This is a genomic window from Mycoplasma sp. CSL7503-lung (genome assembly GCF_025515455.1).
Taxonomy (GTDB): domain Bacteria; phylum Bacillota_I; class Bacilli_A; order Mycoplasmatales; family Metamycoplasmataceae; genus Mycoplasmopsis.
This window is the reverse complement of the sequence record NZ_JAOPHP010000001.1, coordinates 1-57,671: the sequence shown is the minus strand read 5'-3', so window position 1 is coordinate 57,671 and position 57,671 is coordinate 1. Positions and strand designations below refer to the sequence as shown.

46 protein-coding genes (1 of these 46 running past the window's edge) are annotated in these 57,671 nt (G+C 24.5%); 24 read left to right on the top strand and 22 right to left on the bottom strand.

Annotated elements, in window-relative coordinates; translation table 4 throughout:
• From N9R85_RS00230 to N9R85_RS00220, 3 genes are all read right to left on the bottom strand, one after another.
• Positions 1 to 2,697 carry the 5' portion of a DUF262 domain-containing protein gene (locus tag N9R85_RS00230; RefSeq protein ID WP_262858078.1) on the bottom strand. It extends 333 nt beyond the left edge of the window, so the window shows 2,697 of its 3,030 coding nt (coding positions 1–2,697); it begins with the start codon at positions 2,695 to 2,697; the stop codon falls past the left edge of the window.
• Complete coding sequence (locus N9R85_RS00225; RefSeq protein WP_262858077.1) at positions 2,681 to 3,925, bottom strand: DNA cytosine methyltransferase; 1,245 nt, start codon at positions 3,923 to 3,925, stop codon at positions 2,681 to 2,683. The genes N9R85_RS00230 and N9R85_RS00225 overlap by 17 nt, the downstream gene beginning before the upstream one ends.
• A 202-nt stretch (positions 3,926 to 4,127) precedes the next feature.
• Entirely contained in the window at positions 4,128 to 6,368 is a 2,241-nt protein-coding gene (locus N9R85_RS00220; RefSeq protein WP_262858076.1) for a C1 family peptidase, read from the bottom strand.
• A 189-nt stretch (positions 6,369 to 6,557) separates the two neighbouring features.
• On the opposite strand from N9R85_RS00220, the gene N9R85_RS00215 reads away from it, so the two are divergent.
• From N9R85_RS00215 to N9R85_RS00175, 9 genes are all read left to right on the top strand, one after another.
• Positions 6,558 to 10,433 (top strand): hypothetical protein, encoded by a 3,876-nt coding sequence (locus N9R85_RS00215; RefSeq protein ID WP_262858075.1) that lies wholly within the window; start codon positions 6,558 to 6,560, stop codon positions 10,431 to 10,433.
• 102 nt (positions 10,434 to 10,535) lie between these two features.
• A complete protein-coding gene (locus N9R85_RS00210) occupies positions 10,536 to 11,834 on the top strand; it encodes a hypothetical protein (RefSeq protein ID WP_262858074.1) in 1,299 nt (432 codons plus the stop codon).
• A gap of 113 nt (positions 11,835 to 11,947) precedes the next feature.
• Complete coding sequence (locus N9R85_RS00205; RefSeq protein ID WP_262858073.1) at positions 11,948 to 12,412, top strand: transcription antitermination factor NusB; 465 nt, start codon at positions 11,948 to 11,950, stop codon at positions 12,410 to 12,412.
• Positions 12,413 to 12,850: a hypothetical protein gene (locus N9R85_RS00200; RefSeq protein ID WP_262858072.1), complete on the top strand. Its 438-nt coding sequence runs from the start codon at positions 12,413 to 12,415 to the stop codon at positions 12,848 to 12,850.
• A 1-nt stretch (position 12,851) separates the two neighbouring features.
• Entirely contained in the window at positions 12,852 to 14,009 is a 1,158-nt protein-coding gene (locus N9R85_RS00195; protein ID WP_262858071.1) for an aminotransferase class V-fold PLP-dependent enzyme, read from the top strand.
• Positions 13,999 to 14,415 carry an iron-sulfur cluster assembly scaffold protein gene (locus tag N9R85_RS00190; protein WP_262858070.1) on the top strand — a complete coding sequence of 139 codons (417 nt, stop codon included), beginning with the start codon at positions 13,999 to 14,001 and terminating at the stop codon, positions 14,413 to 14,415. The genes N9R85_RS00195 and N9R85_RS00190 overlap by 11 nt, the downstream gene beginning before the upstream one ends.
• Positions 14,408 to 15,646 carry a Y-family DNA polymerase gene (locus N9R85_RS00185; RefSeq protein ID WP_262858069.1) on the top strand — a complete coding sequence of 413 codons (1,239 nt, stop codon included), beginning with the start codon at positions 14,408 to 14,410 and terminating at the stop codon, positions 15,644 to 15,646. The genes N9R85_RS00190 and N9R85_RS00185 overlap by 8 nt, the downstream gene beginning before the upstream one ends.
• Positions 15,647 to 15,658: 12 nt before the next feature.
• Positions 15,659 to 16,765 carry a nicotinate-nucleotide adenylyltransferase gene (locus N9R85_RS00180; RefSeq protein WP_262858068.1) on the top strand — a complete coding sequence of 369 codons (1,107 nt, stop codon included), beginning with the start codon at positions 15,659 to 15,661 and terminating at the stop codon, positions 16,763 to 16,765.
• Between the two features lie 2 nt (positions 16,766 to 16,767).
• Positions 16,768 to 17,517: a pseudouridine synthase gene (locus N9R85_RS00175; protein WP_262858067.1), complete on the top strand. Its 750-nt coding sequence runs from the start codon at positions 16,768 to 16,770 to the stop codon at positions 17,515 to 17,517.
• Positions 17,518 to 17,552: 35 nt separating this feature from the next.
• Here the strand turns inward: N9R85_RS00175 and N9R85_RS00170 are convergent, their stop codons facing one another.
• The 3 genes from N9R85_RS00170 to N9R85_RS00160 all read right to left on the bottom strand — a co-directional run bounded on the left by N9R85_RS00170 (position 17,553) and on the right by N9R85_RS00160 (position 20,056).
• Complete coding sequence (locus tag N9R85_RS00170; RefSeq protein ID WP_262858066.1) at positions 17,553 to 18,413, bottom strand: MAGa7180 family putative nuclease; 861 nt, start codon at positions 18,411 to 18,413, stop codon at positions 17,553 to 17,555.
• Positions 18,406 to 19,065 (bottom strand): hypothetical protein, encoded by a 660-nt coding sequence (locus N9R85_RS00165; protein ID WP_205851809.1) that lies wholly within the window; start codon positions 19,063 to 19,065, stop codon positions 18,406 to 18,408. Before N9R85_RS00165 ends, N9R85_RS00170 begins: the two co-directional genes overlap by 8 nt.
• A 163-nt stretch (positions 19,066 to 19,228) precedes the next feature.
• Positions 19,229 to 20,056, bottom strand: coding sequence for a PTS glucose transporter subunit IIA (locus tag N9R85_RS00160; protein ID WP_262858065.1), 828 nt, complete (start codon positions 20,054 to 20,056; stop codon positions 19,229 to 19,231).
• 229 nt (positions 20,057 to 20,285) lie between these two features.
• Between N9R85_RS00160 and N9R85_RS00155 the strand changes: the two genes are divergently transcribed.
• The 4 genes from N9R85_RS00155 to rplL all read left to right on the top strand — a co-directional run bounded on the left by N9R85_RS00155 (position 20,286) and on the right by rplL (position 24,179).
• Positions 20,286 to 20,753, top strand: coding sequence for a type I restriction-modification system subunit M N-terminal domain-containing protein (locus N9R85_RS00155; RefSeq protein WP_262858064.1), 468 nt, complete (start codon positions 20,286 to 20,288; stop codon positions 20,751 to 20,753).
• Between the two features lie 62 nt (positions 20,754 to 20,815).
• A complete protein-coding gene (locus N9R85_RS00150) occupies positions 20,816 to 22,927 on the top strand; it encodes a type I restriction-modification system subunit M (RefSeq protein WP_262858063.1) in 2,112 nt (703 codons plus the stop codon).
• Between the two features lie 356 nt (positions 22,928 to 23,283).
• On the top strand, positions 23,284 to 23,775 hold the full coding sequence (gene rplJ / locus N9R85_RS00145; protein WP_205851812.1) for a 50S ribosomal protein L10: 492 nt from the start codon (positions 23,284 to 23,286) through the stop codon (positions 23,773 to 23,775).
• 32 nt (positions 23,776 to 23,807) lie between these two features.
• Positions 23,808 to 24,179 (top strand): 50S ribosomal protein L7/L12, encoded by a 372-nt coding sequence (rplL, locus tag N9R85_RS00140; protein ID WP_205851813.1) that lies wholly within the window; start codon positions 23,808 to 23,810, stop codon positions 24,177 to 24,179.
• Positions 24,180 to 24,298: 119 nt separating this feature from the next.
• On the opposite strand, the gene N9R85_RS00135 is transcribed toward rplL, so the two are convergent.
• The 5 genes from N9R85_RS00135 to efp are packed head-to-tail and all read right to left on the bottom strand — an operon-like array spanning position 24,299 to position 27,538.
• Positions 24,299 to 25,303 (bottom strand): nicotinate phosphoribosyltransferase, encoded by a 1,005-nt coding sequence (locus N9R85_RS00135; protein ID WP_262858062.1) that lies wholly within the window; start codon positions 25,301 to 25,303, stop codon positions 24,299 to 24,301.
• Positions 25,304 to 25,340: 37 nt separating this feature from the next.
• Complete coding sequence (locus N9R85_RS00130; RefSeq protein WP_262858061.1) at positions 25,341 to 26,321, bottom strand: MAGa3780 family membrane protein; 981 nt, start codon at positions 26,319 to 26,321, stop codon at positions 25,341 to 25,343.
• Between the two features lie 12 nt (positions 26,322 to 26,333).
• A complete protein-coding gene (locus tag N9R85_RS00125; protein WP_262858060.1) occupies positions 26,334 to 26,660 on the bottom strand; it encodes a hypothetical protein in 327 nt (108 codons plus the stop codon).
• Between the two features lie 6 nt (positions 26,661 to 26,666).
• Positions 26,667 to 26,975, bottom strand: coding sequence for an MMB_0454 family protein (locus N9R85_RS00120; protein ID WP_205851817.1), 309 nt, complete (start codon positions 26,973 to 26,975; stop codon positions 26,667 to 26,669).
• Positions 26,975 to 27,538, bottom strand: a complete 564-nt coding sequence (efp, locus tag N9R85_RS00115; protein ID WP_262858059.1) for an elongation factor P — start codon at positions 27,536 to 27,538, stop codon at positions 26,975 to 26,977. The genes N9R85_RS00120 and efp overlap by 1 nt, the downstream gene beginning before the upstream one ends.
• Before the next feature lie 98 nt (positions 27,539 to 27,636).
• Here efp and N9R85_RS00110 point away from each other — a divergent pair, with 98 nt between their 5' ends.
• Together N9R85_RS00110 and N9R85_RS00105 are read left to right on the top strand one after the other, a co-directional pair.
• On the top strand, positions 27,637 to 28,083 hold the full coding sequence (locus N9R85_RS00110; RefSeq protein WP_262858058.1) for a hypothetical protein: 447 nt from the start codon (positions 27,637 to 27,639) through the stop codon (positions 28,081 to 28,083).
• A 24-nt stretch (positions 28,084 to 28,107) separates the two neighbouring features.
• The gene (locus N9R85_RS00105; RefSeq protein WP_262858057.1) at positions 28,108 to 29,337 is read left to right on the top strand and encodes an ECF transporter S component; all 1,230 of its coding nucleotides are present in this window, start codon (positions 28,108 to 28,110) and stop codon (positions 29,335 to 29,337) included.
• A gap of 14 nt (positions 29,338 to 29,351) precedes the next feature.
• On the opposite strand, the gene N9R85_RS00100 is transcribed toward N9R85_RS00105, so the two are convergent.
• The 11 genes from N9R85_RS00100 to trmB all read right to left on the bottom strand — a co-directional run bounded on the left by N9R85_RS00100 (position 29,352) and on the right by trmB (position 39,374).
• The gene (locus tag N9R85_RS00100; protein WP_262858056.1) at positions 29,352 to 30,362 is read right to left on the bottom strand and encodes a Cof-type HAD-IIB family hydrolase; all 1,011 of its coding nucleotides are present in this window, start codon (positions 30,360 to 30,362) and stop codon (positions 29,352 to 29,354) included.
• A 71-nt stretch (positions 30,363 to 30,433) separates the two neighbouring features.
• Entirely contained in the window at positions 30,434 to 31,990 is a 1,557-nt protein-coding gene (locus tag N9R85_RS00095) for an MATE family efflux transporter (RefSeq protein WP_262858055.1), read from the bottom strand.
• 207 nt (positions 31,991 to 32,197) lie between these two features.
• Complete coding sequence (locus N9R85_RS00090; protein ID WP_262858054.1) at positions 32,198 to 33,412, bottom strand: hypothetical protein; 1,215 nt, start codon at positions 33,410 to 33,412, stop codon at positions 32,198 to 32,200.
• Positions 33,342 to 34,619 (bottom strand): hypothetical protein, encoded by a 1,278-nt coding sequence (locus tag N9R85_RS00085; protein ID WP_262858053.1) that lies wholly within the window; start codon positions 34,617 to 34,619, stop codon positions 33,342 to 33,344. The genes N9R85_RS00090 and N9R85_RS00085 overlap by 71 nt, the downstream gene beginning before the upstream one ends.
• Before the next feature lie 146 nt (positions 34,620 to 34,765).
• Complete coding sequence (gene pgsA, locus N9R85_RS00080; RefSeq protein ID WP_262858052.1) at positions 34,766 to 35,383, bottom strand: CDP-diacylglycerol--glycerol-3-phosphate 3-phosphatidyltransferase; 618 nt, start codon at positions 35,381 to 35,383, stop codon at positions 34,766 to 34,768.
• Positions 35,361 to 36,023: an MHJ_0274 family protein gene (locus N9R85_RS00075; protein ID WP_262858051.1), complete on the bottom strand. Its 663-nt coding sequence runs from the start codon at positions 36,021 to 36,023 to the stop codon at positions 35,361 to 35,363. Before N9R85_RS00075 ends, pgsA begins: the two co-directional genes overlap by 23 nt.
• Positions 36,013 to 36,384, bottom strand: coding sequence for a hypothetical protein (locus N9R85_RS00070; protein ID WP_262858050.1), 372 nt, complete (start codon positions 36,382 to 36,384; stop codon positions 36,013 to 36,015). Before N9R85_RS00070 ends, N9R85_RS00075 begins: the two co-directional genes overlap by 11 nt.
• Positions 36,385 to 36,412: 28 nt before the next feature.
• Positions 36,413 to 37,888 (bottom strand): magnesium transporter, encoded by a 1,476-nt coding sequence (mgtE, locus tag N9R85_RS00065; RefSeq protein WP_262858049.1) that lies wholly within the window; start codon positions 37,886 to 37,888, stop codon positions 36,413 to 36,415.
• Entirely contained in the window at positions 37,888 to 38,484 is a 597-nt protein-coding gene (locus tag N9R85_RS00060) for a diadenylate cyclase (RefSeq protein WP_262858048.1), read from the bottom strand. Before N9R85_RS00060 ends, mgtE begins: the two co-directional genes overlap by 1 nt.
• 1 nt (position 38,485) lies before the next feature.
• The gene (locus tag N9R85_RS00055) at positions 38,486 to 38,716 is read right to left on the bottom strand and encodes a hypothetical protein (protein WP_262858047.1); all 231 of its coding nucleotides are present in this window, start codon (positions 38,714 to 38,716) and stop codon (positions 38,486 to 38,488) included.
• A 49-nt stretch (positions 38,717 to 38,765) separates the two neighbouring features.
• The gene (gene trmB / locus N9R85_RS00050; protein ID WP_262858046.1) at positions 38,766 to 39,374 is read right to left on the bottom strand and encodes a tRNA (guanosine(46)-N7)-methyltransferase TrmB; all 609 of its coding nucleotides are present in this window, start codon (positions 39,372 to 39,374) and stop codon (positions 38,766 to 38,768) included.
• A gap of 72 nt (positions 39,375 to 39,446) precedes the next feature.
• Between trmB and N9R85_RS00045 the strand changes: the two genes are divergently transcribed.
• From N9R85_RS00045 to N9R85_RS00005, 9 genes are all read left to right on the top strand, one after another.
• Entirely contained in the window at positions 39,447 to 40,664 is a 1,218-nt protein-coding gene (locus N9R85_RS00045) for an AAA family ATPase (RefSeq protein WP_262858045.1), read from the top strand.
• Positions 40,664 to 41,638: a phenylalanine--tRNA ligase subunit alpha gene (gene pheS, locus N9R85_RS00040; protein WP_262858044.1), complete on the top strand. Its 975-nt coding sequence runs from the start codon at positions 40,664 to 40,666 to the stop codon at positions 41,636 to 41,638. The genes N9R85_RS00045 and pheS overlap by 1 nt, the downstream gene beginning before the upstream one ends.
• The gene (locus N9R85_RS00035) at positions 41,628 to 42,311 is read left to right on the top strand and encodes a uracil-DNA glycosylase (RefSeq protein ID WP_262858043.1); all 684 of its coding nucleotides are present in this window, start codon (positions 41,628 to 41,630) and stop codon (positions 42,309 to 42,311) included. Before pheS ends, N9R85_RS00035 begins: the two co-directional genes overlap by 11 nt.
• Positions 42,311 to 44,584, top strand: a complete 2,274-nt coding sequence (locus N9R85_RS00030) for a phenylalanine--tRNA ligase subunit beta (RefSeq protein WP_262858042.1) — start codon at positions 42,311 to 42,313, stop codon at positions 44,582 to 44,584. The genes N9R85_RS00035 and N9R85_RS00030 overlap by 1 nt, the downstream gene beginning before the upstream one ends.
• Before the next feature lie 12 nt (positions 44,585 to 44,596).
• Positions 44,597 to 45,892 (top strand): serine hydroxymethyltransferase, encoded by a 1,296-nt coding sequence (gene glyA, locus N9R85_RS00025; protein ID WP_262858041.1) that lies wholly within the window; start codon positions 44,597 to 44,599, stop codon positions 45,890 to 45,892.
• A gap of 79 nt (positions 45,893 to 45,971) precedes the next feature.
• Positions 45,972 to 46,619 carry a LemA family protein gene (locus N9R85_RS00020; protein ID WP_262858040.1) on the top strand — a complete coding sequence of 216 codons (648 nt, stop codon included), beginning with the start codon at positions 45,972 to 45,974 and terminating at the stop codon, positions 46,617 to 46,619.
• A 117-nt stretch (positions 46,620 to 46,736) separates the two neighbouring features.
• Positions 46,737 to 49,049, top strand: coding sequence for a hypothetical protein (locus N9R85_RS00015; protein ID WP_262858039.1), 2,313 nt, complete (start codon positions 46,737 to 46,739; stop codon positions 49,047 to 49,049).
• 428 nt (positions 49,050 to 49,477) lie between these two features.
• Positions 49,478 to 54,769 (top strand): MGA_1079 family surface serine endopeptidase, encoded by a 5,292-nt coding sequence (locus tag N9R85_RS00010; RefSeq protein ID WP_262858038.1) that lies wholly within the window; start codon positions 49,478 to 49,480, stop codon positions 54,767 to 54,769.
• Positions 54,762 to 57,431 carry a hypothetical protein gene (locus tag N9R85_RS00005; protein ID WP_262858037.1) on the top strand — a complete coding sequence of 890 codons (2,670 nt, stop codon included), beginning with the start codon at positions 54,762 to 54,764 and terminating at the stop codon, positions 57,429 to 57,431. The genes N9R85_RS00010 and N9R85_RS00005 overlap by 8 nt, the downstream gene beginning before the upstream one ends.
• Positions 57,432 to 57,671: the final 240 nt, after the last annotated feature.

The window sequence follows — 57,671 nt, the reverse complement described above, 5'->3', positions numbered from 1 at the left end:
ATATTCTTCGTTTGGATCGTCTAATTCTAAGTTAGTTTTATTAATAATTGACTCGTAGCCATAATTTATTTTAAAATCATCAAATTTATTAACAGAAGTGAATTCATTTTCAAATTTATTATAGTTATTTAAAATAAATGAATTAATTCTTGCTAGTAATATTTTTCTTTCGTTATTGTTGATTTTAAGATCACTTTTTTCTAAGTTATGATTATTATATGTTTCATTTAATTTTTCTCTAAGAACTTCATTTGATCTATATTCACCTGTTTCAGGATTAATATACAATGATGATTTAAGTTCTGGGTGAATACTAAATAAAGCCTCTTTGAATAATTTTAATTTCGATTCAAATTCAATATCATCAATTTGTTTTATGTTGTCCAATTGACCTTTATCTAAGAAAAGTTTACTTAATTCAATTATTTTTTTACCTAAAGATTCACCGGCAAAATTTGTGTTTTTTCATAAGAATTCAAAACGTTCTAATTCGTATACTAATTTGCTAATTCTTGTTACGTATTTTTTAATGTCTTCTATTTGAGCATTAAAGAAATTAAATTTGTTTAAAATTGTAAAAATTAGAGGTGTAAACACTTTTGAGTTTCCGTCATTTGTTAAATTGTATATTTGATATGATAAAACAGGAAATTCAAGCAAAGTAGATTTAAAATCATTAAATCATTTTATTTGTTCTTTTGTTAAACCGTTATTAAGAGTTTTATTTACTATATTATCTAAATTGTTTAAATGTCCAGTTCTTGCAAATTCAAAATAAACTATTTTCTTGAAGAAAATTAAATAAAATTCTTCGTATTTATCATCTTCTATAGTTGAATTAATTTTAGATGTTAATTCTTCAAACTTATTATATATAATTGAGTTTTTTGAAATGCTAAATTTATCTTCTATAACTCTTTTTTCTGCAAATCAGTTGTTTGAAACATAAATCGAATTATAAAATAATTCTAAAAGATTCATGTCTGCATCTTTAGTTTCTTTTTGGTTTTTTCTAAAATATTTATCAAATATGTTTTTATTTAAGTTAACTATTGTTTCGATGCTTATATCTTTATTTTGCAAGTTATAGTTATCAAAATAAGTGATTAAACTACTTTTAACTAGATCTAAAACACTTAATTCTTTACTATGCAAGTTGATATTTTTGAAAATATTAATCTTTTCTGTTGGATTATCATAAATTTCTGTAAAAATAGTTGTAGTAAATTTGACATTTTTAAGTGTGAAAATTACAAATTCCGAAAATCTTTTTAAACCATTTAAGTCTAATTTATAAAAATATGAACTAATAACTTTAGATAACTCTATTGCGTTGTTTATATAATTATTATCGCCTCTTGTATTAAAATCGCCTAATATACTATGAATTGTATCGAAGTTTTCTGAATCACCTGTTTCAAGGTTTGATTTTAACTCATCAATACGTCTTTTGTAAACTACATCATAATAAAAATCTCTGAAAAGTAATAAATTTTGATAATCTTCGTTATCTAAAATGTATTCTTCTTCTCTGAATGCATCTAAAAACACTAAAGATAATTTCAATAAAACAGTCAATAAAATTATAAATGTCATCAATCTTTGTTGACCATCCAATATTTCGACATTAGTACGTGAAAAAGATAAAATAATATTATTAAAGAATGCATATTGTTCTTTATTTGTTTTATTTTTGTTTTGTAAACTTGAATAAATATTTTCTATTAATTCCTCTACTAAATATCCGTTTCACATATAAACTCTTTGGAAGGAAGGCACGTAGAATTTTGTTCCATCATTTAAAATCTCACCTAAACTAAATAAGTGTGCAAAAATAGGTTTACCTTCTTTATAAAGTTGTTCTCTAGCATTTCTTTCGATTAAATTAGATAATGCGTTCTTTTCGATATCTAATTCTTTCATTAAACGATAAGTTTCACTTCAAGATTTAAAGTCTTCTACTTTTTTCTTAACCCATGAATAATCTTTTACTTCATAATCTTCGTAGAAAGAAGATAAATTATCATTTAACAAAATTAATATATCGTCATATTGTTTGAAGTACTCATTATAAAAGTATTCAAAATAATTTATATTTTTCGCTTTTAGTTTTAAGAAATCAATAAAATTAGATTCTTTTGAATCAAATTTAACGTAAATATTGGTTAACATTCTCACTACTTGCGTATCTTCATTTGAATTAAATAAAGTTTTTTCTTCGAGAATAGCATTATCTATTACGTCAAATAAATATGGTTTAGAATAAGTCTTGATATAAAACTTAATATATTCTTTAAATCCATCGATTAAATTTTCTTTACTTTGAATTATTTTGCTAAAGTGGATATTGAATTTATAAGAATCATTTTTGTATAAATCAAGAATTTTGAGTCCTAATAAAACATTTATGATTTGATTGTATGTACTAATTGATAAATTCTCTTTATAAAGAGCGAGCTTTTTAACTTCACTTTCTTTATCAATTATGTTTAGAGAATAAACTCCATTTATATTTTTGTTTTCTCCGTATAAGTTTTTGTGATTTAGTATTTTTACTAAAAAGTTATCATTTAAATATTTCTTAACATCATTATTTCTTAAAAAGTCAAAATAATTATCTATGTCAGTATTTATCGATCAAAGTTCAACACCTTGATTTTTAATTATATTTTGAGCTTCTTTAGTCATTTTTTTCATAGTTTAAATCCTCTATTTCTTTAATTGTTTCAAATATATTTTTTATAGCTTGTACAACTATTGAATTACCAGCTTGACGGTATAGCGATTCTTTAGTTAAAATATTCTTTTTTATTAAATTTTTCAAACTATCAAAATCCTTATCTTCAAATCCCATTAACATATAGGCTTCTTTGGTTGAAATGAATCTATAAGGTAGTTTATTGTCTTTATTATTTTTATATTCAATAATACCTACATTTGGTATTCTATCTTGTTTTGTTGTTACCGTATCAATCACAAAATTTTTAGAGTTATTTAAAACTTTCTTTTTTTCAATTTGCAATTGAATCATTCTTTCTCGTGATGGAGTGTTATTGATTATAAAATCGTCGTTTTTTTCATTAAATTCAAAATCAAAAATTTTGTTAAAATATTTTTCTCTATTTTTTATGTTTAATTTTTTCTTTTCCATTTTTTTATCTAAATATTTTTTAAATTCTTGATCATTTTTAAAAGGGCTTTTTAGGTCATTCGAAATTGAAATTGCAAAAACACGCTCTCTTTTTTGTATTGAACCTGAATCCAAAGCGTTTATAATAGCAGTAAAAGTTTTATATCCTAATTTTTTCAAAACTTTTTTTCAATCTTTGTATTCTTTTATGAATTTTTGAGATAATAAATTTTTTACGTTTTCCATAACTAAATATTTTGGCTTTTCTTTGGATTCGTTTAAAATTCTATAAATTTCTCATACTAAATTGGATGTTGATTGGACATTATTTATTCCTTTAGCTTTACCCATGCTCGCAACGGATAATCCTTGACAAGGGAAAGAATATGTTATTAAATCAATTTTTTCTTTTTCTAATATATTTGCATCCAATTTAGTAATATCAACTTGATTATTAGTCAATAATATCGATGCTGCTAAATATTGTTTAAATTCGTAGTCTTTTTGAGTTATTTTTGAAGGTTTTTTAGAATCTAAAGAAATCGTGTATTTATTTAAAAAGAAATTTATTTCCTCTTCTGTATTTAAATTGTGCTGTTGTAATATTTTTAAATATTTATTTTCTAAATTATGATGCATTTGAGCATAACTTATATTAGCTCTAACATCTCAATCAGCAATTGCTTTAATTTCAAATATTTTTTTATTGTATTTTTTATTCAGTTGCTTCATTGCTTTGTTTTGTGCGCCAATCCCTGAAAATGTTTCTAATACTTTAATTCTATTTTTTTGCATTAAAAAATAACCACATTTATCATAAATATGGTTTTATTATTTTTTCGAAAGTATTAGAAATTTGACTATTTCATATATATATATATATATATATTGGTTGGCTTTTATATCTATTAATTCTTTATTCATAATGTATATTTCCTATATTATTATACACATAAATTAAATTTATAAATAAAAATGCTAAATTTAAGGGTTCACGTTATTTTCTATTTTTCTTTCTTAAAAAATAATATATGGGTATAAAAATACTTAAAAGAGCGACTATGGAACTAGATATTATTGTAAAAATTCCTAATTTTGTTTTTATAAAACTTTTGGCTTTTTTATTTTTATTAAATTTATTTTGAGAAGCTATAGGTTGTTTATTTTCACTTTTTTTCTGCTTTGGAATTTTCTTGTTTTTTTCTTTGTAATTGGCATTAGAACTTTGGTTTTCCATCGATTCGTTTGAATTATTATTAGAATTTTCAATATCAACTTGATTTTCTTCCGTGGTTGAAGATGTATTGTTTTTATTTTCTTCTTTTTTGTTATTTTTTTCAATAATTGTAGCTTTGGAATTTTCTTGTTTTTTTGCTTTTTGACTATCAATTTGATCTTGGTTTAAGTTTTCACGAATTAAAGTTAAGTTAGTTTGATTGGTTTTATAATATTTTTCATCATCTCCATTATATATGATATTAACAACATTATTACCTTCATTTAATTTTGATGGATTTAAAATTGTTCATCCTTTTTTTAACTTAATTTCGCTAGCGTCATTAATGTCATTAGCGATTGTTATTGAATTATATGGATTATATTTATGTTCTAAACCTTTTCTTATAGTTAAAAACGCATAATTCACGCCTGAATAATCACCTATACCAATAATTTTAACTTTATTATATCCACAATTCGCTATATCATAGTAAAATCCACCTTCTTTATCTAAAACTTCTTGGTATTCAAGTTTATAATCTTGATTTAAAATTAATTTTTTACCCTTATATTCAACGTTTATAAAATCATCACCGTGTTCTTGGCCTAAATGATAGTCATATTTGTTTAAACTAACTTTAGCGTATTTAAGGTCTTTGGTTGTGGTGTTGGATGAGTTATTTATATATTCTGAATTAGTGAACACCTTGATACGGGCCGTTGCACCGTTATAAACTTTCTGGCTAGATTTTCATTCTCCATTTTGATTAACGAAACTAAAATCGTTTTGTGTATTTAATTCTTCAGAGAATTTTAGTTTAGCATATGCGTTTTTATTGTTATTTATTTTAGCAACCACAGTAAATCATTCACCTTGCTCTATGTTAATAGATTCATTTAAATCAATAGTTCTCAAACCGTCATTATGAAAATATTTTTTTTGAGTATAAACTAATCTACCTAATTTTAAATTTCTAGGATTAGGATTTTCGGTTTTTTTATATATTTTAATTTCTATTTCGCTATCTAAACCTTCAAAACCAATATTTATTGCCTTTAATTGTTCTTTATGATTTTTATCACCTTTTTTAGCTTGAAAGGTTACTGCAGCTTCTTTAAAATTATCACCATAAATATCTTTGAAAGAACCATCATAGTAATAATTGTTTTCATAAGTTGATTTGTTTGTGTAATCTAGCGTGAATAGCTCAGAAATATTAGAATCATACGATAAATAAAAGTATCCATTTTCACCCGAGTTTGTGCCTCATGAATTCTTAACTATTCAAGCACCGTCTTGAGTCGTGTCGGAACTAAATTTTTCTTTTGAAATAGTATCATCTCAACCTGTTATGGTCGCTGCATGAGTTATATGGCTAGAATTTTTATATTTATCAGCTTCTGTGTTATAAAAATTATAACCTTTATTACTTAGTACATCAACAGCGGAAAAAGAGAACGAAGCTGCACCATAATTTTGAATTGCAATCTTAATTTCGTCTATGCTTTTTTCTTTCGATACGGTGTTTTTATCAGGGATTTTTATAAAATCTTTAAGTATAAAGTTAGTGGTATTACCAATGTTTTCTCATTCGTCATCACTTTCATTTCTCAATTTATTTCATTGCAAGAGAGAATATCCTGCGTACGTAGGTGATGAACCGCTTTTATCTCAAAATAAAGTAGAATTATTATCAAAATCAGTATTATGAAGCGAATCTTCTCCTACGCCTCTATTTAGAGTTTTGTAAGCCAAGTTTTTTTCTGATAAATCAAGAGTATCAGGCGAAACAAATAATCCTTTTTTTATGATGTTTATTTCGCTAACTCCTATCGTTGAATAAGCTCAACATAAATTTAAAAGTCCTTGATGTCTAATTGGTGTAATATAGCCCTTTTCTCTACCATCATATTTTGCTGGCAAACTATTTTCGTTATTACTTGTTGTAGCTACTGAAATGCTTGATGTTAAAGCGCCAGTGCCTACCAGAATACTACTAAAAAAATGTCTTTTTTTCATAATTTTCCTCTTATTTAATTTTTGTGATAAGTATATCACAAAGAGGAATAATTTTTCATTTGTGATACATTGTATATTTGGTTGCATTTTAGAACAACAAAAAACCGCTAAAAATTAATTTTTTAGCTATATTTAAACATATAAAAATAAAAGTAGTAAAATAAAAACATTAATTTGAAAGGTAAAAAAATGAAAAAAATAAAACTTTTAACAATAATCCCTTTAAGTTCATTGGTAATGTTTTCCGTGGTTGCGTGTTCTACAAATAATAAGTATAGCAAACCAAGCAAAACTAATTCTAATGATCAAAATATATCTAAACAAAATCAAAAAGATGATGTTGTCCAAGATAATATGGATAATATTCCTGATATCTTAAACAAAAATAATAACTCTAATAACAATAATGTTGATGAAGAAAAAACAGAAACATCTAATGATAAAAAATCCTCAAGCGAAAATGATGGTGAAGATAATACAACTCAAACTGATGATAACAAAGCAACTGATGATATTGAAAAAAACTCAAAAAATGAAGATGTGAACACCGGTGAATCAACACCTGAAAAAGAACAACCCATCGAGGGAGAAAGTAATAAAGATAATAATGTAAATTATCAACTATTAAAAGTGGACCAGTTGGAATCTCAATTTACAACAGATAGTGCAATTTACAATTTAAAAATTGAAAATTATCAAGTAATTTATCAAAATAACTCAAAAATATTTGGAAAATTAAAAAATAATAATTTTGTCTTAGGAAATGTTGCAAGTAAAAATAATAACATTTTAGAAGTTACTTTTAAATTTAATGATTTAAGCGAAAATACTGAATATCAAATTGAAGAAATTAGAATAGAAAATGGAGATACTGTTAATAATTTAAATACAGAAAAATATAATTTTACTTTTAGAACAAAAAATATTGTTTCAAATGATGAAGAAATTGAAAGCGAAAAAGTCGACAGTACCAAAAGTTCGCATTTATCAAATAAAAAAGACTCAGATAGAGTTTCATATAGAAGCTTACAAAGTGCAAATGAATTTAGCGCAAATGATGAAGGTATAAAAAATATTGTTGAATTAACAAAAGAATCGTTGAAATTTAATGAATCATATAAAAAGTATTTTGATGAATTAAACAATCAATCTAATGATACAACTCAAAAAGAAGATGAAAATATAACTTATGAATCTGAACTTAATTTTAGTGAAATAGAGCGTTCTGGAAATAATACAAAATTTACTTTAAATAACGATTTTAATATAAGTATAAATAACCCAAGAATCTTAATAAAAAGCTGAAATGAAAACAAAAATTGATCAAAATGAGTTAATGCTAATTTGGAACAAGGAAACAAATTGGTCATCAATAATTCTGATTTAGACAAAAGAATATCTAAATATGTAGTTACTGCACTTGAGACAAATAATAAAAATTATTTAATATCTTTAAATGGTAAAAATATAATTGTTGATACACCAATTAAAAATTTAGAAATTAATAATTTTAATCTTTACAAAGATGAAAGTAATAAAAATATTTTTGGATCAATTTCATTAAATTGAGATGAAGATAAATTGATATACTTAAAAGATAAAATTTTTGTTTTAACTTTTGAAGCAAAACAAAAGGTGTATCAAGAAAAATCTCACACAACAGAAAGTTTATTTGGACCCGGAGAAAAAGTAATAGAAAATGAACACGAAAAATTTGATGACAAAAATAGGGTTCAAAAAATTAAAAGAGTTTATGTTCCTTTCGATAAATTATGAAAATTTAATTTAAATGGTTTACAAGAACAAATACAATATAAATTAAGTTCATTAGATATAGTTTCAAACGATGAATATATAAATGTAATTGATAAAATTAACTATAATACAAACTCATATTTTAACTTTAATTTCAATTGAAATAATGATGAAAAGTTAAGTGACCAGTTATATAATAATTTAGATGCATCTGAAAGAAATAATGTTGATTTTTCTAATTTAAACTTAAACAAAAAAGAATTATTCGAGAATAATCAAACCAACAAAAATAAAGTACCTTTTTCTATCAATAATTTATCTACTTTAATAAACTATAATTATGAAGTCCATAACTTAAAAAGTTTGTATAAAAATAGACAAAAACCATCAGGTTCAGAGTTTGTAGATTATAAAATCATTAAAAATAATGTCGAACAATCCTTACATTGATTTAAAACAAGAGATTATTTAGCTAAACAACCTTTCAAAATTACTAAAGAAAAAGACTTAGCAATAATAACAAAAGATTTAAATTCGATAGTAAATTTAAATCAAATACCAAATGAAGATGTGATTTTTTGAATAACATTTGAATTTAATCCAAATCCTCAAAACGCATTACATTGAAGTGAATTTAATGATGTTAACTCAAGAGTAACTATACCTGTATCATATAAAAATATATTGAATGACAAAGTTATAAATGATGTTGATTTTATGTATAACTTAAGTTCTGAAAATAATAATTTTCAATCAAATATAGCTTCTAAAATAAGATCATTGGTTAGTTTTAATTTAGAACTATCAGATAACAACATATTAAAATTAAAAATAAAAACAAGAAATAATGATGTAACTTTAAATAATACAACTTGAGAACATAATTCATCATCTAACCGTTCTATTTATTTAAATACAGCAGATTTATTTGTTTATTGAATACAACCTAAAACTAGCCAAACAAAAGCTTTAAGTTTTAAAGAAAACGAAAAGTTAGATGAATTATCAATACAAACTAGCGCTACAGCATATAATGACACATATGAACTAAAAGAAAAGGAACTTAAAAAAGAAGAAAAAGGTGAGAATGAGTATGTAAGAGTTAGAAACATCGAAAATCATCTAGTTGATTCTCCAAAACCTGAAGAAATTTCAAAACGTTTATTTAAAGAAGATGTTTCAAAAGGTATACAAGAAGGTAGAAGTCGTGCATATTCACTTTCTAATAAATCGGATGGTACATGAAATATTTTTGCTAAAGTAAATGACGACCCAAATGATTATCGTTTTTGAACTTTCTCTAATTATCACGTTTGAGTAACGTTAAGGTCTGAAAATGCAAATATGGCTACAATATCAAAAAGCAAAAGTGGTAACGAAGTTTTATCAATTGCAAAAGGTGAATTTTTAGCACCTACTTTAATGTCAAAAAATGTTGAAAATAAAAATCAACCGGTTTATTATAAGCCCGAAAACATTGATAATATAGATGTAAACGGGAATGCATATAATTTTGATTTTTCTGATAAAAATCAAGCTATTAAGTACGAAATGATAGTGGATTTTACTAATAATAACAAAAATATATTTGATAAATTTAAAAATAACATGGGAATTGAGCAAACTAGAACACCTGAAAATGAAAATTACAAAAATTACGCTGATACATCTTACATGGAACAAGAAAAAAATCGTGCTGATTTATTAATAGCAATTGTAGATTTTGAACCTATTTTTAAAAAATTCGAAGGTAAAGATTTATCGCAACCTATTGATGGAAAGGTTTTAACTATACAAGAAAAAAATGCAATAAATCATGTTTTAAATTTTAAAAATTTAAAACCTCTCAAAATTTCTAAATTATCTAGATATATAAATTCATTTACAAATTTAAATGCATATATTAGTTCTATACCAAAAGTTCCAACACTAAATCCATACGGTGATGTACAAGCTTCAAGATATAGAGAATATTTATATGGTGTAAATTCTATTAAAGTGCATTTTAGTTCACCAACAAATGTTTCTAAATCATTTAATGGTGCAGTTTATTCCGAGGTTGAATATTTCGACCTATATAGTGGTTCTTCTGGTTCTGCAATATATGATTACAACGGAGATTTATTAGGTTTAGTGAAACAAGGAACAGCTAACAAGATAAATAATTTTATTTTTGTTGATACACAAAAATACTCTTACTTCGGAAATGATGATACCATTTATAATCCAGGAACTTTTCGTTCAATAAATAAAAAATTATCATATTTATATCCAACAAAGTACAAAAATATTTTTGATGATAATAATTAATAAAATACAAAACAGCTATCAATTATGCTGTTTTGTATTTTTTATTAAAAAATTATATTTACCTTATAAAAGGTATAAAATATAGAATTAAAGGAAGTTCTGATGAATAATAATATAAATTATCTACAAACTAATTTTGTAGATAAAATGAAACCACATAAAGACTCATTAAATGATAAAGATATAAGTTTTAATAAATTAAAATATACTCTAGGAATGTTTTTATCAATTTTAGCAACAATAACTTTTAGATTTAATTCTTCAATTTTTATAGCTGCAAATATACATAATGATTGATTTGTATCATTATTTTATTTAATGATACAACTACCTTCTGTCATTATATACTTTTTAGGACCAAATTTAGCTAAAAAATTTAGCCCTAAACAATTAATTTTTATAGCTGATTTTGGTTCAATATTATTTTTATTAATATTATTGATATCTAATATTTTTATAGATAATATAACTATACTACTAATAGGTATTTTTATTGTAAATACAGTTTATGCATTTTCTGACGGTATAAGACTCATTGCTACAAAAAATATTGTTTATTATTCAAGCATTGATAGTAATACATTACATTCTTTCAACATACTTAACATATTAGCATATGGATCAGCAACCTTTTTGTCACCAATTTTAGGCTTTTTAATTGAAAAATATGTTGAGTTTAAGTATATAATGATTTTTAATTTAGTAGCATTCATTTTATCTGATTTAATTTACTTATTGATACAGCAAAAAAAGATAGCAACCGAATTTACGAAACAAAATACTAAAAAACAACTAGAGAAAGAAAACAATACTCATGTTTGAATTTTCGCAATTAGTTCGATGATGATAATTCAATTATTTTTATATCCAAGGCAAGCTGGTATTATTCAATTTTTAAAAGAAATAAAAGACTTTGAAATTGAAAAATATGGATATTTATATAGGTTTATACTATATAGCTCCGGTCTAATAAGCACTATATTACTTTTAATTTTATCTAAATTTAAATATAAAATTAAGAGTAATAAAATATTTCACTTGTTAATGTGAATTATCTTTGTTTTACATTTTGTTTTTATATTTGTTTTATTTTTTTCAAAAAATAACACATTATTATTGGTAGGTTTTTTTAGTTTAAGTGGTTTTCAAAACTTTTTTAATTCTTACACCGAACCGACATCAAATAATATAATTTATCAAAACTTTAGTAAGAAAGATTACAATAAGCAAAATGCATACGCATTATCGATTAGAATTATAGTTTATTCTTTGATAATAGTTGTCTTAACAATTTTTTACAGATTTTTTAACTTTAAAATTAGTTTTAGTATTTTTACAGTTATTCTATTTATTAATGTATGTTTGATTTCGTATAGTAAATACAAGATAGATAAAAAATAAAGTATTTCTAAGTAAATACTTTTTTATACTTAAATTTTTATAAAAATGAGTTTATATGGTAAAATATGCGTATTTTTGATATAATTATAAAATAATTAGACTTAGGAGTATACATGGAAGTAGAAATTTTTAAAAATAAAAAAAATAAAACACGTAGAGAATTAAGGATTGAAGTTATTTCGGTTTTATATAAATATGAATTATTAGGCGAAAAAATTAGTTTAGAAGAAATAAAACAAGAATTTAATCTAAATAATGAACAATTAAAAACTTTAAGAAGAATTGAAAATTCATATATATTTAGCAAAAACATTTTTAATCGTCTATTAAATGAAAATTGATCATGAAATAGAATTGACCCTTTGATAAGAGCTATTTTAATAAATGCTGCAAGCGAATTTAAAATAATACAACCTAAAATAGTTTTTAATGAAGCTATAGAAATTACCAAAATGTACTATCCACTCGAAGATGGTGAACAAAATAAAGATAAAAAAAATCTTGTAAATGGAATATTAGAAAATTTTTATAAGGCTATTTTACTAATCGAAAATAAAACAAAGAACGAACAAAACTAAATGATGCAATGATTTTGAAATAAATTATTTATTAATTCATGAAATAAAACAATAAATTACACTTTTTTAATTTTCAAAGAAATGAATTTAATCGAAAAAATTGAATTAAATCAAGTTCTTAAATTTTTAAATAACAAAAAGTGAGATAACATTGAGGAGTTCATTGTCAATTTTTTCGAAAAAATAACCTTTAAGGATAATTTAGATAAAAATAAAAAAATAATGATTAATAATTTTTATAAATTTGTTTTTTATCATGCATATTTTAAAAAATGAAAATTACAAAAATTTAGTTTATTAAAAATAATTAATAAAGAAGTTGATGAAGTTGAGTTTAATCATCAAAAAAGACATTATTATTATAATTTTTTGGATGAATTTAAAAAAATCAAAAATTATAATAAATACTTAATAAAACTTTTGAGAAAGGTTATTTAATATGAATAATGATATTAGAAAACAATTTCCTATTTTAAAAAATATTACATATTTTGATAGTGCGGCACTCGTATTAAAACCTGCTATAGCAACTAATGCAATCACTGAATATTATACAAATAAATCTATTTCATCGAGAACTGCCGACACACCTTTAGGGAATGAAATTAATCAAACAATAATAAATGTTAGAAATAAAGTAGCAAACTTACTCGACGCTGAAGATTCAGAAATAATTTTTACAAGTGGTACAACTGAATCTATTAATATTTTTGTTAGAATGTTTAGTCAATTAATTAAAAAAAATGAAGTTATTTTATTAAGTTCATTTAATCATTCTTCAAATATAATTCCATGAATTGAAATATCTAAACAAAGTGGTGCGATAATTAAATTTAGCGAAAACTTGATTGATGATATCAATAATACCCCTAATTTAAAAATTGTTTCATTAGCACAAGAAACTAATAATTTTAATCAAAATTTTGATTTAAATAACATTTATAAATTAGTTAAAGAAAAGAATGCATATTTATTTAATGACGCTGCACAAGCGATAGCTCATCAAAAAGTTTCTTTTTCTTTTTCTGACGCAATAGCATTTAGTACAAATAAATTTTACGGACCAACTGGATTGGGTGTTTTAGCAGTCAAAACAGAATTATTAAAACAAATGAAGCCTGTTAAATTTGGTGGTGGTGCTATCGATGATATTAACACAGATACAACATGAACTCTTAAGAAGACTATAGCTGCTTTCGAACCTGGAACACCGGATATTGCAGGTATGTATATGTTTAATAAATCTTTGGATTTTTTTAATGAAATAGGATACCAAAGAACACAAGAAATTTTAAAAAAACTATCTATTTACTTACACGAGGAACTATCTAAATTAGAAAAAATAGAAGTATTTTCAAAGCCCGGAGACTATATTGCTTTAATAAATGTTAAAGGAATAAATTCTCAAGATGTAGCCACTTATTTAGGTTCTAAACAAATTTATACTATTGCAGGGATCTTTTGCGCTCCGTATTTAAGAAATATAAAACAAGAATATTCATATTTAAGGATTTCGTTAGCAATATATAACAATTATGAAGATATTGATAAATTAATAGAAACATTGAAAAATGGAGGCGATTTTTATGCGTTTTAATCCTAATATAGCTAGAGAATTGATTATGTCTCATTATACTAAACCTAACAATAAAACAGAATTACAAGGAGAATTTCAAACTTGTTTTAGCACAACATGTTCAGATAAATTAAATATTCAAACAGAATGAGAGGATGATAAACTAGTGGATGTTCGTTTTAATGGCCATGGTTGTGCTGTGTTTATGGCTTCTACAGATATATTTTTAGATAAAATAAAAGGTTTATCATTAAACGAAATCAAAGAACTAACACTTTTATTTGAAAAATTTGTAAACCAAGAGCAACTTAGTGACGAACAAATTAATTCGCTTGGTGATTTATGAGTATTTTTTAATACTAAAACTCACTTGAATAGAGTGGTGTGTGCATTATTAACACCTAAATATTTCTTAGAAAATGAATAATAAATATATTTTTCATATAGATTTTGATTCATATTTTGTTAGTGCGATAAGAACTATTAAACCAAATTTAAAAAATAAACCAATAGCTATAGCTAGATCTGAAAAACATTCTGTTGCGGTTTCGATTAGTTATGAATTAAAAAAATTAGGAGTAAAAGCAGGTTCTAAAGTTTATGAAATTTTAGCAATCGAACCTAAAACAATAATTGAAAAACCGTATTTTAGGTTATATCAATATTTGTCTAATAAAATTTTTAAATATTTAAAAAACAATTTTTCAACCAAAATTGAAGTGGCGTCAATTGATGAGTGTTATATTGTTCCGAACATTATTTTAAAAAATAAAGAACAAGCAATTAATTATGCAAAAAAAATTCAAATAACTATTTTAGAAAAATTTGATATACCAATAACCATAGGAATATCTTTAAATAAGTTTTACGCTAAAATGACTACTAATATTTCAAAACCTTTTGGTATTGGTTATACAGACGAAAATAATTATAAAGAAAGTTTTTTCGCATTAGATATTGAGAAATTTCACGGTATCGGATCTAAAATAGCAAATAAACTTAGACAAATAAATATTTTTACTATTGGTGATTTAGCAAAAAAAGAAAAAAACGATTTTGAATTATTACAAGTTTTCAAAACTACAGCTTATAAATATTTAGATAGTTTAGATATAGAAAAAAATAGTGATTTAAACTTTGGAATAGAGCAAAACAAAGTTATGGGGAACGAAATAACCTTTGAATATGAGTATGATGAAATCGAAATTTTAGATAAAGTAAATAAAATTGCATTTAATATTAGTAATAGATTAAAAGAAGAATTCTTATTAGCTAAAAATTTATCTTTAGTAATTAGAGACTATAACAAAAAATGAAAAGCTTATAATAAAAACATACCCCCTACTAATGATTCAAACGAAATATATAAACATATTAAAAAATTAATTGATAAAAATATAGATTTGAATAATATAAAAGGAATTGGAATTAGGGTATCTAAATTAGTTGATAAAGATAGTATTTATAATCATTTTTCTCTTTTAGGAGAAACAAAAAAAGTCGATGAGCAAAAAGAAAAAGTAGAAAGCATAATTGCTCAAGTAAATAAAAAAATAAAAAGTACAAACGTTTTTAAATTATCAGAATTAAGTAAAAAAGAAAAAATTAAAATTAATCACGAGATAAATTTAATATCACATAGTATTTTTAAAAAATAATCAAGGAGAAATATGAAAATTGGTATTTACGGGGGTAGTTTTGACCCAATACATAAAGGTCATATACAAATAGCAAAAGATGCGATAAGTGAACTTGGTCTAGATAAATTATTAATAGTTCCAACTTATCAATCACCTTTTAAAAATAAAAGTGGTGTTAAAACCGAAGATAAAATAAATATGATTAATTTGGTTTTAGAAGATAAAATGGAACTTTGCTTATTTGAAGCGAAAAGAAATAATATCAGTTATACAATAGACACTGTTAAATATTTAAAAAATAAATATAAAAATGATGAGTTATATTTAATTATAGGATCAGATAATTTACCTAAATTAAATAAATGAAAAGATATAGAAACTATTTCAACATTAACTAAAATAGTTGCGGCACGTAGAGATAAAAACATCAATAAACTTAATCTTAAAAGATATAATGGAATTTTGTTAAACAATAAATTATACGATTATTCTTCTACTGATTTTAAAAAAGGTTTCTCAATAATAGAAAATAATAAAGTTTTTTCTTATCTAGATCCTAAAGTAATCAACTACATACAAGAAAAAGGATTGTACTTATTTGAAATAATACATAATTCACTTTCAGCACGCAGAGCTAAACATTCAAGTTTAACAGCTAATTTTGCTGCAGAAATAGCTAAATTAAATGGTGTAAGCGCCCTTAAAGCGTATAAAGCGGGTATTTTACACGATATCGCAAAAGAATGAAGTGTAGAAAACTCAAGAAATTTTATTAAAATAACAGAACCAGAATTAATCGACACTCCGGAACACTTTTTACATCAAGTTTGCGGATATTTATGAGCTAAGTATGTTTATGGAATAGAAGATTTAGAAATATTAAATTCCATAAAATATCATACAAGTATGAGAGAAGATATGAATACATTAGATAAAATAATTGTATTATCTGATAAAGTAAATTCTATAGTTCATTTTAAAGGTGTGCAAAGAATAAAAAAATTAGCTTATGAAAATTTAGATCAAGCTTTTAGAGAAGTGATAAAAATTACTTATCAATGGAATATTGATAAAGGTGTGATTTTTGATAAAGAAACTGAGTTAATTTATCAAAAATACATAAAGGGAGAAAAATAAATATGGAAGAACGTTTACAAAAAATACTCTCCAAAGCCGGGGTTGCATCTCGTAGAGAGGCCGAAAAATTAATTACTAACGGAAAAGTTAAAGTAAATGGAATAGTTGCAAAATTAGGGGATAAAGCATCTTTTAATGATGAAATATTAGTTAATAATGTACCAATTGAAAGTGAAGAAGAAAAAGTTTATTTTATTCTAAATAAACCACCTAAAACAGTATCCACACTTAAAGATAATTTCAATAGAAAAAAAGTAACGGATTTAATTGATACTCCATACAAAATATTTCCTGTAGGTAGGCTAGATTATGATACAACAGGAGCTTTAATTTTAACAAATGACGGAGATTTGGCTAATAAATTAACTCATCCAAAATATCAAATATTAAGAGTTTATAGAGCTAGATTAAATGAGAAATTGACACCAAAAGAATTAAAAAAATTAAATGGTATTGTAAAAGTAAATAATACTAAGAGTGTTCAAGATGTTATACCTGTAGGTGAAGATAGTCCGAAAAGTTATTTCGTTGTACTTAGTTTAGGAACTTATCATCATGTTAAAAAATTATTTGAAACAGTAAATAAAATGGTTATAAATTTAAAAAGATTAGAATACGCTGGAATAACAGTTGAAAAATTACCTCTAGGTTATTATCGCCCGCTAAAACCAAAAGAAATTAAAGATTTAAAGAACCTTGTAAGATTACAAGAAGAAAAATTATTAAAAACTGATAAAAAGAAAGATAATTAAAAAATTAGCAACTTTTTGCTAATTTTTTAATTGATTTACCCTATAAAATCAGGGTCTGCTTTACCTGAATCTTTTCACTTTTTAATTAACTCTTGATATTGTTCTTGATTTTCACATCTTAAAAAATCTAATTGATCTGCATCATTAGAAAAATCAAATTGTGGCGATGTATCTGTATTTGTATATTTTTTATATCATTCACGAACGATTCTAATATCATCTTCAACTTCAACTTTATTTACTTTTCTTGAATACACTTTCATATAACGCTGATTTAAATCTACATTAGCAGGGTCTAAATAATCACCTTTTTCATCTGATAAAAACGCAACTAAAATAGAATAATAATCAACATTTTGACCTATTTTTTTAGACATTAGATATGTATATAGTTGAGCTTGTTTTAAATACGAAGGATCTACACCTTCATTATCTCATTTTTCTTTTTTAGCTTCGCCAGCAGTTTTAACTTCGTAAATAACTTTATTTATAGGGTCAAAACCATCAGGAACACCACTAAGAACATCATCTACATTTTTAAAATAATCATAATCATGTTCCGAAGCAACATAATTTTCGATAGTAATTCCTCTTTTTTTAACTTGAGGAGAATTTCTAAATACATCAAAAATCTTTGATTCTAATATTGTACCTGCATTTATATATTTTTTGGATAATACAGGAATTTTTAATCTAGTAATATGGCAAAATGCATTAAATTCTGATTTAAATCTTCCGGGAGTTAAAATATCTCCTACACTACTACCACCTATTTTTTTATAACCTTTTCATTTATCAAAGGTTTTTAATTGATTATAAAATTCGGGCAATAATATCACAACTCTTTTTTCTTCGTCTATAACATAATGTTTTTTATTAAAATATTGTCTAGCCATTATTTTTAATATAATTCTCCACTAATAATTTAGCAACCACTTCAACACCCTTGAAATCAGCAACCAATTCTTCATTAATTAATGTGTTTTGAGGTACTATATAATCAAAAACTAAGTTAACAAGTTTATCAAAACTAATTTCCGTTGAATTATCATCAACTCCAGGAATAAATTTGTTTGCATCCATAAATTTTTCAATTCTAATTGCTATGACTCTAGCTAAATGCTTTTCTTTAGTGGGGTCTATTATTTGTTGAATATCTTTTAAGTGTTTTTTGAAATAATCTAATTCATTAGGAAAACGAAGATCATCAATAATAAATAAACTATTTTTATTTTCTTTAGCAGATTGTTCTGCTATTTCAGTGATACGTTCAAAAACGCGCCCACATCAAATGTTATTGTTAATATTTCTTCCAACTTCACCCATTGCTATTCAAAGCGGTCTAACAACTTCTTTGTCTTTTTTATCTCATTCAATTTCATCTAAAATTGGTTCTGTAATCTTTTTGATAGGTTCAGCAAAAGAAAGTATGTGAATATTATCTTCAAATTGTTTTGTTAATAATTTTTTAAGACCTTGACTTAAAATTCCTTTACCACTTCTTCTTTTGCCGTTAATTAAAATTATTACATGTTGTTTTGCTTTCATACATCGTCTCCTTTGGTTGTTTTTTAAATTGTATTTTTAATATTATATATAAATTTCATTTAGCAACTTGAAAATTAAGTAATTTAATGAAATATTGCGTAAATAAAAACTCAGTAATAAGTTTACTAATATAAACTATTACGAGTTTTAATAAATTTTTTTATTAGCTTAATTTAAATAATTTTTTACCAGAAACTGCTAATTCTTCTGTCTCTGTAACTTTTTTAAGTCTTGAATCACTTGTTGTTGAAATGATTAATGTTTTATCAATTTTTTCGTTTGTAAATTTTTCTAAATCTACTACAAATAATGTATCTCCTGCTTTAACTTCTTCGTTAAGAGCAACTTTTCCTTCTATTCCTAAACCATCTAATTTGTAACTATCTTGACCAATTAAAACAATTAGTTCAACATCGCAATTTGTTTTAAAAATAAATTGAGTTTTTGATGCAGGCATACTTGTGATTCTACCATTGAAAGGTGCTAATAACTCAACTTTTGAATTACCTTCCATTTTAATTGCTAAACCATTACCAACTAAACCATTTGAAAATACACCATCTTTTAAAGATTCTAGAGAAACTACTTTTCCGGATAATGGAGCAATCACTTCCATCTCTTTTGACACTTTTTGTCCCTTTACATCAACGCTATTTGTTGTTGTAGTTAAATTGTGTTCAGAGTTATCAACAATAACTGAAGCGTATTTTTTAATTACTTTATTAATTGTTTCAACAATATCACCCATTTCAACTTGAATATATTTTTGTTCTGCAAATAAATTTACTTTTTTTGCTCCAAGCTTTTTTAATAATTCTTCATTAACCAATGATGGATTTCTAAGATCGTATCTTAACTGAGAAACACTATTATTGAAAGATACTATATTTTTAATACCACCAATAGCATCTGTTAATTCCTGAACTTCTTGTGGTGCATGTTCTACATTTTTTGACTCTAAAAGTTCAAGTCATTTGTTTAAATTTGACATATTTCCTACCTTCTTATTATAAAAATATTTGTTTAAGTGTTACATTTATGATATTTTACCAAAAATTGACTTAATTTTTACATTAAATTAAATTATTTTAAACAAAAATAAGATTAAGTTTTTATATAGTCATTTAATAAATGGAATAAACACAATAAAAAAACTAAAAAAGAACAATTATTATAAAAATATTTTATAATTATAATTTATATTTTAAAAAGGAGAACAAATGAAAAAAAGAGTCAATAAAAAAGAGTTGTCGGCTAAAATTTGAAATTCTGCAAATAAATTAAGAAATAATTACAATACAGAAGATTATAAATATATAATTCTACCGTTAATTTTTTACAAATTTTTATCTCAAAAAGTAATAGATTTTGTTAACGAAAACGAAGGAATTACATTCGACCAAATGAACGAACTAGATCCTGAATATTTAGATCCAAAAACAAACAAAACTCCAAAGAACGGTTTTACAAAAGAAATTATTGAAAATATCGAAGAAATATCTATTAGTGAAATGGGGTATTATATACCATTTAAATATTTATTTCAAACATGAATTAAATATGGAAACGATAAAAACTCACCTTTTAGCTTTAACATAGAAGTATTAAGAAAGGCAATAATTAGTTTTGATGATGTAGTAAATAAAAGTAATAACCAACAATTTAAGAACTTTATAAAGGTTTATTAAGAATAATTCTTGTAACACTAGATAAATCAAATATAGAAAATGATAAAAAACAAACATCAACAATGATACAATTAATGGAAATAATTAACGAAATACCAGTCGATGGACAAAATTATGACGTCATTGGACATATTTATGAATATTTATTAGGTAAATTTGCGACCGGATCAGGGAAAAACGATGGTGAATTTTATACTCCTCATGAAGTTTCTGTTTTAATGTCTGAAATAATTGGGAATCACATAAAAAATAAAGAAAAAATAACAATATACGACCCAACATCTGGTACAGGTTCTTTACTATTAAATTTAGGTAAAGAATTCGAAAGAATAACAAACAGTAAAGATAAAGTAACTTATTATGCCCAAGATAAAATGGATGCTGCTTATGTGTCAACTCGTATGAATTTAATTATGAATGGAATACAACCTTCGTTAATTAAAGTTAGACGTGGAGATACATTGTTAGAGGATTGACCTTTTAAAAAGAATAATGATCCAAGTATTAGAGAGCCTCAAAAAGTTGATGCAGTAGTTTCTAACCCTCCTTATTCACAAGAATGAAAACCTGACGATAACACAAATACTGATCCTCGTTTTTCGTCATACGGCGTTGCTCCTAAAAGTAAAGCTGATTTTGCTTTCTTGTTACATTCATATTATCATTTAGAAAACGACGGAATTATGGCTATTGTTTTACCTCACGGTGTTTTATTTAGAGGCGGTAGCGAAAAAGAAATTAGAACTAAATTAGCAAAAGAATTTGCTATTGATACTATAATTGGTCTTCCTTCAAATATGTTTTTCAATACAGGTATATCAACCATTATTATGATTTTAAAGAAAAATAATAATTCAAAAGGAAGTATTCAGTTTGTTGATGCTTCAAAAGAATATATTAAATTTGATAGTCAAAATAAATTTAACATATCTCACATTAAAAAGATTGCACATGCTGTAAATAATAAAACAGAGGTTGATAATTTTTCTAGAATAGTAAGTTATAAAGAAATTGAAGAAAATGATTTTAATTTAAATATTTCTAGATATATCGATAATTTTGAAAAACCAGAAGAATATGACTTATATTCAATTATAAATGGTGGTATTTCACAAGAAGAAATAAATAAATTTAATGAATATTGAAAAGTGTTTCCTAATTTGAAAGATAAATTATTTGTAAAATCTCAAAAACAAGAAAAATATTATCATTTTAAAGATATTGATAATATTAGTGAAACAATATGAAGTAGCCAAGATATAACAAAATATGTAAATGTCTATAATTTTGTTTTAAATAAAATAGATTTCTTTTTAAGAAATAACATAAAAGATATTAGCAACTTAGAGAAGTTTAACTCAAAAACATTCGAAGAAGAGTTCAATAATTTTTTCTTTAGCGACGAAATTCAAATTCCGTTACTAGAAAAATATCAATTCTATCAATTATTGCATAATATAATTGACTTAATTTCAAATGATATAGAAAAAATCAATTCGTTTGAAGAAAATATACCTAACAACTTCATAAAAGAATATGTAGAAATATTAAACGAAAACGAATTAGAACAAGAAACAAGCAAAAATAAAAAGAAAACAAAAGAAATTAAAGAATGAGATATTCAATTATTAGACTATAAAACAATAGCAAAAGTTTATTTTAATGATCAATACGAAAAAATTCAAAAACTGCAAGACGAACTTAATTCATTAAAAAGTAAAATAACTGAATTAAATAACGAATTAAAGCAAGATGAAGATTCTGATGATAATAAAACTGACGAAACAATAACAAGCACTAAAAATGAACTTAAAATAGCTAAAAACGGCGAAAAAAGTGCAAAACAAGAATTACAAACATTAAAAGAACTATTAGTAAAACAAACTTGAGAAAAATTATTATCACTTTCAAATGATGAATTAATAGAAACTTTATTCTTTAAATGAACTAGTGACTCATTTATTAAAATTAAAAATCAATCTAATGAAATAATTGATGAATTTATTTCTAAATTAAATACATTAAATAATAAATATAGTGAAACTCTTGAAGATATTAATAAATCCATCAGAGAATCTCAAAATGAATTAGCTTCATTATTAAAAGAATTAAATGGTAGTGAAACTGATAATATTGCATTAAGTGAATTTATAAAAATATTAGAAGATAAATAGTAAATTAAAAATGATACGGACAAATGAATGTTCATATCATTTTTTGTAAATTTTAAAATTCATTAATTAAACATTAAATAACAAACACTTACTTAAAAAAGTATTATCAAATATAATAAATAAATATTATTAAATTTTATTTTTTCTTTAAAATTTACTCTTTTTATATTAGATTTTAAATAACAAAATATAAAAATAATTTTGAAAATATTTATTTTTATTTATTAAAAAATCTAATATAATTAAAAAGCAATACGTAAAGACAGTAACTGTGAAAACTTAAATATGTTACCTAATGTATATTTACTTACTATTTGTTCCCGTATTGCAATAATTAATTTTGAAAGGGGGCATAAATGTCAGAATCAAAATTTAAAACAGCTAAAAGAGAAGTTGTTGCTGAAATCGTTGATAAAATTCAAAGCACACAATCAATAGTATTCGCTGAATACCGTGGACTTACAGTTGCAGAATTAGAATCATTAAGAAATGAAGCTGCTAAGGTTGGTGTAGAAGTTAAAGTTTACAAAAACCGTTTATTTAAAATAGCTGCAGAAAAAGTTGGTTTAGGTGATTTATCACAATATTTACTTGGACCTAACATTTTTGCATTTTCAGAAGATCCTATGGCTGCTGCAAAATTATTTGTTGCTTTCGCTAAGAAACACAAATTATTTGTAATTAAAGCAGGAACACACGAAGGCAATGTTGTTAACGCCGATGGTGTTAAAGTTGTTGCTACTCTTCCAACATACGAAGAAGCACTTGCTATTCTTGCACGTTCAATGATGCAACCATTACAACAACTTGGATTATCACTTAAAATGTATAGTGAAAAATCAGAATAATATAATAATTTAAAATTGAAAGGAAAAATATTATGGCAAAATTAACAAAAGAAACATTTATCGAATCATTAAAAGAAATGTCAATTAAAGAAGTTATGGAACTTGTTGAAGCAATGAAAGAAGAATTTGGAATCGACCCTATGGCTGCTATGGCAGTTGCTGCTGCTCCAGCAGAAGGTGGTGCTGAAGAAAAATCAAGCGTTAAAGTTGTTTTAAAAGCAGATAACGGTAAAAAAATCCCAGTTATTAAAGCGGTTCAAGCAGTTCTTGGATTAACATTAATGGAAGCAAAAAAAGTTGTTGACAACTTACCAGCTGTTATTAAAGAAAACATTAGCGCAGACGAAGCTGAACCTATTCGTGCAGCATTAGCTGAAGCAGGTGCTGAAGTTTCAGTTGAATAATTTCATTTGATAAATCATTTAAATATAACTCTTTATTATTGAGTTATATTTTTTATTAAAAACTTAATTTTAATATAATAAAAATGGAAATTAATTAAATCTCCATTTTTATTATATTGTTAGTTAAATTCAATTAAATTAAAAGTAGGACGATATTTTCTACCTTCTTTAGCTTGATGTTTGCCGTTTAAAATAGTAGCGTCAGCAGAAAAAGAATTGTTAAGTTTAAAAATTGATTGTCCTACACCATAATAATCAACCGGTACTTTTAAATCTTCAAACTCTTTTATTTTCGTTTCGTTAAAACCTGAAGAAACAACAATTTTATACTGTGTTGCGCCTGCTTTGTCAAGAGCTTTTCTTAGATTAATAATTTGTGTCGGATTTACTCCGTAATGAGGTTCTCTATTATCGAACATATGATCAACCATATTTTGTGAAGTATCAATTCTAACACCTCACACTTTATCCCCGAAAGCTTCTCAAATTCTCAGAGAATCTTTTATAATATCATTATGATAATCAACTAAAGATATTATTTTAGTTTCGGGATAATGTTTTATAAATGCTCTAGTAGCCTCAACAACATCTCCGTTGAAACCTTGAATTAGCACATGTGGCATACTACCAAAAACCGTAAACTCTCCTTGGTCACATCATTCTTTTTGAGCTAATGTAGAAACTATTTTTATTCCGCCTATTTTAATTGCCTTACCATCTATTTCTTGGTTTATATAATGATCAGCTCTATCACCCATAAAAATAACATCTTTATTTTTAGCAGCTTTTTTTACTTTATATCCATTTGTTGCTATTGAGGTACTTCTTGATAAAATACCATCAATAACCCCTTCTCAAATACCAAAATCTTGATAATGTCCTTCAAGTTCTAAAACAACATCTAAACTATTTATTTTTGAACCTTCTGGTAGATATTTTATTTTATATTTAGAAACATCAGTATTATGCTTCAAAAATTCTAAAACTTCATCAATTCCAGCTAAAATAGAATCATCTTTTCTTTGAAAAAATTGCATAACAATAACATTGTTTGGTTTCTCTTTTGCTAATATATGTGCGGTTTTATGAAAATAACTAGCAACATATTTTTTGTTTTTATTCATTTTTTTCCTTTTCTAAAAATAAGTTACTTAAGAGTAACTATTTTTTATTTTCTTCCTTAGTTTGTTTTTTTATACCTTTGTAAGAAGTTGGAGATACAAACCAAACTTTAGGTAAATTATTTTCGTGTGGTTGTCTAATTCTAAGTACTCTACGTAATATGAACCCTATAATCGGGGATGTTAAGAATGAAAATAGAACAATCAAAATAATATTTATAACCTTGAAATAAATATTAGATCCTCTATATCCAAGCGGATGTTGAAAAGAAATTATAGAATATATAGCAATACCACGATCTATTTCTCTATTAAACCTCTGTGGAACATCGTTTGGAAAATTATTTGATGATAGCGGAGGTAATTTAACTAAACTATTAAAATTATTATATTTGTATGAAACAAAATAAATTGTGCTAGCAAATATAAGATATAAAACCGGGAACACAAAAGTCACCCATATAGTTTTATTACTAATTTTAATTTTTTTACGCTCTCATCACAATGTTGATAAACCAATTAATGGACCAATAACGTGTCATATAATAGTTCTGTAAATATCATTTTTACTCATATAACCTAAGATGGTAGAGTCTGTTATTGTCCCTGATCAAAAAACGATGACAACGATAATGATATATATCATGCTTGAAAAATAAATTTTATGCGCAATTAAAGATTTATGATAAAAAGGTAATAACAAAATAGAAACCGCCATTAATACATTAGACATAAATGTAAATCAATGTGTACTACCACCTCATAAATCATTTACCGCATTTGGTAATATATTCTCATATATTATTCTTTGTTTTTGAAAATCATTTTCATTATTTGCTAATTTATTAATTTCTCTAATTATTTCTGGATTTTTATGATAAAAATCTCAAACATCATCAGTTCTATCATTTCATTCTCAAACAACTGTAGAAATATACAAAACTATCAATATTATACCTATAATAAAAGTTAAAATATTTTTACTTTTTTGACTTAAATGCAATTTAACTTTTATCCTCATAGGTACCTCTTTTTACAAAAATGTAGAAAGTATTATCGAAATAACTACAATCATAAATACAATTCCAGCTAAAACTATATACTTAGTTATTTTTTTGATGTTATATTCTTTTTTTATTTTTAAAAAAGCAAGGTAATTGATTCTTAGATCCTCGCTTTTTATGATGTTATTATAAAGTTGAAATCTCAAATTTGATAACATTTTTAAATATTTGTTATCACTTTTCTTTTTCTTTTTTAGTTTTTCAACTTTTTTTATTTCGATATCAATATCATTAATAAACCTATTTCTTAAAATAGCAAAATTAATATCAACACCATTTATTTTATTTTTTTTCATTTTATTTTAATACAATGATAGTAATCTAATTTGAATGTTTTTAGGAGTAACATTTATTAATTTTTTAACACTTGTTTCTATATTTTTGGTTAATTCTTTAATAATAATATTTACTTTTTTTTCACTATTCAATTTTACTTTTACATCTAAAAAAATATAACAATTATTTCTTTTTGAATCAATACTAATTCTAGGTTTATTAATTAATTTTAATAATTTATTATTTAAGAAACATAATTTTATACAATCAATTATCGCACTTTCTTGAACTACGTAAACCTGATCAGAATGATATGAAACATTAATTCAACTCATTATTTATTGCTTTTTCCGGCGTATTTACCAGTTTCTGTAGAAACAATTATTTGATCACCTTCTTTTATAAACATAGGTGTTTCAAGTTCAAAACCAGTTTCAACAATAACTTTTTTTTGCGGATTTGTTGTTGTATTACCTTTGACAGCATCCGGAGCAGAAGTAACTTCTAAAACGATATTTGCTGGAAGTTCAATATCAAGAACTTCTTCTTCAAATTTTCTAACTAAAACTTCTGAACCTTCTTTTAAAAAGTTTAACTCTCATTCCACTAATTTCACTGAAATTTCAATTTGTTCAAATGTTTCTCCATCCATTAAAATAATATTTTCTCCGTCTGAATATAAGAAACTCATTTTTCTTTTGTCTATATGAGCTTTTTTAACTTTATCTCCACCAGTGAAAGATTTTATAGTTGTAGAACCACTTCTAAGGTTTTTTACTTTTGCTTTAACATTAGCTTGACCACGACCTTGTTTTGAATGTTGAGCTTCTAAAACAATAAAAATTTCTCCATCTAACTGGAATGTAATACCTGGTTTAAATTCATTAACATTTACCATATTTACTCCTTAATTTATAATTAATATATTAATTATACTTATTTTTTACTATTTCCGTTTCATTTTTATTCTTTTTTTAAATATTAGTTGGAGGAAAAATGAAAAATACAAAAATAGATAAAATACAGTTATTTAAACTTTACAAAATAAAAGATAAATTAAAAAAATCAATAGAAGAATATAATAAAGATAAAGTAGAATATTTATTACCTATAATGCGTGTAGATAATGACTTACTACTAGGAAAAGTTATTTTTAATTATAACAAAGAAGATCAACAAAATTATATTGAACTATATGACCATAATTCGCTATGAGAAATGTCAATGTTATTTGATAATTTTTATCGAATGAATGCAACTTTTTTTGAATTTTTGTCTGAATTGGATGATCAATTTAAAAATGTTAGAGTTAGCGAGGTAAACGAGCTCGCAATCCTTGACAAAGTAAAATTTTATTTTACACAAGATAATAGCTTTACAAAACTAACATACGTATATCCCCAAAAAAAGGAAGTAGAAAAAAATTTATATAATTCACACTAATTGTTTTTGTGTTAAAATTAGTTGATGAACATAGAAAGAAATAATATTAAGAAATTTTGAGGCTCATTTTTAAAAAATTTGATTTTTACAATTAGTTCATTCATTTTTTTAATTTGAGCCATTATAAATTCATTTACAAATTTAGAAACATATAATTTTTTTGGATTGAAAGATAGTAACCAATTATCTTGAATTATCTGACCAATATTTTTGTTATTATTAATAATTAATATTTATACATCATACCTAGAATATTCGGTCTTTTCGAAGATAAATACTAATAATAAATATTTAAGAAAATATAAGTATTTGATTATAGGTAATGTTTTTACATTACCATTAAGGTTTATTATTTTAGTGGGAACCGTATACGAAGATGAAGTATTTTTTATAGATTACAAATTAGCAAAAAAACGTAGAAATGGATCGTTTACTGTTAAAGAAATTAGTCTTGCTGGTATATTTTTAGGACTTTTTATCATTTTAACAACAATAACTCATTATACAATTGCAAGAACAATAAGTTTTAGTTTTGAATACGTTTTTTACATAATATTCGCCTTTTTTTTCGGTAGATATAAAGGATCGTTATTATCATTTATGGCCGATTTTTTTGGATTACTTATTTCTGGAAAAATAGGTTTTTACCATTGAGTTTATGCGATTGTACCTATAATTTCAACATTTACAATATCAATTTTTATTGAAATGTTTAAAAAGAATAAAAAATTATCATACATTTTTATGGATATTTTTTTAATGCTAGTTTTTGCAACATTAATCATTATATTTATATATAAAACAGGAGACCCAAAAGTAGCTAAAAAGGGTTATAAAATATCTGAATTTCTAGGATTATCTTATCTGTCATTTGGTACCATGATAGGATTATCTACACTCTCAGGAATTTTATTAATAGCCTTCAATATAATGATTTTTTGAGCTCTTTTTACTAAGAATAAAAAAGTAAAAACTAAATTAAATTATATGATACTATTTTATTTTTTAATAGTTTCATTAATCGTTATATCTCGTTGAATTTGAGGTCCATTCGCGTTTATTATTTTTGCAAATACATTCTTAGGAAAAGCATATACATTATCAGACCGTTATTTAATTTTAATGTATCCAATAGTTCTAAGATCAGTTATAATTATTCCTGTTTATACTTTTGTCTTATACACTATTTTCATCCCATTATCATTTTTAAAAGAAAACAAATTGTTAGATGTTAAAAAAATAAGTTATTTTTAGAGATAACTTATTTTTTAATTTATTTTGCTTATAAAATTTGATAATCAATCAGAATCATTATTATCCATAGTTAATAATGCAGTATTTTGAACAGATTTCATACCATTTGGCATAACACCAGAATATTTAGTTACTTCAAACATTGATTCATCGTTATCTGCGTCACCAAAACTTATTGTTTTATTTACGCTTAAATCATATAAATCTAGTAAATATTTAATAGCATTCCCTTTTGTAGCATTTATACTCATAATATCTAGAAACGGCTCTTGTGAAACAACACCATATATTTCATCGAATTCTTTTTCTAAATTTAAAATTTGTTCTCACTTCTCTACAGGATTACTTTCTCTTAAAACTAAAAATTTACAAAAAGTTCAGTCTTTAACCTCTTTTGTGAAATCTCCTTCTTTATACTCTCCGTCTCTAATTCTAGAAAAGTATTTTTTCTTCACGAAAAAATCGGTTTTATAAGTATTATATCCAGCTACAAATTCAGGAGTATAAACTAGAAAATCATATTCTAACTCAATTAATTTTTTATAAATTTGTACAGCTATTTTATTAGGAATGTGAAAAGTTTTTAATAATGAATAATCGTTATTCAAAATGATTGATCCATTAGCAAAAATTAAAGGATGCTTTGTAGGAACATTTTTAACAATGTCTCAAGCTGTAAAAGGTGGTCTTCCTGTTGCTACAAAAATATTCTTATTATTTTCAATTAATGAATTGAGTACATTTAAATTTGTTTTATTAATTTCTGTTTGAGAGTTTAGCAATGTACCGTCTAAATCAAAGAAAAAATTATCAATATTATTTAATTTAATTTGGAAAGGTTTTAATTCTAAAATGACATCAGATTCACTAAAATTAATTGATTCAATGCTAAAAACTCTTTTATTAGTTAATTTTGTTTTTAGACTTATTAAATCATTAACTTTTAAATGAAATTTATCCTTATAATTTTCCAAAATAATTTTATTATCAATTATTTCGTTATTTGTATAAAATTGTTTTATCATTTGACCCCTTAAAATTTATATCGAAAATGAATTTAATATAAGACATTATAATAAAAAAACTTAGAAATAAACTAAGATTTTTTATTATTATACTCTTTTGTTATGTTTCTTAGTCAGTCTAATTTAATATATAAAAACTCGATAATAAACATTTTTACTAAATCAGATAAGTAGAATATAAAGTAAAAGAAACCTACCGGGTATTGCATAGAATCAATTGTATTTGGCACTATTAAGTATGCAATTATAGCTAATCATACCATTTGTAAAACTCCGGTTATAAAAACTGTTATTCCAGTAATGTTGTTTCTACCACCTGTTTCTAAAATTCTAACGCTAGTTGCAAAGAAAATTCAACTAGGATTAAATACAGCAATCGAAATAGATGTTAATTGAACTTCTTTTAAGTAATAATAAGAAGCTAAAAGTTTTTCTTTAGCAATTATTTTTTCATCAGTAACACCATCTGCAATTAAACTTTTCGCAACATTTTCTTGAATACCGTTTGATAAAAATGTCATAAACGGAATAAAAATTATTACAAATCCAAAAATAGAAGATAAGGTTAAGGCCAATGTAACATGAAAACCTTTAAGCTCTTTTGCATTTCTTTCTGCTAGTTCAAATTCATCATTACCTAATTTTTGACCAACAAATAGAGCTATATTAGAACCGACAACACCAAATGCTGCTGTAAATATATTAGTCAATGAAGCAGTGATTCCTAATACGTCACCAGAACTAAGACCTCAATGTTTGTAATTTGAACTTTGTTGACTACCTAAAGAACCAATCGGAAATGCTGCCGCTCATAAAAAAACTCTAACCGCAACAAAAACAAAATTTGTTGAACTTAGTAAAAAACTTGGCATTCTTTTTAGGAATTGTAATCAAATTTCCTTTGAAACTTTAAAAATTTTAAAAGGATTAATTAAATATTTTCTTGTCTTTAAACGTATAAAAATTAAAGCTAACACTATTGATACTAATCCTGAAATAATTGTTGCATATGCTGAACCAACAACTTGAAATCTAGGAATTAATATTAAATTGAAAACTACATTGGATAACAATGAAGCAAGAGAAACAAAAAATGATGCCCCACCATTTCCAGTTTCTCTTAATATAGAAATAGTAGAAAAATTAATTCCTGTAATTAATCACGAAAATGAAATTACTTTAATATATTCTGTTCCTAAATTAACAACAGTTTTATAAGAAATATCATTTGGATCACCTTTGGTGACCGATCTCATAAAAAATTCTGGCGCAGACATTATTACTGCAAAGAATAAAATAGCTAATCCAAAAGATAAAATATACCTTGCTCTTACTACCTGTATAGATTCTTCTTGTTTAACGGACCCTCGATATTGACCGAAAATAGATGTACCTACAATATTAATACTAATTAATAAACCTCTTATTATAGCAGAATATCCATTTGCAAAACTAAGAGCCGATACACCTCCTTCTATATTGGTAACCATAAAATTATCAATAAAACCATTTAAAGATACTATAATACCCGAAAAAATGATAGGTATAGCTATTTTTGAATATACCATTCATCTTTGTTTATTTGATGGAAAGTGAGATAAAAATGTATTAAGAATGTTTCTATACATTTTTATAATTTAAGTTTTTGTTACTTAATTTAATTAAATATCCAGAAAAAATCTGGTATATATGATTTTTTTTGCTCATTTTTAACTCCTCCAAATTATAAAATAAAAAGTTAATTCAATTATAAATAATTATTATAAATAATTAAATATTTTTCTTAAAAAATTAAAAAAAGCACTTTTATTATACAAAAATGCTTTTTTTAATTTTTATTTTGTTTTTAAATGCCCATATAACTTTATCTTTTCTCTATATGTTAAATGCTTTTTATTGTTCAAAAAATTAACACTATCAAGGACATCTGAATTATATATAATAACTATTTGTTCTGTTTGTCTACCGTAAAAATGTTGATATTTAGTGTTTTTTCAGCTAGAATCTTCCTTACTTTGAACTATCTTTTTATATTTTGGATTCCCTTTATTATTCAACTGATCCAAAATTAAATCTACAGCATCAGAACCATTATCATTAATTTCCGTTAAACCTATAATATCAAAACCTGATTTTTCAATAAAATGAGCAATCGCTTTATATTTAAATTCTTTTTGATATTTATATGCTTTTAAATTTTCATTACCGTAATTGAGGATATTTCAATGAGCAATTCTTAGTTGGTTAGCATCTTTTTTAGGGTTTATTGTAGCGATAGAAGTATTAATATTTTTATTTGTTTTTATATTTAAATCAACATAAACAGGAGCATGATCTGACAAACGATTCCTTATATTTCAACCTTCGTCTTCGTGGTTGTTATATCATTTCATACTTTTAAATTCATCTTTATTATTAAATCTTTTAAATTCTTTTATTATATCTATTTTAAAATCTAAATGAGGATTATCGACATCATTTATTAAGTCATAATATTTATTTTCTCCGTTTAAATAATAAATTTTGTCGTAGGGTTGAACGTATCCAGTACCATTTTTGTTTAAAGAAGTAAAATATTTTTGTCCTATTCCATATGAATTTAAAACTTTATTAATTTCTGGATCAAAATTATTGTCCAAATTAAAATTTTCTTTTTCAATATTAGTATCGCCTCCAAAGATAACTAAAGAATTTTCTTTTGAATGCTTTTTGTAATATTTCATTAATTTAGGTATCGCTAAAAATTCACTAGCTTCTTGAGATCCTAAAGAAGAACCATAGCTTTTATATGCTAAATTATCTGTATTAGCACCATATTCGTTGTATCTACCATTATTTTTCTTTCCAGGGCTATCTAAATGGTCAAAAATTGTAACTATATTAGGGAAATTTTTTTCACTTTTTAATTCAAAGCTAGCACCAAATGGGGGTCTAACATAAACTGTTTCTTCGGAGCGTTCTACTTCATGATCGTTATTATTAGCTACTACTGGACTCAGTTTCTTTATTTTCTTCAGTTTCTTCAGAATCAGAAGATGTGTTCGGTACATTTGAAGAGGTTTCTCCAAAAATAAAAGATTGTTCAATTAATTCATCATTATATTTACAAGATATTCTTAACTCTTTAGTTGAATCATCTCATGTTGCAGAAATATATTTTTTCTCTGTTGCACTTTTAATATTATCTTCGATATAATTTGAATTTATAGAAAATACATGGTTTTCTTCTTTATTTCCTTCTCCATATATTCCATAATATTTAGATTTAGAATACTTATGTAAACGAATACTTCCGTCTTTTACTCTTTTATTAAATAATTTAATTAAATTTTCTTTTTCTAATTGTTCATTTAAAACAAAAACTTTATTTTTTTCTTGATCTTCTTTTTTACCTAAATCGCCATTATCCTCTTTATTTCCCTCATTAGTTTCAGCTTTAACGTTTGATTCTTCTGATGCATCAGAAGAAGAAGTATCTTCATTATTTTTTGAAGGATCATCTTCTGCTCTTGATTGAGCGTTATTAATATCGTCACTAGAAGAAGAGTCATTACTTTCTGAAGATTCTTTTTCAGAATTATCATCACCTTTCGGCCTTTGAACCTCCGATGATTTCTCCACATCTTCTGATTCAGTACTTTCTTTTTTCTCAACTACAGAATTTGCATCTTCTTCAGTGCTTGATTCATTGTTATTCATATCGTCATCAGAAGAAGAGTCATTAATTTCTGAAGATTCTTTTTCAGAATTATCATCACCTTTCAGTCCTTGAACCTCGGACGATTTCTCATCATCTTCCGATTCGATACTTTCTTTTTTCTCAACTGCAGAATTTTCATCTTCACCTGATGTATCATTATTGTTAGGCTCTACACCCGCAACTTCTTCCTTACTTTTAGATGAAGTATCTTCTTTTGAAGAATTATTGCTATCTACAACTTCATTAGATGAACTCCTCACCTCATCCGTTGTATCATTGCTTTCTTCTTCTGAAGAAGTTTCGTTTAAATTATTAGTTTCCTCGTTGCTTTCATTATCGCTTATGTTAGTTTCCAACTCTATACTCGAATTGATAGTATTACCATTAGATTCATCCTTAACTTCAATTTCAGATTTCACATTTATATTTTTTTCATTTTTTTCAACGCTTTTCTCTTTTTCTTTAGTTTGAGATTGAGAACAACTTATAGTTGTGACTGCACTTACACCAGAAATGATTATTAATATATTTTTTATAATTTTTTTATTTAATTTCATTTATTAACCCCTTTTTAAAATGTTTTACAATTTATTATATATTAAATAAGGCAGTAATTCAAGGGAATAAATTATTATTTATTTTTTCTTGGTTAATATGGGACTTTTTATGAAATACAAAAAAGAAGCCTAGTAAGCTTCTTTAACTAAATAAAAAACGGTCTTGCTTTTTTATAATATAAATATCCTGAAAATGTTGATAATGTTACAGGTATTATAAAGTATAAAGTATAAACTCATTTACTTCAATTTCAATAATGTAAAAAGTTATTTTCTGTATGTATATCTACTAAAATTAATATGAATAAGATCACTATAGCAATCGATAATGTCATGGTTTTTCACTTAGCACTTTTAATAGCCTCTACTTTAACATTATTTTTAGACATAATTATTCTAAATGCATCTACAACTATATCTCTTAAAATAAGTAAAATTAAGTATGTATAAGGTAAAAAATTATTAATACTTAAAAAAATTAGAACAGACGTTGTCATTAATTTATCTGCTATAGGATCAAAAATTTTGCCAAAAGTTGATACTACCTTTCATTTTCTTGCTAAATAACCGTCAATAAAGTCAGTCAACATAGCAATAATGAAAAAGAATAATATGATTAAAAGTATAATTGTTTTATTCTTTTCATCAAAACGGAGATAATAATCGTTTGAAAAATATATCGCTAAACCTACGACAGGGATAATAAATAAAATACGTAAAATAGTTAATAAATTAGGTATTTTATTTTTCTTGAAAATCTTCATTTAAACTTTCTCTTTTACTTTTATTCAAAGCATCAATGTGCATAGTTTTAAGTTCTTCTTTAATTGTATTTATATCTTTTAAATCATCTATTTCTGTTTTATTTTGTTCTTTTACTTGTTTATAAATTTTATCTTCCTCATTTTTAAAATAGACAATTATTTCGTTTAATTTTTTATTTCAAAGATTTGAGTTTAAATCTTTTAACATATTTAATTTTGTTTTTAAATTGTTTAATTTTTCATCCGGAATAATAAATGTTTTATATTCGTAAGAACTCATGATATTTTCTAACAATTCTCTTGTAGCGTTATTTATTTGACCCATTTTATATTCGCCAATACTTACGACAAAATCGTCGTGAATTTTTGCATTTAATTCTACTAATTTATTAATTTTAACCATTAATTCATAACGATATTTTAAAGAATCATTTTCAAATTCTTTAGCGGCAATTCTTGTTCTTTTTTTCTCAATCTTCTCTTTAATATATGAATATATAAAATAAACACCTATCAAGGTTAAAAGAACACCTAATATTACTCAGATTATTATATTACCACTTCCTAATGCACTAATAGAACTAGAACTTGTGGTAGTTGTATTAGTTTCTTCAAACATTCTATTAACTTTAATTAACATTTTTTCCTTTCTTAATTGTAACTTTTCATTTTACTTCTTTTTCAATTGTACATTCATTTTGAATCTTATCTTTTAACTCTTCATCGTTCGGTATTTTTTCATTTTCTCGATCGGCATCTATTATGATTTTATAAAGAAGATTTAAAAGCATTTTTCTATCTACTCTTGTTACTGTTGTTGCAGGTTTATAACTTAAAACACCACCATCATTTAATCTTTCATTAATTTCGAAATCTAAACCACCAAGTTCACTTTCAATTTCTTTTTTAATTCTTTTAGCTTCCTGATTATGCTCGTTATATTCCTCTGCTAATGATTTTAATTTGTCAAAATCTAAAACATTATCTAAATTTTTATCCATATTATTTTTCTCCTTACATTAATATTATTTATGTTCCTAATAATCCCGCTACATAAGCAATATACATGACTAATATGTTTAAACCAAAGAAAATTAATGTAGCTAAAGCATCTGATAAAGTAGTTAAAATTGGCGCCGACATTACGGCCGGATCTTTTTTTAATTTAATAGCTAAAAGAGGTATAACTGTTCCTAGAAATTTTGCTAAAATAACTACTATCCATAAAGAAAATGAACTTGCTATTATTATAAAAGATAGTTCTCCTCATTTAAGAGAAGGATCTCTGAAAAACGGAATTGAATAATAAATATATAACCTAACAATATTTACTAAAAACATTATTAAACCGATTATTAAACCTATAGTAGTTTCTTTTCAAACTACTTTACCATATTCATTATTTTTAAAATCACCTAACGATGCTGCACGCGTAACCGTAGTTGAAGATTGAGAACCTGCATTACCTGCTGCACCACTAATTATCGGTATTAAAGAGGTTATTATACCAGTTGAAATAGTCACATGAACCACGCTACTAAAAAAACTTTCACTTATTGAAGTAAATTCTTGGATTATGTATTGGGAAATTGTTGCTGATATCATTAATATAATCAACCAAAAAACTCTAGCTCTAACTATATTTCTAATTGATTTTTTAATATAACTATCTTCAACATTTTCGTCGCGAATACCGGCCATTTTATAAATATCTTCAGTAGCCTCATCTTGAATAATGTCGATAATATCATCAGAAGTAATCATACCTATCAATCTTTTATCACTAGAAACAACGGGTAGTGTTGACCTATCATGATTAGAAAAAATTTGTGCCGCATACTCTTTATCATCTGTTGTTTTTACACTTGCAACAGCATTATATAATTCATCTAACAATGAATTTTCATCTGAAAAGACTAACTCTTCTAATGTTATATCTCCAACCAACTTACCTTGTTGATCTACAATATAAAAATTGTGACCCATTAAAACATTTTTATTATAATCTGCCCTAATTTTAGAAATAGCTTTTCTTGCAGTTCAATTAGACTTTAAAATAGAAAAGTCAACACTCATAAAACTACCTATTTGGTCATCTGAATAGGATAGCAATTGATTAATCTTATCTCTTTTATCTTTAGAAGTATTAGATAAAATTTTTCTTGTTATATTTACAGGTAAATCTTCAATAATGTCAGCTAATTCATCTGTTTCTATTTCTTGTAAAACTTTTTCACCTAAATCATCGCTAAATTGAATAACTAAATTAGTTTGAATTTCATCGTCTAAATAAGAAAAAACCTCTGCCGCTTCTTCGGTTCTAAGTATTCTAAGAACGTATATTTGTTGTTCGCTTGTTAATGATTCAACTGCCCTTGCAAAATCGGCATGAGGAGTATCTTCTTCCAATTCTCTTAGTAGTTTTACGCTTTTTGATGATATTAAATTTTTTATTTCTTCATGAAGAATTTGGCTTTGTAATTGTTCGATGTTATTATTTTCCATTATGATTTTTCGATTAAATATTTAATCAATTCCTCTTGGAAATATTCAATTTTAACAGAACTTATATTACGATCTTTCATAATTTTAACGCTACCATTTTCTTCAGAAACTACTATTGTAGTTGCATCACTTTGTTCGGAAATACCAATCGCAGCACGATGTCTAGAACCAAAATCGCTTTCTAATGATTTTTTGGTTATTTTATAAAAAGTTGATGCATAATAAATTTTATTATCACGTATAACGACCGCACCATCATGCAATGGCGAATTTTTATTAAAAATAGAAATTAAAAGAGAACTAGAAATATTAGCATTTAAAATAATTCCATCAGTTCTTAAATTGTCAATATTATCATTATTTTCTATTGTTATTAGAGCACCTATTTTATGTTTAGATAAATACTCCACACTTTCTCTAAGTTGGTTAATCAAACGAATTTGGCTACTACGACCCAATTTATCATACTTAGATTTCTTAAAATAATTACTAAATCATTTTTTTAGATGTGGTAATCCGACGATTAATAAACTAAGTAAAATTAAAATAAAAATCGCAATAACAAACCCTAAAATCACGTAATTAACTACAACCATTTTAAGCAATTCTCCCTATTACATAGGCTATTACCAAAAAAGTAGCAATTAAAAACATTGCAACAAACGTTCCAAATAAATTATAAAAAATATCTTTTTTATATCATACTAATTGTTTTTGTTCATCAAAATATTTTGCCTTATTTTGTTCTTGTAAAACTTTTGCTCTAGCATATTCGATTTCATTTTTTCTAAATTGAATATAGTCTATTTTCTTATTTTCTTTGTTCATTTTTAGCTCCTATTAATTATAATTATAATTCTTTTAAATAAATAAAAGATTATTTTTTTCTAGCGTATAAATAATTAATGTTTTTTCCTTTACTAGATCATTTAATTTCATAACCTGTTTTATAATTATTTTCATTATATTTTGAATTGTGTAAATCGGTTGTTAAATCAATAATTTCTCAATCATTTTCTTTTAAACTTTCAATTGAATAATTGAAAAAATTATCGTTATCAGTTTTTAAATGTAATTGACCGTTTTGGGTTAATAATTTTTCATATAAATTTAAATATTTTTTATAGGTTAACCTTCTTCTCTCGTGAGAATTTTTTGGTCAAGGATCACTAAATGTTAATCAAATTTTATCTACATTTCCTTCGAAAATTTCACTTAAATTATCTGCATTTTCTGTAATTATAAATAAATTAGTTAACTTTAAATCATTAATTTTGTTTAAGATTTTGTTAGCAACTGTTGGATATTTTTCAATTGCAAAAAATCTTATTTCAGGATTATTAAGCGCTAATTGAGCGATCATCTCACCTTTGCCTGCCCCAATTTCAACAACATCGTTTGGTTGTAATTGGATTGGAAATTTATTTAAATAAAACTCTGAATTATTTAATTTATCTTGTGCTGTATTATCATGTCTTAATCTCATAATTTAAATTATATAAGAGTTATTTAAATATATGATATAAAACTATAAAAAAATAATATAATATATAAAAATATGATTAATAATTTAGCAAATAGTTTAAGGCCAGAAACATTCGATGATATTGCAGGTCAAAAAAACATAGTAGAACTTTTGAAAAAAGTTTCAAAAAATAAAATTACTACTAGTTTTATTTTTTTTGGAGAAAGCGGCGTAGGAAAAACTACTATGGCGCTAATTTTAGCTAAAAATATGGGTTTAAATTACGAATATTTTAATGCTTCAATCGATGATAAAGCTAAATTAACTAAAATTTTAGAAAACAACGAAATAATTATAATAGACGAAATACATAGATTGAACAAGGATAAACAAGATATATTGCTTTCATATTTAGAATTTGATAAAGTTATAGTTTATGCCACAACAACAGAAAACCCATATTTTAAAGTTAATCCTGCGTTGAGAAGCAGAATGCAAATTCTATCATTAGAAAAAATAAGTGAAACAGATATTGTTGAATATATCAGAAAATTGATAATAAATAAAAAAATTAAAATAAAGATAAGTGATGAAGTTTTACTTGCTCTTTCTCGGTTTTCTTCCGGAGATTTAAGATTATGCTTAAATAACTTACAATTAATTTCTTTAATATTAGATGATGAAAAAGAAATATCAAAACAAGACTTAAAGAAAATAATACCAAATATAAATTTTTATAGCGATTCAAATTCTAGCGAACATTACAACAACTTATCAGCATTTCACAAAAGTCTTAGAGGAAGCGATATTGACGCATCTCTTTATTATGGATTATTAATTTTAAAAACAGGCGACGTTAACGGCTTATTTAGAAGAATGCTTTGTGTAGCGTATGAGGATGTTGGGATGGCTAATCCTAATTTAGGTTATCGCACAGAAGCTGCAATTAGAGTTTATGAAAGACTTGGCGAGCCAGAAGGAAAATTAGCTATTTCTGCCGCCATTATAGATTTGGCTAATTCTCCAAAGAGCAATTCTGGATATTTAGCCCTTAAAAAAGTTGAAGAAATGCTCGATGAAGGTAAAATATATCCAATACCAAAGCATTTAAAAGATTCACATTATAAATCTGCCTCAAAATTAGGTCATGGAATTGGATATAAATACCCACATGACTTTAAAAATAATTGAGTTGAGCAAAATTATTTACCTAAAAATATTCAAAATATTAAAATATTTGAATATGGTGATTCAAAATTTGAACAAGATTCAAAAAAATATTGAGAAAAAATAAAAATAAAGGAGAAATAATGATAAAAATTGATATTAATACAATTAACAAACTAGAAGATCTAAAAAAAATTAAATCAGAACTTTTAGGAACAAATGGCGAAATTTTCAAACTACAACAGAAAATAAAAACCGCATCAGTTGAAGAAAAAAAAGAAATAGGTAGAGAGATTAATCTTCTAAAAAAAGAATATGAAGAATTTTTTAAATTAGCAGAATTAAGAATTAAAGATATCGAAATACAAGAAAAATTAAAATCTAGTTTTGTTGATTTTACTGAACCAGTAAATTTAAAATCATCTTTACACCCAATTACAATTATTGAAGAAAGATTAAGAGATTGATTTTTACAAAGAGGATATTATGAACAAGAAGATGGTGAAATCGTCTCAGATGAATTTAATTTTGAACGCCTTAATATTCCTTCGAACCACCCGGCAAGAGCGATGCATGACTCTTTATACTTCGATCCTAAAACATTATTAAGAACACACAATACAGGTATTACTGCTCGTGCACTAGATGAATATAAATATTCTAAAGAAGAAAATAAAGAAGTTTCAATTTTTTCTATTGGTAAAGTGTACAGAAATGACGAAGATGACGCGACTCACTCTCATCAATTTACACAATTAGACTTCGTTTCAATCGGTAAAGTTAGTTTTCAAAACTTAATTTGAACTCTAAAATCACTATTATCATACGTCTTAGAACAAGAAGTTGATATTAGATTAAGACCAAGTTACTTCCCATTTACGGAACCAAGTGTTGAAGTTGATGTTTTCTATAAAGGTAGATGAATTGAAATACTTGGGGCCGGTATGTTACATCCAAAAGTTTTAGAATTAGCAGGATATAACGCAAAAGAATACAACGGATTCGCAGCCGGTTTAGGTTTAGAAAGAATAACAATGATTAAATATGGATTTACAGATATTAGAGATCTATATAAAAATGATTTAAGAATTTTGGAGCAGTTTAAATATGAAAAATAGTTTTTTAAATATATTAACAGAAGAAGGTAAAAAACCTTACTTTAACAACATTATCAATCAATTATCTATTTCTGAAAAAGAAAATAAAGTTATCTTACCATATCAAACAGATATTTTTAGAGCATTTGAATTTTTTCAAGTAAAGGATACAAAAGTTATTTTCATTGGACAAGATCCGTATCATACTTTAGGAACCGCAGATGGTTTAGCATTTTCATCTAGAGATAAAAAAACTCCTCCATCATTGAGAAATATTTTTAAAGAACTTCAAAAAGATTATCCGGAAGTTAAATTGGAAACAAATTCACTTGTTAATTGAGCAAAACAAGGAGTCTTGTTATTGAATACTGTTTTGACTGTAGAATGTGGTAAAGCCAATTCTCATAAAAATATTGGATGAGAAAACTTTACTTTAAAAGTAGTTGAGCAAACAATAAACGAAAATAATAACGTCATTATAGTTGCATTAGGAAAACAAGCGCAAGAATATATCCAAAAATTACCAAATATAAGTAAAATATCAGACGAAAATATTCTAGCAACTTCTCACCCTTCCCCTTTTAGTTACAAAAGAGGATTTGAAAATTTTCAATTATTTAAAAAGATAAATAATTTGCTAAAAAAACATAAAACAAGACAAATTAATTGAGATTTAACTAAGGAGGTAATTTAATGCTTTTATCATTAAATCATATAAATAAATTTTTACCTAATAAAAAACTAAGCCACAAAGAAGTAGAAATTGCATTAAATAATTTAGGAATTGAAGTTGAAGATACTAAAAAATTTAGTGATGTCGAAGGATTATTATTCGCCAATGTTTTAGAGGTAAAAGATAATCCAAACTCTGATCGTCTTGATATCGTTAAATTAGAAACTAAAAATGGAATAATACAAATACAAACTACTAATAGAATTTTAAAAAATGGTGATTTTATAGTTTGTTTTCCTGTTGGTGCTAAAAAAGGTGATTTTACTTTTGGAGCAAAAAAACTAAAAGGTGAACTATCAGAAGGCATGATGGCAGCTTGAAGTGAAATTGGCTACAAATGAGATCTTTTAGCAGAAAAAGATGAAATTCTAGTATTACCTAAAAACTTTGCAACAATTAACGATGATCCTATAAAACTTTTAGGATTAGATGATTACATAATTGAAATTTCACTAACCACAAATCGTAATGATCTTAATTCATATTATTTTGTAGCAAAAGAAATTGCTGCATATTACAATACAGATTTTAAATTTGATTTAGAAGAAATTAAACCAACATTCGAATCAAATATCAAAGTTAAAAATACAATTGCTTCAGAATTAAGTTTTAGCGAAGTTAAAGGTAATAAAGAAACAACTTTATACGAAAAAATGCTTTTAGCTAAACATGATATTTCTTCATTACATAATTGAGCTGTTAACTTAACTAATCTTACTTTATTAAACACAGGAGCAACAGCGCATGTTTATGATAAAAATAAAGTATCCGACCAAATAACAGATGAAATTTTCACAGGTAAAATAAAAATATTAGGAAACAAAGAAATTGAAGTTGAAAAAGTACTAATTATAAAAGATTTAAAAAGACCTATTTCAATAGCTTCCGTTATGGGTCTTGAAGACACTAAAAGTGATTTAAATTCAACAGAATTTATCTTTGAAGTAGGTGTATTTCCTACCGAATTAGTAAGACATGGTGCAAAAGAAATCAAATTATCTTCTAATAGTTCATCTCAAGCTTCAAGAGTAATTTCTTCACAAGTTGCAAATATCGGAATGCAATACATAAGAAATTATGTAAAAGATTTAAAAATCTCACAAACTATTAATCCTATCAAAGTTCCAAATAAGAAAAAAGTATTTTTAGATTATCCTTTATTAAAACTATACGGTCAATTTAATGATTTAGATAAATTAAAAGATTCAATAGAAAAATTATCAAATTTAGATTTTGAAATTAAAATTAATGAAAAAGAACAAAAAATAGAAGTTATGGTTCCAAATTATAGGTACGATATAGAATTAGACGTAGATATTATTGAAGAATTATTCAGAATTTACTCTTACGATAATTTTAGTCCTAATGAATATTTATCTAAACCATATCATGTAACTCAAAAAAGAAATAATTTGAAACAAAAAGTAGTTAATCAAGGATATACCGAAGTTAGAACATTTACTTTAGTTTCAGAAGAAAAGAGTCTTTTTAATCCATTCAAATTTGAAAAAAACATGTCTTTGATGACCTTTGTTTCTAAAGAACGTCAAGTTGTAAGAAATTCTATTATAACTTCACTTCAAGAGGTTGTTGAATATAACCAAAAAAGAAAAATAATTGATATTAATATTTTTGAAAAAGGGATGATAAATAATAACAAAATGGTCTTGGGGCTAGCATCAACTACCAAAGATTATTTAAGCTTTAAAAATGATTTAATTAACATTTTAAATAAAGAAGTTAGATTTACACGTCATTTAAAATATCAAAATAAAAATTTTGATATTAATTTGAACAACAGTATAGATAATCTAAATTTAGAAATGAACCCTTACGCATCAGCGTATATAGTTGCAAATAATACATTAATAGGTTGAATTGGAAAACTTCACCCAAAAAATGATAGTACAAATGCATTTTACGCAGAGGTATTGCTAGATTCATTCAATAAACCTTCTATTTTAGAAGATAATAAATCACAAAATATATCTAATAATTTTTCTTATAAATCAATTGATACAAACCCTTTAAAAACGATTGATATAACTTTTAGTATAGAAACCAATGTAGTTGTAGAAAATCTTATAAACGAAATAAATGAAATTGCTAATAACGAAATTTATTCAATTAAAAAAATTGATGAATATCAAAAAGAAAATAATAAACAAATTACATTTAGAATAAGCGCTTCTGAGAAAATAATAGAAGTATTAAATTCAAAATATAATGCCTAAAAGGAGCATAAAATGTACAAAAAAATAAACTTAAAAGATAAAATAGTATCCGATGCAATTAATGGAGAATTAAGTAGACAATCTGAACATATCGAACTTATAGCAAGTGAAAATTATGTTTCTGAAGACGTATTAAGAGCACAAGGTAGCGTATTAACCAATAAATATGGTGAAGGATATCCAAATAAACGTTATTATGGAGGTTGCGAATACGTAGATATTGTAGAAACAGCTGCAATCGAGCGTTTGCAAAAACTTTTTGGTGTTAAATACGCAAACGTTCAGCCATATTCGGGTTCAGTTGCTAATGCTGCAGCTATTGCTTCTGTTGTACCTAGCGGCGGAAAAATTATGGGTCTTTCTTTAAGTTCGGGCGGACACCTAACACACGGTTATAAAATTTCATTTAGTGGTATATTTTACAACTCTGTTTCTTATGATTTAGGGCAAGATGAAAAACTAGATTATGATGAAATTGAAAAATTAGCTTTAAAGGAAAAACCAAATTTAATTATTTGTGGTTATTCAGCCTATTCAAGAACAATTGATTTTAAAAGATTTAAAGAAATTGCTGATAAAGTCGGAGCAAAACTGATGGCTGATATTGCACATATAGCGGGATTAATAGTCGCAGGAACTCACCCTTCCCCAGTTGGATATGCCGATATAATTACCTCAACAACTCATAAAACCTTAAGAGGTGGACGTGGAGGAATTATAATGACAAACGATGAAGAAATAGCAAAAAAAATAAATCGTTGAGTATTTCCTGGTTACCAAGGAGGACCTTTATTTCACGCCATCGCAGGAAAAGCTGTCGCATTTTATGAAGCTTTACAACCTCAATTTAAAGAATATGGAAAAAAAATAGTAGAAAATTCGGCAAAATTCGCAAAAGCTTTTTCAAATCTTGGATATCGTTTAATCAGCGGCGGAACAGATAATCATCTTTTTATGCTTGATATAGTCCAAAAATTTAATAAAAATGGGATTATGTTGACCGGTGCTAAAGCAGAAAAAATATTAAATAAAATAAATGTTACTTTAAACAAAAATAGTATACCGTTTGATAAATTACCACCTACACAATGTAGCGGAGTCAGAATTGGAACAGCAGCAATGACAAGTAGAAATTTTGACCAGTGAGAAAAATTAGCCACAATAATTGATCAAGCATTAAAAATACAATTTGAAATCGAATTAAATGATGGTAAAGTAGAAGAACACCACGAAAAATTAATTTATAAATTAAAAGAATCTGTTTTAGAGATAACTAAGAAATACCCAATAATTAAAGAATATATATAAAATTATTTTGTTTTGAAATTTAAAAATTATATAATTAATTGAGAATTGAAATATTCTATATAACAATTTAAGGAGAGAAATGTCAAATTTATTCAATAATAGAGAATATACAGCACCTCAAGGATTAGAACCTGCCGTTGATAACTCAGTAAAAAAACCAGAATCAAGTATTTTTGGAAAAATATTTTTTTGATTAATTGGTTTATTAATTTTTTCAGCAATTTATTATGTTGTAAAAACAAATATGTTTAAGAGAATGCAAAATGATGTTAATGAAGCAGCATCAACAATTGATACACAATTAGCAAAAAGAGCAGATACATTATATAAATTAGTAAGCTCAGTAAAATCATTTAAAGATCATGAAACTGAATTGTATACAAGCGTTACAAAAATGAGATCATTAACTGGCACAGGTAATATTAATGACTCAGTACAATTAGATAATTTAAGCAATTCCGTTTTAGGAAGACTAATTGCTGTAAGAGAAAACTACCCTGAATTAAAATCATCTGATTTATACAAAGAATTAATGGAACAATCTACTTATTTAGAAAGAGAAATTAGTGCAGCTAGAAGATTATATAATTCTAGAGTTAACGAATTTAATTCAAGTATATTTACATGACCAAATAATGTTGTATCATCAACAATGGGGTTGGTTACATTACCTCTATTTCAAGCCAGCCAAAAACAAAGAGAAGATGTATCTTTTGATAACTTATAATCCTAAAAAAACCAAAAGAAATAACTTATTTTGGTTTTTTTATTCTTTTTTACATAAACATATCAAAGTTACTATAGAATAGTATAATACATATTCACACTCACAGAAAGGTAAAAAATGAAATTAAAAAAAATACTTCCTATTTTAATTGGTATTTCATCACCATTTTTAGTAATATCGTGCGGAACCAATCTAAAAGAAGAAAAACAAAACAATGATAATAATTCAAATAACATTTCTATAATTGAAACAGAAAAAAACAACGAAAAAGATCGATTAATAAAAGTTGATATAGCAAGAGTGTCATTAACTAATGATGCTTTGATTTTTGAAACAAGCGAAGAAAACATAAACAAAATAAACAATTCACAAATTACTTTATATTACAAAATAAACGGTAAACTAATGAAAAAGTCAAAAATCATAAGCAATAGCATATATTTTGATTTGGAAAATATAGATAATTCAAATAATATCGAGATAGTTTCAATTGAATCTGAAAATAATAATATTGAATTCAATATTATTGATAAAAATATTAAAAAAACAGAAAATAAAGAAATAGAAAGAAATGTTAACGAAGAAATTCCGGACAAACATAATGATGAAACTTCAAATCAAGAACCAAAAAGCACAGGTACTTCTGACGAAATTTCTGAAAATGAAGATCAAAATACTAAAAATGAAGAAAATAATCAAGATCTAAAAGACAATCAAGAAATGGATAGAGAAGAAGAAAATAACGAAATAACAAATCCAGGAACAATAGGAAATCCTAAAAATATTTTTAGTTTAGATTCTTTTCCAAAAAATATTGTTTTAGAAGATAATAGAAACAACAGAATAATAGTTGAAAATTACTTTAAATCGGAATTATATAAAGCCGTTTCCTTTATAAACGGTGATAACTTGCAACAACCCGAAAAATGAACACAATTATCTTATCAAAATTATGATAAATTCGATGCTTATAAAAACATTCCGAATCTAATAGTAAAATTCAAAAAAGATGATAAAACAGTTAAATTTATAAATAAAATAATGCCTGTATTAATACAAGATAATGATTTGAAATTAGAAAATAATGAAGTTGTAATTAATAGAAATGTAATAAACTTTTTAAATAAAGACTTTCAAAATAAAAAAATTACTTTTTATATTAAAATTAACAACCAAAATATGATTGAAACCTTACCAATAACTATTGATTTGAATAATATTAATGATAGTTTTTATGAAATTGTAGAAGAAAAATATGATTTTGAATTTAATGCTATTTTAAAAAATGAAATGTTAACAGTAAAAGTAAGAAACAAAAATAGTAAAAACTTTTCATTTACTAAAAATGACGAAAATAATATATTTGTAGATCGATTCGGAACAACAAGTTCTATATCATATGAAACGGAAAAAGATAGTAATTTCACTCTCTTTAATTCTCCGGGAAATACTAATTTATCAACATTAAATTCTAATGAAGAATTCTACAAAAATAATAATAGTGCAAAAAGATTAGATGTACAAAATAATCAAGATGCATTATTCAAAAAAATAAGAGAAAGGGTTTTTGTTGTTGGTGGTGGAACAATGACTATGTTATCAAAAGTTAAGCCAAATGATAGCGACGATCAAAGATATTATTTTATAACTAATAGACATGTTGTAGATATATTAAATTCAAGATGATCGGACTCAAGAGTTATGAAAAAATTCATGATACCACATTACGATGATTCCTTAGTTAGAAATTCTAATAATCAAATATCAATAGATATACAAAAAGAGTGATTTAATTTTGGTTTTTGAGAATCTGCTAATCAAACAAACAGAAATGGAACATTAACAAATAATGGAACCCAAAACGCTGATATAGCTATTTCCATAATAGACATAAAACCTATTTTAGACCACGCAAAAGAAACTAATAATTTAGAAATAACAAATTATTTAAATAAATGAAAGGAATTGAAACCAATAAAATTAAGTAAATACTCAAAAGGTTTAAGTGAACATTCAAATGTAGATTTTAGAATATCAAGTTTTCCATTAGATAATTTCGCCGGTTTTAGCGGAAGAAGATATAGAGAACACATAATAAATAAAATTGACAAAATCGAACTAAATGATCAAGCGGCAGAATTTGAAAAATACGGACACTTTAGAACTTTTATTTTAAAAGATACACCATCTAATAAATTAGATTTAATTTCAGGAGCTTCTGGTAGTGTAGTTTTTGATCAAGATTTAAATATGGTTGCGTTATTTATGCAAAATATTGGTAACGATGATCAATATGGTTTCGGACTACTTTCATCTAATGAATACGATTATTTTGGTTTTGAAACAGATAATAATCCCAATTCATTTAAAAATAAATTAAAATCAGAAATTGAAAAGAATCCTGAAAAATTTGAAAACATAGAATTTTAGTTAAAAAATAAATTAGTAAGAGGGTTTGAAAACAAAATAGGTTTAACGTATTATTTCACAATTACACATTTATTTTAAAGGGATCAACCTGCTTTGATTTCAGAGTCTCATTAGTAAATAATAACTAATTTATTTTTTTAATACTTTTTTAGATAAAAATATTTTATAGATAATATTAATTAAAAAAGATAAACAACTAAAAAAATTTAATAATCTTAAGTATTTTATAACAATAAAATATAAATATCACACAATACTAAATCTAATAAATTTAAATCATAATTTAATTTAAAAACAAATAATTGGAAATAATATTCATAAACACTAAAAAAATAATACAAATACAAAAAAAAAAAAAAACAGTTCTTTTGGATTATAATGAATAAATTACTAAACAATACAAAACTCAATTATAAAGGAGGATTAATATGAACAACAAAAAAGTTTTAGTTTTTTCTGCACTATCAAGTTCGGCACTTTTAAGTTCAACATTAGCAATTTCATGCAGTGTAAGTACAAAAAATAATAACGAAGTAAAAAACAAATATAAAAATGAACTAAAAAATTATTTAGAAATAAATTTAAACCACAAAAATTTAAACTCTACTAAAAATAGAATTTTAGAACAATACCCAAATTTGAATACCGAAAAAGAATATCAAAATTTAAATAAAAATATCGGATTAATATTGGGCAATTATTATCAAATTTCCAAAACTAAACCATTAGAAAAAAACGTTTTAGAAATAAATAAAGATTTAGAAAATAATATAAATAATGGATTTGATAAATTAGAAATTTTAGTAAATCAAGACAAAATTAATTTTAACAATTTTAGTAATAATCTAGTTTTAGAATCTAATAATATAGTAAAAGATCTAAATTTAACAAAACAAAATACGTTTAATTTTTTTAAAAAAGATTTAGAACAAAAAATATCATCTTTTTCAAATGAAAAAATTTCTAATTTTGGTAAAAAAATATCTAATTTATATCCAATTGAAAATTATTCAACCGAATATATTGAGTTAAATAATAAAATAATTGGATTTTTAACAATTTTGAATGAATTTTTAAAATTAAATATTACAAAACAGTTAGAAGGCACAAAAATTGAATTTAAAGACGAAGAACAAATTAATGAACTAAATAATTTTATTGATAATATTCTAAATAACAAAAATCTAAATTTTAATTTATTCACTTCAACTAACCAAGAAAAAATAATAAAACTTATTTCACTTACTAAAATTAAAAATATCTTAGTACAAGAAAATAATCAAAAATTAGAATCATATATAAATAATTTAAGTTTATACAATTTTCAAAATCAAATAACTAAAGATATATATTTAAATAAAAAATCAGAAGCATATAATGATTTTAATTTTAGAAACCTATTAATAAATAATTTAAATTCTTTAGACCTAAATATCTCAAATATTGAATCAATATTTGAACATTATAATTTCTCTAAAATCAAACAAGATTTAAGAAGTGAATTTAACACTTTAAAAGAAGAGTTTAAAAGTAATAATAACTTCAACCTGTTTAGTGACTTTATAACAAAATTAAAGTTGGTTGTAAGCGAAAATAACTTAGTTTCTGACCAAACAGATATAGAAGATAAAAAGAACATTTTAATTTCTAAAATATCAAATGATAATAGCATAAAAACATCCGATAAAGAATTAATTAAAAAATTAGTTAACAACTCCCTTACATCTATAGAATTAGAAAATATAAATAAATTGTTGATTAAATATAACCAAAACTTCATATTACAAAAAAATGAATTAAATCAAATAATTAATAACGCATTAATAGACAACTCAATAAAAGAAGATATAGTCATAATAACTTCGCAACTTAATACCTTTGATGAATTTATAAGTTTTAGAGATAAATTTAATGTTTTTAATGAAAAAATTAATAACTTAAAAACAAAAATTGAAAATTTCTACAATGAAATATCTAATAGAAACGTTAACGGAAAAAAAGAATATGATTTCTATATTTTTCTAAGTAAAAATAGAAACATATTCAATAATAATATTCTTCTTTTTGATTTAAGTGATATGGATAATAATATTAAATTAATAGAGCAATTATTAATAGAATTTACAAATATACAACAAGAAGAAACAAACAATAATTTAAGTGCAATAGAAATATTAAAAACAGAAACAGAAAATAGATTTTCTTTAGAAAATTACGAAGGTGAAAATAAATATAATTTAGATTCAATAAAAAATGCAGCTTCATTTAATTTTGAGAATTCAAAATTATTCTTCGATCATTTTGATACCAATTTATTTAATTACACTATAAAAGATATTAAATTAAAAGGTGATAAATTAAATACTTTAGAGCTTACAGTAGAAGTTAAAATAAAAGGTATAAATAATATCTCATATACTTTCACTAAAACAAAAGAATTTTTAAATGGCGCTTTAGACGAGCTAAATAGTTTAAATTTCGAATATTTAGATGAAATATTCGACTTGAATTACGATCTTTTAAATTCCTATAATTTAATAGAATTTAGAACTTTACCAAGTTTCGAAAAAGAAGAAATATTTACCAAAAAATACTATGGTCTAGGTAAATATTTTAAATATTCTATTTCAGATATATCAATTAACTCAAATAAAATAAATGCAAATTTAAATATACTATTTAATAATCAAATATTAAAAACAATTAGATTAAACTCTGAAAAAGTATTTACTGAAAGAAATATTTCAAAAGAAGAATATTGAGATAAAGTAAATAAAGAAAAAATAATGTCAATTATTAATTCAAACGACAAAACAAAATTCTTTCTTAACGTATCCTTAAAAAACCCTAAAAATAGATGGAATCATTCTGATTTTTTAGCATCTCAAGCTAAAGAAAAAATGGAACAATACTATAAAATGCCAAAATTTGGAAAATACGAAATTTATATTGACGAAGTTGCAAATATTGATGATTTCAAACACAAAGCCGATATTAAATTATGATATAAAGTTGATGGGATAGAAGCTCCAAAACCAAAAGCCATTTTGGATAATTTCTTCACAATTGACGATTTTATGTTTTTACATTACGAAGACATAAAACCAAAAAATGAATTTTTTGAAGAAAGCGATTTTAACGACCCTAAATATGACAACAACTCAATTCCAGAAAATTTAAAATCACAAATGAATCAATTAAACGAATCTGTCTTTGGGTGAAACTTAACATTAGGTTCAGTTAAATTAAAAAATGGTGCAGGAGACAAAACAAATTATAGAGCATTAAATCCAGTTAGTTTTGTAGAACAAAAAGCAAATAATAAACTTAATTATTTTATAAGCATCAAAACAGGCAATGACAAAGCTGAAAAAGGTGATAATTTTGATGAAAATGATTTTATCGGAATACAAGATAAAAATAAAATATATAAAAAAGATATAACACCTTTTACGGAGAATATTTCTAAACTTTTAAACGATTATTTCTACTACTATTATGATATAAAATTAGAAGGTAGAAGAGGAATAAGTTTTAAAATAGGTTGAATTAATAAAGCTAACACTAATATTAGATATACAAATAATAAGACATATAATTTAGTAAATTTAGTTAACGACTTTGAACAAGCTTTATATCCAGAAATAATGCTCAATAACATTAAATTAAGCGATTTAGTAATTGATGAAGCAAATTTAAAAAGACATGATATTGATTATTTTATTCAACATAAAGAAGAATTAAATGATTATATTAATTTAGCCAATAAAGATGAAAATAATTATTTAACATATCGTAATTTTAAGCTTAAAGCAAATAAATTTAAAATTAATGACATCAAAAAAATAAATAATAAAGATGCATACATAAAATTAGAAGTCGAAGGTTTTGATCCTGTACAAAATAAAACTAAGAAGTTTATAGGTCATTCTTGATATAAAATAACAGGTTTCGCCAAAAAAGAATTAACAGAAAACTCTCAAATAAACTTATTCGATGGTTTTAGCAAAAATAAAGTAAATCTAATCTCAGTCTTCGGCTCTCGAAAAGAAATTACAAGAAAAAGATTAATTGAACCATATTGAAAAGATGTTTTTTGAAAATATGATGAAAAAGAGCAAAATGTATTTTGATATTTAGATAAAAAATATCTAGAAAAAACACTAATGCGAGAAAATACCACTAAGTCACAAATAGATTTTGTTATCTATGCAGACCTTTTATTAAATGATAATGATAAATCAAGAAGAATAAATAGAAAAAATTCCGAACATACATATTCAATAAATTTTGAACAATTATTAAATGAAAAAGCAATTATTTTTAATAAGCATGTTGAATTTGGGAATAATAACAAAACGGAAAATCTAGATTACAAAATAATATTTAAATGAGATCCTTTAATAGGTATTAAGGTTATTATCGATACCGATGATTTAAATAATAAAATTGTGATAAACGACCCAGATGTATTAACTTTTAAAGAAAATCAAAAATTTGATCCAAACAAAGCAATAGTTGTATTACCAACAGCGTCTGAAATTACTATAACATACACAAACGATAAAGAAAAAGAAGAATTTGAGGTTGACTCAAACAGATTTGACTATAATGATGTAATTTATACAGATAATAATCAACCTATATTATTTAGCAATGATACCAAATATTTAAAAGATCATTCAATATATTATCCAAATCAAAATGTACCTTATAAATTCCATGAAGGATACTTAATGGACGCTGATGTTTTAAGATGAAATAAACAAGAAGATTGAGAATTAGCAAGAGATACTTGAATGAGAACAGTCCAATTTGCTGGTCCTGGATATTACGGTTCTACATCTATTGTTGGAAAAGTAAATGATGATATTAACGATCATAGATACTACTTAATTTCAAATCGACATGTTGTAGGAGAAGAAATAGAATCATTTGACAAAATTGAAGAAAAAGGAAAAGCAAGATACGGTCTATTTTTAGGTACAAAACATAGAAATAACATTATCAACAAATATTGAAATTTCAATCAAGATAATAGCGAAGGAAAATTAATTGAAAAATTAAGTGCTAATACAAAAGTTATTTGAACAGGACTAAATCAAATTAGTGAAAATAATAAAGAAAATAACGGGCAAATAGACTTAACATTGTTTGAAGCAGATTTAAATGATGAATATTTATATGCTAAACGCAACGGAAAAATGAATGTTGTTTATAAACTGGACTATATTAATAATTATTTAGATAAAGTTAAATTTGATGTTAATTATCAAGAAAGTTATATACCCGTTCCTTCTAATAGAAATGTAGCAATTATTGGTTATCCGGATTTTAAAATGACCGGAATATTAAGCCATAGACCATTGCCTTCGTACACAGGTAATAAAGATGATAGAATAGGAATTCAAGCTCAATCTAATTATGCTCCTGTATATTTAGGTGGCGGTGGTTCTGGAACTAGTTTTTATATAGATGGAAATAGATATTTAGCAACATGACGCGAAGGTTTTGAAGGATTTGATAGTTTTGCACTTAGATATTGAACAAAAACATATAATTTTCTGGGATCAAATATCGAAGAACAAAATCCTTTTGACGTAAATAATACTCGTTCATTTGCTAGTCAAATCATAAGAGCAAACTTAGAAAATCCAAATAGTTATAGCTCTCCATGATTCTATAAATACGATTACAATCAAGAGGAAGATAATGAATAAAAAAATTAAAACTATATTACTCAGCGGTTTAACAATTATCCCTTTAACAACTTTAGCAATTTCATGTTCTAATAACTCTAAATTTCAAAATGAAGAAGAGTATTTTATAAATGTATTAATTAATATTCAATATAAAAATTCTTGAAAGATTGATTTTGACAATTTAACAAATAATAATATAGAAAACATAGAAAACTACTTAGTTTCCGCACCCGATGGATATGAGTTAATTTTAATTTCCGCTTCCAAACAAGAACAAGGTATTGATATTACGTATAAATTAAAATATAAAAACATTACATCTAATGATTTAAAAACTTTTATATCTAAAAATTATTTTAAAAATAATGAAGCACTACCGAGCAAACAATCTATAGATTTTGATCAATTAAAAGAGCAAATAACTTTTGAATTTCATGATTTAAATAACTTAAAGAATACAATAGATTTTCAAAAAATAAATATAAATACAATTTCTTACTTAGGTATCGAAGAATTTAAAATAAACTTAGTTGATGCGTATGTATTAAATAATGAAGTAGTTATTAATTACAATATAAATAATGATGATGTTGCTTCTGATTTATTCACTTACAAAATAGATCTTAGTTATAATCAACAAGACGAAGATAAAGAAGATAATAATAAATTACTCAAACAATTTGATAATGAATACAAAAAAGTTAAAATAACATATCAAAATAATGATTTTCTAGATTTTAATAACTTGAATATAGATCAAATTCAAGGAGATTATAATTATTTATTTAAGGGAACTGATTTTGAATATAAATTTATTGAAGCAAAAAAAGATTTAGAAAATAAAACATTAAAAGTAAAATTTAAATTCTTAAGTAACTCAGTAGAATCTCAAGTCTATGAAAAAAATGTTATTAATGATTTTAGCACTCCAAACTTTTCATATCTAAACAAAAATATAATAATAAAATACAAAAATTCTGAACAAACTTATTTTGACCAAATTGAAAAAGATGAAAATAATATTATTCCACCAGATAAAATAACATTTAACTATAATAATCCTAATTTTAATATCGAAATTATCAAGGCGACTAAAAAACAAAATGCCGAAAAAATAGAAGTTAGCTATAAAATAAGATATAAAAATTATTTATCACAAGTTTTTGTTGATTACATAAATAAATATGACTTTAAATTGAGAGAAAAAGAGTTAAAGGAATTAGAAGAAACAATTAGCGTGGACTTTAACAATCCTGCAAATTATACTTGATCTCAAATACAAGAAAATATTGATTCAAATACCCAAAATAATCAACTAATAGAAAATGAAATAAAAATAAAATATATTAATAACAATAAAATACCTAATTTAATTAGTCTAAGGCATGATGATAAAAATATAATAATTAATTTATCAATTAAAAATCAAAATGAAAATTATGAATTTCAAAAATTAATTAGTAAAGATATATTTATTCAGAGACCACAAGAACCAATTAGTGCAAAAGTTATTAACGATTCTATAACAACATATTCTACAGCATTGAGATTTAGCGAAATATTTAATGAAAATCTTACAATAAAGATTGACGAAGATGACAATGAAGCAAAACAACAAGGAATTAAACCAGGAATATATAAACTAAAATTAAATAAAGATCAAATAAAAGAAATTTACAAAAAAGAAGATTTAAATTCAAAAAATATTCAAGATGGAAAAGCGCAGATTATTTACGGAGAATTAACTGGTTACTATGACAATGACACTTTCGAAAAATTAAGATATGAGTTAAAAATTAATTTTAAAAACTTACCAATAAATGATTTGAAATGAACACCATCTAATTTGGATCAATTCAACTTATTAGAAAACGAATCAAACACTTATAAACACTTAAATAGTGAAAACAATATAGACTCACAACCTATTTCAACTCTTTTAAAAAATACAAATGACCGCTGAGATAATTGATTTTTACATAATAATGATCAAAGTGAAGAAAAAAATTATTTAACACTTCAAGTTAATAACAATCAAGAAAAAACATTTTATAGAGTTGATGTAAGTTTTTGACCGGGAGCTACAATCATAGATTCTAAATTAATACTTCCAGAACAATTTTTAATTAAGTATTCAAATGATGGAGAAACATGATTCAACGCAAAAAATCAAAGTAAATTGTCATTTAAGGATTTTGGAAAATATAAAATATATACTTCTAGCAAAAATAGTAACCACGGGGATCAAGAGTACTTCGAAACATATGATGTACCAAGAAACGATAACGGTTATTACAGAACTGAAATTAATTTTGTTCCATTCAGATCTAAATATATTAAAATAGAATGAATACCTCAAAAAAACTTATCTACTAAAATAAATAACGAAATTCAACATAGTATGATCGGTATGAGAAAACTACATATAGAATATACAGACGATGATTTAAAAGATTATTCTAACGTGATAGAAAAAAATTATGAGTCTGACCCAAAAATAAACTTACTAAACAAAATAAAAGAGACAAAATTATTTTTAAACAATATTAGCGAAAAAATTAAAGCAGAACAAGTAAGTAACGAAATTAAAAAAGCGGAAGAATTATTTTATAGTGATTATGATTCTGAAATTTATGAATCTAAAATAATTGAACTTAATAATTTAATAAATCAAAAATAAATACAATATAATAAAAAGTTGACATTTAATAAATGTTAACTGCTAAATTGTAATTTCAAGTGCAACACAATTTATATAAAATATAATTGTGGAGCACTTGAAATTTTTTAATAAAAAAAATGGCCCCACATGAACCGAGGAACCATATGAATTATACAACAAAAAATTACAATCAAATTACTAAGGAAGAAAGATTTTTTATACAAAATAGTATTCAAAATAACATTTCTTTAAGAAGTA